Source organism: Ignatzschineria ureiclastica (assembly GCF_003121845.1).
In the GTDB taxonomy this organism is placed as follows: Bacteria; Pseudomonadota; Gammaproteobacteria; order Cardiobacteriales; family Wohlfahrtiimonadaceae; genus Ignatzschineria; species Ignatzschineria ureiclastica.
The window spans coordinates 2,501-60,171 of record NZ_QEWQ01000003.1; the positions used below are offsets into that span (position 1 = coordinate 2,501).

Genomic DNA, 57,671 nt, shown 5'->3' on the forward strand with positions numbered 1-57,671 from the left:
TATTGTGGGATTGATTGTCTTGACGGTAGTTACATTCATTAGCAAAATGCGTCAATCTCCAAAAGCAGCGCACTAATACAAATATAGTCAATTTGGTTTAAGAAAAATGGTTTTAAACACCACTTGCAAGATGCCAGATAGGACAGTTTCCTTATTTCTTACAACCGATGCGCCGGCATTTCAATAATGCTTATTTTGAACCGATATTACTATACAACATCCCCATAAAGTCGATTATTCGATGAATCAGTAGGATGACAAAAAGGGATTACATTTTATTTGTAATCCCTTCTTTTATTCTAATCAATCATAGCGTTATCAATTACTCAACACTATTGAAATCTAATTGATATCTACATCTATTTCTTCTTACCTTGCCCTTGCTGTTCAAGGCGGCGTTTGCGTTTCGCACTACCGCGAATTTCAGCAACCTTACCTGGACGATTAGCATAAGGATTCTCATTGGTACGATACATAATCCATACAGGCGATCCCTCAATGCCTAACTGCTCCCGATACATATTGCTCAAGTAACGAGTATAGCTATCCTTTACATATTGCGTACGATTTCCATGAATAATGATCTTCAATGGATTCTTTCCACCTTGATGTGCATAACGCAATTTGGGCGCATAGCCCTTTTCCATAGGAGGTTGATGATTATGCACCGCATATTCTAGAATATTCGACAACTCATTCGTCGTAAATTCACGCATGGCTTGATCAAACACTTCAATCGAACGGCGAATCACTTGTCTTACCCCTTGCCCTTTCAGTGCTGAGATAAAGAAAGGCTCTGTAAAATCGATAAATGCAAAACGACGAGAGAAGTCTTGCTGAATCCAGCTCTTCTCATCTTCTGATAGAGAATCCCACTTATTAACCGCAAGGATTAAGCCTTTACCCGCTTCTAAAACCGCACCCAAAAGGGTCGCGTCTTGATCAGATAATCCTTCTTTTGCATCAAAGACAAAAACAACCACATTCGCCTTTTCAAGTGCCTCTAAACTTTTAAGGACACTAAATTTCTCGATCATATCCGATACACGGCTACGGCGACGCACGCCAGCGGTATCGATTAGGATAAACTCACGATCATAAGCTGTAAAAGGAATTTCGATACTATCTCGTGTTGTTCCCGCCACATCAGAAGCTAATACGCGATCTTCGCCTAGAATTTGATTAATCAGCGTTGATTTACCCGCATTAGGACGACCAAAAACAGCCAAACGAATAATATCATCGTGAATCTCTTCTTTCTCTTCCTTCTCAGGGAAATCGATGACTTGATAAGAACGATTGAGAAGCTCAAATAGTCCCTGATTATGGGATGCCGATACGGCAACAGGTTCACCTAACCCTAGAGAATAATACTCAGCGACAATCACCTCTGGCGCAATGCCTTCTGCCTTATTCACTACAACAACAACAGGCTTCCCCATTCGGCGAAGACGATCGGCAATCTCTTCATCAAATGCCGTAATGCCCGCTCTTCCATCGACAATAAAGTAGATAAGATCCGCTTCTTCAGTGGCAAGCCAAGCTTGTTCTGCAATCATATGATCCATCTGATTGTCATCACCTGACAATCCGCCCGTATCGAGAACACGATAGGGTCTATCTCCTACTCTTCCATCACCATATTGACGATCCCGGGTTAATCCCGGTTGATCTGCCACCAAAGCTTTTCGTGAACGAGTAAGAGAATTAAAAATTGTTGATTTACCAACATTTGGGCGCCCCACGAGCGCAATTAATGGTACTGACATTCTTTCCCTTAAATTGAAACTTTATACAGCGTGCCTGAATAATCTAACAGATAAACACTACCGTTAATTTCTTTAATATCTAACATAAAACCTTTAGAAGATATTTTGGTTGATCCTTGTAATGCACCACTTGCTGCATCTAACACATGAACATAACCATCATAATCTCCCACAACAATTCTGTGGCCTACAATAACAGGCTTTGTGAGATTTCGTCCATAAAGATCATTGTTTGACCAGACTAATGAACCATCTTTTGCATCTAATGCCTCAATGGCGCTATCTCTATTAATTGAGATTACATCTCCATTGACATAAGCAATACCCGCATAAGTCCCTTTTCCTGCCTGCCAAAGTTTACGGCCTTGGTGCGTTAATGCGGTAATACCTGTTTGATATTGCCCCACAAAAATTCGCTCCGGTGTCACAATAATCGCAGCATCCACATCTCGAAGCCCCCCCATAAAGCTACCATTCAGTGGTTTACTTAGGACAACGCTCCAAATCTGTTCTCCTGTCTCACCATTAATCAGCGCTAAGGTTCCCTCATCACTGGCCGCTAAAATATTGTTTCCGATAAAGGTCGGTGCGGCCGCACCTCTCACTGAGAACTCTGAGCTATTGAAGAGATAAGCCCAATCCACTTCACCTGTTTGTAAGGCAAAAGTTTCAACCGCACCAAAGAGCGTACGAACGACTGCAATCTGACCATTACTTACTGGCGATACAGCGGGAACGCCCATAATCTTCTGCTCCCACATAGGCTGACCATTAGAAGCGGAGAACGCTGCTATATGCGCATCCTGTTGCCCGACTAATAGAACCCCTTGACTATAAGTAATACCGGTATGAAGCGCAGGGACTTTACTCTCCCAAACTTTTGCGCCATTACTCATATCAATGGCGGTGACGATACCTTTCTCGCCGGCGACATAGAGGGTATTCACACCATCATCTGCAATTAAGAAACGAAGAGCACTCTCTTTAGCAGTTTTACTTTGAGTTTTCGCTTCCCATACTTTAACCACTAAGTTATTAGGTACAGCACTATTCAACTCAACAGGCTGCGCAAGATTACTTTTTCCCCGTAATCCTCCTGCACATCCTGCAATAATAATTGTAGCGATAATCGTTGTAATGATCTTCTTCATCTTCTTACAGTCCTATTGCCATCAGGCTTATTGTATATTGAGCGAGTTGAATTTTGTGAGCGCATTCTCAGGTACAACATCCGCCTTGAGCGCCTCTTCATAAGAGATTTTTGCATCTTGTGACTTACCCATTGCTAGATAAATATCACCCTCAAGTACCTTTCTCAACCCCAAAAATTCAACTGCTTGAATCTGTTGAAGTGATTGTAAGGCCTCTTCATTTCTATTTTGATCAAATTGCACCAAGGCTAAACGATATTGTATAAGAGAACGAACGCCCTCATCATCAGCGCTTTTCAGTGCATCTTGCAATAATTGTTCCGCACCGGCTAAATTGCCTGCATTATAAGCTTCTTTTGCCACTAAAAGTGCCGAGAATACTTGATAAACACCCTCATTTTGAGCAATCAACTTCTCACCCGTTGCAACATCCACTGGCTTTTGAGTGATTTCTGTTAAAGATTGCTCATAGGTATCAAAGGTTTCATTAAGTTTCTTCACAGAATTGAGTTTAAAATACTCAGCCCCAGCAATAGAGGCGACAACAACGATCACCAAAAGAAGAAGATAGCCCGCGTTACGCTTGAGCCAATCAACGAGGACTTCTGCACGTTGTTCATCTGTTTCATATTGATTTAAAGCCATTGAAATTAACCTTTTACGATAATAAGTTGTTTTGCAAATACGAAATCAAGTCAGAATGAGCAATTGCCTTTTGCTCACCATTTTCTCGAAGATCTTTTAGGATAATAACTCCTTCATCTAGTTCATTATCCCCCATAATTAAAGCATATTTAGCCCCAGAACGATCAGCTTTTTTCATCTGTGACTTCATACTGCCCCCACCAAGATTCGCTAAAATCGTGATAGCAGGCAGTGCCGAACGAATTTCTTCCGTTAAACGTAACCCCTCAAGAGAGGCGCGATCACCTAAGAAAACCGTAGTGACTAATGGTAAATATTCAGGTGCCATCACATCACACGCTTGGCAAAGAAGAATTAATCGCTCCATCCCCATCCCAAAACCTATGGCTGGTGTTGCTCTTCCGCCTAGCTCTTCAACCATTTTATCATAGCGTCCACCACCACAAACGGTACCTTGTGCGCCAAGTTTAGTAGTCGTCCATTCAAATACTGTACGTGTATAGTAATCCATTCCGCGAACAATACGAGGATTCACCACATACTCAATTCCTAGAATATCGAGCTGTTGACAGAGAAGTTCAAAATGCGCTTTTGATTCTGGCTCTAAATAATCAAGTAATTTCGGTGCTTTTGCAATCACTTCATTGAGTTCAGGATTTTTAGAATCTAAAATCCGAAGCGGATTAGTATAGAGACGGCGCTTGCAATCTTCATCTAAAATATCTTGATATTGTTCGAAATAAGCAATCAGCTTCTCCCGATAGACTTTACGACTCTCTGTCGTTCCCATCGAGTTAATCTCTAATTTCACCTCATTTTCAATACCTAAACGTTTCCAAAAACGCGCCAACATTGCGAGCATTTCGGCATCTGCATCAGGTGTTTCAATACCAAATACCTCTACATCGGCTTGATGAAATTGACGATAACGCCCTTTCTGTGGCCGCTCATAACGGAAAGCTGGCCCAATTTGCCAGAGCTTTTGCACTTGATTATAGAAAAGCCCGTGTTGAATGCCGGCACGAACAATACTGGCAGTCATTTCAGGACGAAGTGAAAGGCTAATTTGATCATTTTGATCAGGAAAGGTGTACATCTCTTTTTCAACGATATCGGTCACTTCCCCAATTGAACGGGTAAAAAGACGGGTCTCTTCCATCATAGGGGTACGAATTTCAGTGTAACCATACTCAGAAAAAAGCGTACGAAGATGCCCCTCGATCATTTGCCAATAGCCGATTTCGCTCGGTAGACAATCGTGCATTCCGCGCACTGCATTAATTTTTTGACTCATCTTTCTATTTCCTACTTTTATTTTTATTACTTATTTTATTATTTGCTTATTTATGACTTATTGATACTGTACTGAATTTAGTGAAAATCGAACCGATGCCACCTCATCCGTAAATGGTCTATAATAATACTCCGGAATTGCTTTTCCGTTAACTGTTATTTTATCTATCACCGCAGGGTTTCCTAAATAGATATCATATACCCCATCGCCTTCAAGTTGATATTGCTCGCCCGGCGCCATTACCCGACTGGTCACTACTCGACCATTCATATCGGTAATATCGAGCGTCGTAATATCATCTGCCACAATATTGACTGCTACTTTTTGGGGTAATTGTTGCTGTAATGCTTCAACCCTTTTCTCAGATAACTCAAGATTTTCGATCAATTTCTGTAATTCTAAATTCATCAACTCTATAGTGATCTCACTCACCGCTTCCTCTGCCATTGCCTCCCGTATTGCATCTTCCTGCACTTTAATCGACTCAGCTATCGCCGCTAACTCTGCTTCCGCTCTCTCTAATTGAAATTGCGTGACTAGCTGATCAAGCGCCGGATAGAAACCACTTTCCCGATCGAAAAAAGAGATTTTTTGATTAAATTGCGCTGTGAGTGCTGCCGTAATAGCGGGATCTACTGCGACACCATAATGAACCTTATTGGGCTCACTATAGGGATATAGCAGATGATGATTCGGCGCGATAAATTCACGCCCCACTGATTGCGCACCTAAATTCATCACAGGTAAAGCATTCCCTGAAAGAAGCGCATCATAATGTTGTAGCGATTGCCCTAAGGCGTTAAATCGTCCTGTGCCTGTTTTTTTCCCTTGTCGAGAAACTGCACCTTGTTGACCTCGTTGCTGTTGTGAATCATCCCCTAACTGAGTCTGTAATGGACTAGATATTTCGGACTTTCCCACAGTTGTATCTATACCCTCCCCTTGCCAAGCATTAGCGATAGGATCGACAGCACTATTTAGCTCTTGTTGATACAATTCATCTGCTTTCCTATTGTGTACTTGCTCGCCCTCTACCGAATCAATCAATAAGTTCTCAAAACTCACATTATCTTGATTAGACGGAATTCCATACTCTAGTTCAATAGAGGGGAATCGCTCATTCAGTAGAGAGACATTCTCTTTAGTATCTAAAGCCCGCATCTCTTTAAAGAGCGCCGGAATCATCCCATTTTGATAGAGATAGGCAAAAATAGCGATCAGCGCTAAAACAAAGATCAGATAATATTTGAAATGATTAGAGCGTTTCTTCTCTTCAGCTTCCTGTTTAACTTTCGCTGAATTATGGTGAGTTTGACTTTTAGTATCCACTTTTTCAGTGAGCCGACTCAATTCCGCTTCAAAATTCTCATCTAATAAGCCTAAGAATTTTGCATATTTTCGTAGATAATTTTTAGCATAGAGTAATGCACCAATTTCTTGATAATCCCCCGACTCCATAGCCGCAACTAATGAGGGTCGCAATGATAAAACCCGCGACACTTCTTCGATGCTGAGAGACTTATCTAATCGAGCGTTTTTTAAGACTTCACCCAATTGTTGTGCAATATTGACTCTTTCCTTCACTTACAAATCCTCATCAAATTGTGTTCTAAGCACATATTGATATTTATTAATTTCATCCTGATTTTGCAACGCATTACTAATTTGTAACCCTAACTGCGCACTTTCTCGACTATAACCTTGAAGATCATTAAATCGATCGATCGCTTCCCGGGCTTTTGTATAATATTGTTGCCGGTAAAGTATATCGGCAAAATAGAGATAAGTTAAGGCATAATCTGGATCTAATGTTATGGCCTTTTCTGCAACTTCTTGTCCATTTTGCAAATAATTCTCCCTAATATAACATTTCAATAATGCAGTATATAGTCGAGATTCTATCTTTATTCTATTCTCGACCATTGCGATTGACTTCGCTTCTGATTCAATAGCTTGAGAAATCCCATCACTCCCTGATTTATAACACATCAGCTGACTATAATTCATAACGGCAACATCGTAGTGAGGATTGAGCTTCATCGCTTCTAAAAAATATTCACTCCCTTTTGTCACTCGCCCTTTGCGTTCATAAAGCACTCCTAGCGCATTGTAACCCTCAGAAAAGGTAGGATGCTGCTGTAAAATAGTCTGTAACTTCTCCTCAGCCGCTTCATAGTGCGCCGTATCGATATAGTGCAAACTCAATTCATAATGCTTCTGTTCCGCCTCAGATAGCTCTGCAAGCGTGACCGGTGCTTGGAAATTTTGCGATAGTGAAGCGCACCCTACCATCAATAACAGTAGTAAGCTTCCCACTACTCCGCGTAATAGTTCCCCTCGATATCCCCTTAACATCATCATCCCCCTCTATTTAATTACGGCTATTTGACTATTCAACTCATTCAGTTAAATACTATCGAATGAACTATAGGTGAATAACCGCAACAATGGGAATGAATGCCCGATATTGTCAAAATTTTCATTACAAAAAAACGATTGCAAGACTGTCTTACAATCGCTTTTATGAATGATCTTTTGTTAATGATTTATATATAACGCTTGAGATTTTTTATAAAAAATTGGTTTAAGACAAATGGTTTTCAAACCGCCATTGCGGGATTTTAAAAGAATTTAAAAGAACATAAAACCGTACTCAACAACACTTGCAAGATGCCGGATAGAATAGCTTCCTCACCTCGATCAGCTGATACGCCGGCATTTAAATGCGCTTATTATGAACCGATCTTACTATCGTTACTCACTTTGGCTGCCAAAATACTTCTGAGAGAATGCCATCCGCTCTAGCACCGACTCAGCAGGCTTTCCTGCTTTTTTCAGTTCCGCTAAATGTGCTTCAACAGCTCTAGCTCTCGCGGCTAGCCCGGCATTATTAGCAATTTGGATATTCAATCCCGGGCGTGCGTTAATCTCTAACACTAAAGGCCCTTTCTGCTCATCAAGGACCATATCCACACCAATATAGCCTAGCTGACTCAATTCATAACAACTCGTGGCCAGCTCTAAGAAGCCATCCCAATTGGGTAATAAGACATTACTCACGTGGTTATTTGTATCCGGGTGACGCTGAATAATTTCATTCAGCCACGTTCCCTCTAACGTCTTCCCTGTTTTGAGATCAACGCCCACACCGATCGCCCCTTGATGCAGGTTTGCCTTACCATTGGATTGTCTTGTGGGTAATCTGAGCATCGCCATTACGGGATACCCCATCAATACAATCACCCGAATATCCGGCACACCTTCATAGCTGATACTACTGAATATCGGATCAGAATTGACCTTATACTCAATCAAAGCACGATCTCGAGATCCCCCTAAAGAGTAGAGTCCTGTCAGGGTACTTGAGATCTGATACTCAATCTCATCAAGGGTTACTAAACGCCCTGAAACGGTTTTGTAACGGCGATCATCAAATTTATCACCAATCACTAAAATCCCATCACCGCCGGCACCCTGCGCCGGCTTAATGACAAATTGTGTATGCCCTTTGAGAATCTTGGGAAGATCCTTAATATCTCGTTCGGTTTCAATAATGCCATACATCTCCGGCACATTAATACCGGCGGCAATCGCCCGCTCTTTCGTGATGATCTTATCATCCACATAAGGGTAAAATTTACGGTTGTTGTATTTGAGGACAAAATCGCCATTACGCTCATTAATCCCCATTACTCCCCGTTTGCGTAGCGCTCGCCACCGTTTAATCATCGTAAACATTGGCTTATTTCTCCTCTTTGAGCATCGCTTTAAATCGTTTGAGTTCTGTTAAACGATAACCACGATAACGGCCCATCATCAGCATAAATGCCGCAAGAATGAGTAGAATTCCCGGGAATGTAAAGACAAAGTAGACAAACTCCGGAATATCCATCAAGAGATAAGCTAGTGATGCCGCGACCAATGTCCCAATACTAATTTTAAGGACATTACCGGCCCCGCGCTCTTCCCAAGTAATCGACAGGCGTTCAATCGTCATCGTTAAAATCACCATTGGGAATAGACCAATCGCTAATCCTTGAGAGAAGCCCATCTTATTACTAAAGATACTTAATGTGGCAATCATTAGAATCACAAAGGTCAATACAACCGATAATCGCGAGAGCATCTGCAATTTAAGATGTTCAAGATAAGAGCGCACCAAAAGCCCCATCGCGATAATAATTGAGAAGAAGATAATCCCAAAGCCCAATCCTGTTTCCCTAAAGGCAAGCGCAATCAGTACCGGTGTAAAGGTACCAAGCGTCTGAATCCCGACGACGTTACGCACTAATAGAATGACCAACACCCCAAAAGGAATCATCATCATTAATTCATAACCAAACTGGGCCGAAATAGGCAAACTATAGAGTGAATAGGCTAAGAAATCTGAACTTTCGGCATTATTCGCTTGCGCGAGGCTAATAGCAGTTAATTCTTTATCCGTAATACTAAATGAGACTTTAGCTTTAGAACCATTCGTGACTTCTAATAGCGGATTATCTCCAATCCACCAAATCATCGTATTTTTAGGTAGCCCAATCGCCCCATTTTCAAGATTGAAATAGTACCATTTACCAGTTGTTACATTCTTATTGGTCTCTTTATCTTTACTCGAGGTTTCGATATAGCTTCGAAGCCAAATTTCAGGCTGTTGATTGACACTCGGTTTCAGCTCAATGGTATTCACGCGTTGCACAGGAATATGTGCTTGAGACAAGAGAAGCTCCACAACAGCATAACGATTTTTGATCGAATCATCGCCTTTGAGCAGTAGCTTGGCATTACTATTATCCGGATCATTCACCCGTTGAATCGCTTCACTAATAAAGCTCATTGTATTGGATGATGTCGCTCGAATATCTTTCACTAAAGCATCAGCTGCTAATTGCTCAGCACCATCTATCGCAATAGGTTCCCGATAAATCGGCCCTTTTTTCGCCTCAGTTTTATCGCTTCCACCAAAATTAGGTGAGAGCGCTAAACGATAGTAAATAGTCTCTTGTCCTTTGGTACGGCGAACTGAGTAATGGGCTACTTTATTCCCATACTCATCGGTTTCAAAGGTTTGTCCATACTGTTTATCTGCAATCAGCGACTCACTATAAGGACTATATTGATTATAGTCTGTCGGCAGATAAAACTGCACAGAGACAGCACTTTCACGAGGCACGTCATAAGTGATTTTGGCATCGATCGTCCAGAGATTTTCCACCTCACGATCGGTAAAAGGAATCTGCAAAACATAACGCTCATAAACAATCGAGCCGATCCCGATAGCTAATAGCAGAAATATTAAAACTTTTAAATGTAAATTAACGGAACGCACGAGCTACTTTCCTTGTATGGTAATGTGGATCTATTTGCATTGAGGTAGTGCGATATAGAGTGACATAATCACAACGTCAACTCTGTAAAGCACATAAGCATTAATGCAATGTCTGACTTATACATATTACGTATTTAAATTGCATATTTAAATTACGTATCAATTAATATTAATTATTGAGTAAAATGATTGAATAAATAAGCGTATTTATTGGTTACAAGCAGGATCTGCAGTATATTCTCTGCCAGCATCCACGAGCGCTTTATATTGCCGTAATGCTTTAGCACCTAATAGTAACGGATAGTTAAAATGATCCCGATTCGTCAAATTCACGTCGATCGTCTTCCACTGCCCGGCAAGACAGACTTTCATCTTCACAACCGGACGCTTAGACGCGACGATATCATCCTGATCTTCGCCCTCTTCTACCCGAGGTTTAATTTTGGAAATTTTCTCTAAAGGTAATTCAAGCGTTGCTAAGCGCACATCATCAATGACCGGCGTAAAGCGCACCCAATCATCATCCCCTTTTTTAAAATACTCGATATCTGAAGCATTGAGTGATGCCGTATAAGCACCGGTATCAAGCTTTGCTTTAATTTGAGTATCTCCTAACTCATCAATAGTAACGTGTTCATAACGTCCTAAAATAGGTTGATCTTCTTGACTCATTTTGGCTGATTTTCCGTAACTCATCATTGGCAGTAATGACAATATTATTGCGCCTACTAGCAGTAACTGTTTGCAAAGCGCTAATTTTGATAATCTGTTATTCGATAATCTATTATGTCTGTCCATATTCTCGTTTATGTCTTATCAGATACTGCATTCACAGTATTTTATTTCATTATTAATCATCACGCTTAGAATAATCTGTGTCATACAGTATCAAAGAATCGTGATCATTACCGATAGAATCTCTTTATTAAACTCACCGTTTCTGTTTACTTCTTTTTCATATTCAGATTGATATTCAGTTTTTTCACTGATTGTCACACCTTTGTCATCCTAATATGTTATTGACTTTATATCAGCGTGACATTTTATCACACTTATAAATGTCCACAAAAAGATCAATCATTCAAATGATTAACAAGATTCAGATAAGCGATTAACCCTTTGATACGTTCAAAAACCGATTCTATTACCGCTTTTTTCTAAGAAAAAATAGAGAACTCCCCGATCAAGATAAAAAATAGGTATAATTAGCCCTTTAGTTTTAGACCTAACATTAGATCTAACACTCTATTCTAATAAATATTCCAATAACGAATAAGGACTCTTCTATGTCTATCGATATCGCTATTGAAGCAGATATGCAAGCGCATCAAAAAGCGCTCCCTACTATTATCGCTCAAGATATTAATGCTTCGGCCTCCCAAGTCGAATCCGCCATTAAACTCCTAGATGAGGGCGCAACGGTTCCGTTTATTGCCCGTTACCGAAAAGAAGCCACCGGCGGCCTCGATGATACGCAGCTTAGACTGCTAGAAGAGCGATTGAGCTATCTTCGGGAACTCAATGAGCGCCGCATCACCATTCTCAAATCGATTGCCGAGCAAGAGAAGCTCACAGATGCATTACGCGCCCAAATTAATGGGGTAACTACTAAAACAGAATTAGAGGATCTCTACCTTCCTTACCGCCCTAAACGCCGGACGCGGGCGCAAATCGCCATAGAGGCAGGAATCGAACCATTAGCCGATCTCCTCTTTGTAGATCAGCCTATAGACAATATTGAAGCGTTAGCCACTCAATATCTCAACCCTGAGATGCAATTTAATGAAGTGAAAGAGGTGCTTGACGGTGCGCGCTTTATTCTCATTGAGCGGATCTCTGAAAATGCGCTACTCCTTGGTAAACTCCGACAATATCTCTGGGATTTTGCTGAGATCCATTCGACCGTACAAGAGGGGAAAGAGGAAGCCGGTAGTAACTATAAGGATTACTTCCAATTCCAAGAGAAAATTCACAAAATCCCTTCACATAGAGCGCTCGCGCTCCTTCGTGGTCGTAATGAAGATATTCTCAGCCTTGAATTGAAACTCCCTGAAGAGCTCCTTGATGCGCCCCTTGAGATGATTCGTAGTACTTTGGGATTGAATAACCCTCACGATTGGCTCAAAGATACTATCCGTCTTAGTTGGCGTGCAAAACTCAATCTTTCCCTCTCATTAGAGCTCATCAATCAACTCAAAGAAGCGGCGGAAACAGAAGCGATTAAGGTCTTTGCTCGTAATCTTAAAGATCTCCTCCTCGCCTCACCGGCCGGCGAAAAAACCATTCTCGGTATCGATCCCGGCATTCGTACCGGTTGTAAAATTGCGGTTGTGGATCGTACTGGTAAATTGCTCGATACTACGACGATCTATCCTCACCAACCTCGAAATGAGTGGGATAAATCGCTCCATACCTTGGCACAATTAGTAGATAAATATCAACCTGAATTGGTCTCTATCGGCAATGGTACTGCTTCTCGAGAAACAGATAAATTAGTGGCAGATCTTTGCAAACAATATCCTAAGCTCAATCGTGTTGTCACGAGTGAAGCGGGCGCTTCCGTCTACTCCGCTTCAGCTTTAGCGGCGAAAGAGTTTCCTGAATTAGATGTCTCCCTTCGTGGCGCAGTATCGATTGCACGCCGTCTTCAAGATCCCCTTGCTGAACTCGTTAAAATTGAACCTAAAGCCATTGGTGTGGGTCAATATCAGCACGATGTCAATCAAGTGCAACTCGGTAAAATGCTTGAAGCTGTGGTTGAGGATTGTGTGAATGCTGTCGGAGTTGATGCGAATACCGCCTCAAGTGCACTCCTTGCTCAAGTTTCTGGCCTTAATGCCACAACGGCACAAAATATCGTGGATTATCGGGATGAAAATGGGGCTTTTGCGAACCGTAATGCGCTCAAAAAAGTGCCTCGTTTAGGACCTAAGACCTTTGAACAAGCGGCTGGATTCCTACGCATTCGCGGCGATAACCCTCTTGATATCTCGGCAGTGCATCCTGAAGCTTATCCTGTGGTGGAACGGATTTTACAAAAAACAGGGAAGCCTCTCTCTGAGATTATGGGCAATAGTGCTTTTATCAAAACGCTTAAACCGCAAGATTATACCTGTGAGCAATTCGGTATCCCGACCGTTAAAGATATCTTAGATGAGCTCGAGAAACCGGGTCGTGATCCTCGCCCTGAATTTATTACTGCCACCTTTAGAGAAGATGTGGCTGAGATTGAAGATCTCAAACCGGGGATGCAGTTAGAGGGCGTTGTGACCAATGTGGCAAACTTCGGTGCTTTCGTAGATATCGGCGTTCATCAAGACGGTTTAGTGCATATTAGTGCCCTAGCCGATCGCTTTGTGAAAGATCCTTATGAAGTCGTTAAAGTTGGCGATATCGTGAAAGTGAAAGTATTAGAAGTGGATGTGCCTCGCCGACGAATTGCCCTGACAATGCGGATGAATGATGCGGTTGGGGAGAGCGCCACAGGCGGCAATAAAGGCTTTGCCCCGGCATCACAAAAGCAGAAGCGCTCAATGAATCAAACACAAAACAGTGCGCCGAGCAATAATCCATTTGCCGATGCTTTGAAAGGCTTGAAAAAGTAAGCGATGTTTGACTAAAGTTCAATCTGGGCTCGATTCAAGTTCAATGAGGATTTGAGTCGAGCCACAAATCTAAGTAGAACAATATAGTAAGATCGGTTCAAAATAAGCATTATTGAAATGCCGGGGCAATCGTGCAGTAGTGAAAATGCAAGCCTCATCGATGATAACGCTTGCTTAACCGCCTTTACTTTGCACGCTGCGCCTTAACGCTCTATGATAATGGGATCTTATTCACAAGAATATCGTGAAATATTGTAAAATGACCAACATTGCTGCGCTATAATAGATCCTGATTAAGAGGATAAGTGTTCCATTCAACCTATTCATTGACCGAGAGGAATGATATGACCCGTAAATTTCGTACGCTCACATTGGGATTACTCCTGTGCATTGCAGGATGCTCTCAACCGCATTCGCCTGAAGAGAGTGTACAGCGATTTTATGAGTCTTTGGCGAACCCGAACTACCCTGAGTTAATCTCGCTCTTTAATCTGAATGATATCAATGGGGAAACGCGCTCTGATGCAATTTTTTATGAGATCTTAACACTGATTTTTGAAGATTTAGCCCTCAACATTAATGCAAAAGGCGGTATTGAAAAAATTGACTTTCAAAATACCACCTTCAATCAAGATAAAACGGCCGCAACGGTTGACTATACTCTCTTCTTTCGTAATGGCACCACACAAAGTGATCAGCTTGCCCTCCTCAAAGATCATACCGGCTATTGGCAATTACAATTAGCGCCGGCAAAAAGCACAGATTAATGTGCGATATTGCCGACCTCTCCATCATTCAGAACCTGATTAGCGGTAAATCTGGCTCTCATTCGCGCGAAACTCTTCCGATTTCTCCTGCATTCCGGCGATAATTTTCTGCGCTTCCCCTAATTGTGCTGCCCCTGATTGCGCTTGTGCTACCGTTCGAATATCTTGCGAGATTCGCATTGAACAGAATTTAGGGCCACACATCGAACAGAAATGGGCTACTTTTGCCCCTTCTTGTGGTAAGGTTTCATCGTGATAATCCCGCGCTAATTCTGGATCTAGCCCAAGATTAAATTGATCTAACCACCGAAATTCAAATCGCGCTTTTGAGAGTGCATCATCCCGTTTTTGCGCATTGGGATGCCCTTTTGCAAGATCTGCTGCGTGCGCGGCTAATTTATAAGTAACCACGCCGGTGCGGACATCTTCCCGGTTGGGCAATCCTAAATGCTCCTTCGGCGTTACATAACAGAGCATTGCCGTACCATACCAAGCGATCTGTGCTGCACCAATGGCCGAGGTGATATGATCATATCCCGGGGCGATATCAGTTGTCAGTGGTCCAAGTGTATAGAAAGGTGCATCGTGACAATATTGCTCCTGCATCTCCATATTCTCTTTGATCTTATTCATTGGCACGTGCCCGGGACCTTCGATCATCGTCTGGACATCATACTCCCAGGCAATCGTGGTTAATTCCCCTAAGGTCTTGAGTTCAGCAAATTGCGCTTCATCATTGGCATCGGCAATCGACCCTGGTCGCAAGCCATCCCCCAACGAGAAAGCGATATCATACTGCTGCATAATCTCGCAAATTTCTCGAAAATGGGTATAGATGAAATTCTCTTTGTGATGCGCTAAACACCACTGTGCCATAATAGAACCTCCTCGAGAGACAATCCCCGTTACTCGATTCGCCGTTAGCGGAATGTAGCGCAGTAAAACACCGGCGTGAATTGTGAAGTAATCCACGCCCTGCTCTGCTTGCTCAATTAAGGTATCGCGAAACACTTCCCACGTCAGATCTTCGGCAATTCCATTGACCTTTTCAAGAGCTTGGTAAATGGGGACAGTGCCGATCGGTACGGCAGAGTTACGGATAATCCATTCCCGTGTTTTATGGATATCTTTCCCAGTTGAGAGATCCATCACATTATCCGCCCCCCAACGAGTAGCCCACGTCATCTTCTCCACTTCCTCTTCGATATTAGAAGTGATCGCCGAGTTCCCGATATTGGCATTAATCTTCACCTGGAAATTTTTACCAATAATCATCGGCTCGGCTTCAGGATGATTAATATTCGAGGGGATAATCGCTCGGCCGGCCGCTACTTCATCCCGTACAAACGCCGGTGTCATTCCCTCACGAATCGCGATAAACTCCATCTCCGGCGTAATCATCCCTTTACGAGCATAATGCATCTGCGTCACATTCATCCCCGGCTTTGCCCGAAGCGGTTGTCGTTTTAATCCCGGGAAAGCGCCCTCTTGAATACGAGGATCATCTTCCCGCTTATAGCCATCATCTCGCGCACTTTTGATGCGTCCCTCATACGTCTCCACATCGCCACGTTCTATAACCCAAGCTCTTTTAAGTGCCGGAAGCCCTTTCGTCAGATCCACTTGGTAATCTTGATCTGAATAAGGGCCACTCGTGTCATAGACTAAAAATGGGGGATTTTTCTCAATCACTTCTCCTTTGGATCCTAAAGTATCTGAGAGGGTAATCTCGCGAAAGGGTACTCGGATATCCGGCCTAGAACCCTCAATATAGACCTTTCGGCTATTGGGAAATGGCTGTTGAAATGATTGTTCGGGTTGAAATGTATCTGCCATCAAACTGCTCCTATTATAGTAAAAGAAAACAAGATTTGGGCTAGCAAGCGTCTATTGCAGGGATAATAATGGGATGTTTCACGTAAAACGTCTCTATGGTCAATAGAAACGCATATTACGATCTGATCACGTTACGAATCGATCTTTATTGATTGATCATTGCTTTGAAATAATGATTCAACAGAACCAAAATAGAATAGATACTCATTATATCGCCTTACTTTCCTACGCTGGTATTAGCCAGATCAGGTCCAAAGGGTTTAAGCACAATGCTAATCTCAGCTCGATTTGAGCTCCCCTAGTGTGAATAAAGAGAGAAGATTCGATTAAAATCGCTTTTCAATGAGTTGTTAATAGATCATTATTCATCGATTTTCAACCGCTCTTCACTTGCATTTGAATGTAGCCTGTTTTCCTTGAGAAAGCAAAAGTTCTTCCCGTTTCCACGTAATATCTTGCCTCCGAAATAGGTAACATATTCATATCATTAGGATTATTATCTTATCTTCCCTTTGTGGTTCTTCTATTTACCCCCCCCCTTATTCGCGATCCTTATTCAAGCTTGTTACAATGCTATTCTCTCTTTTGAACTGTTGATGAGTAATGCCTATGACTCGAATTAATATCATTCCTCCTGAAGAACTGTGTGATCAACATCTCCTAGCCGAACATCGGGAATTGACCCGTATTCCCAATGATATTGCGAAACGGCAAGGCAAAGTCCCGCTCTCAAACGCGCCGGGTTACCATTTAGGAACAGGGCACGTGACCTTTTTCCGGGATAAATTACGTTTTTTAAAAGATCGTTATGACGCACTGCATCAAGAATGTCTGAAAAGAGGATTTAATGTGCTCTATAAATGGCCGGATGAGGTGGCAGAATATCTTCATCTCTGGAATGATTATAAAGTCACCGCCCAAGATCGAGCGATCAATATGGCGCGCATTATCGAAAGAATGCCGGAAAAACCCCGTTATACACCGCATCAAACGGATAGATCTGCAATAGATACCTCAGAGGTTGAGGAATAGAGGAATAGAGGAATAAAAAAAATGAGATCGATCGCTCTATCTAAGACACTCGTACAAGATCTTAATGGCTTTAGCAAACAGATTCTGATCAAAAAATCACAGCCAATGCTAGAAGCGCCCTATAGAAAGGCGTACACTATTTGCTCATAAGATAAAACAGCGACCTTTTCATCATTCTCAACGATAGGATCTCTATGCGAAATACGCTTCTTCTTGGCATCTTCTTTGTAGTGCTCTCTCAAGTGGCTTTTGCGCTAATGGATAGCTCTATCAAATGGTTAAGTAACGATATCTCGACCGCAACGATTATCTTCTTTCGAAACCTCATCACCCTAATGTGGGTTCTGCCGGCATTCTATCTCTCCGGCGAAATGCGCCACTCAATTGCAAGGCTTCCGCTACACGCCATTCGCTCGCTCTCAGGGCAGATCGGGATGATCCTCATCTTTGTCTCACTAAAAGTATTACCGCTTTCAGATGCCACAGTGCTCCGCTCCCTCACTCCGCTCTTCGTTCCTATTTTGGCGTTTATCTGGCTCAAAGAGAAGCTCAGTTGGGTGCTAATTCCGAGCTTCCTCCTCGCTCTAGCCGGCGTTTGGATGTTAGCCGATGTAGATAAGCCCCATTTCTCTCTCCTCTCTCTACTGCCTATTGTTGCCGGTATCTTTGTGGCAATGGCAATGGTGGCGATTAAGCGGGTCAGTAAAGTGGCAAAAGGTGCAGAGATTGTCTTCTACTTCTCTCTCACCGGCATTATCTCGGCGCTCGGTTTAGCGCTCTTTACTGAATTTACCCTCCCCACATCACCGGCGATTTGGGGGATTGTAGTCTTAATGGGAATCTTTGGCTCCCTTGGTCAAGTGTGGGTTACGAAAGCAAACTCCTTGACAGATGCGTCAATCTTAGCGCCTTTCTACTATCTCAATGCCGTTTTTGGTGCGCTCATCTCCCACTTTTTTTGGAATGAAACACTCGGATTCTGGGGCTGGCTCGGCGCCACTTTAGTGATATTGGGCGGATTATTACTCGTCATCACTCAACAGAGACGATCAAAACAATCGCTTTAAACCCATAGCGACAATCAATAGAGAAAATAGATATCAAAAACCAGATATAGAATGAATAATTATTCAAAAAGTAAACACTCATTTTATTATTCACTGATTTTGCAATATGATAGCGCCTCTTCGATGACATTGTTACCACAAATGGCAACCTTTTCAAATGACAACATTTTATTTTCATTCACCTTTAACCTTATGAGATTCAGATGAAGAAACAACTATCACTCTCAGCATATATCACTATCGGCTCGATGTTATTCGGGCTCTTCTTTGGTGCCGGGAACCTTATCTTCCCCGTTCATATGGGGCAAGAAGCCGGTGCTTCTATCTCATTAGCAACCATTGGTTTTATCCTTACCGGCGTAGGGCTTCCTTTCCTCGGTGTTGTGGCGATTGGCTTTTCTAAAAGTAATGGTCTCTATGACCTTGCAAGTCGGGTTACCCCGCTCTATGGCCTCTTCTTTACCATTGTGCTCTATCTAACAATCGGCCCTTTCTTTGCACTTCCTAGAACGGCAACGGTCTCTTTTGAAATTGGCTTAACACCATTCTTAAGCGAAGATCAATATACGATTGCACTCCTCATCTTTACTATTCTCTTCTTTCTATTAGCGTGGATTCTTTCCCTCAATCCTAGCAATATTATGATGTGGATCGGAAAAGTGTTAAATCCGCTCTTTTTGGTCTTCTTAGCCTTTCTCATTATTAGCGCTTTTATCCATCCTATGGGGGATGTTGAGACGCTTCCGATTCAGCCGGCTTATACGCATAATGCGCTCTTTAAAGGCTTTACCGAGGGCTATAACACAATGGATGTATTAGCCTCTTTAGCCTTTGGGATTATTGTCGTCAATACCATCAAAAACCTCGGTGTAACTAATCCGACCGATATCGCCAAAGATACCTTTAAGTCCGGCATTATTAGCCTTATTTTAATGAGCGTTATTTACGGTTGTCTTGCCTATATTGGTGCCACGAGCCTCAATCAATTCCCGCTCTCTGATAATGGCGGTATTGCCCTTGCGCAGATTGCAACCCACTATTTTGGTGCGTATGGGGCAATGCTCTTAGCGATTATTATCACTATTGCCTGTCTGAAAACCGCTATCGGTCTTATTACAAGTTGTGCCGAGATGTTTACCGAGCTTTTCCCGAAGATCTCTTATCGTCGATTTGTCCATATCTTCAGTATTATCAGTATGCTCATTGCCAATGTGGGTTTAACAGCGATTATTAGCATCTCCATTCCGGTATTGATGTTCCTCTATCCTTTGGCGATCACCTTAGTATTCCTCGCTTTTCTCTCTCCCCTATTCCATCATCAGAAAATTGTGTATCAATGCACCATCGGCATCACCTTTATTGTTGCAGTGCTTGAGGGTTTAAAAGCTTCTTCCGAGATGATAAGCCAAAACCCTGTGGTGTGGACAATTACCTCAACAGTGGACGGGATTCTTCCGCTCTCTGATGTGAGTATGGGTTGGATTTTACCGGCGATTGTCGGCTTAATCATTGGTTGGGCATTGAGCTTTAGAACTCGTAGCAAGGCAGAAGCGGTCTAATCAATCATCACTTGCAAGATGCCGAATAGAATGGTTTTCTTGCCTCGATTAGCTGATATGCCGGCATTTGAATAATGCTTATTTTGACCCGATATCACTCTAGATATCACTCTGTATAAAAAGCCCACTGAACCTGATATTCAGTGGGCTTTACTCTATCCGCACAAATATGCAAAAACTGATTTGTGCTCTATTTTTTACGTGATTATTCTCACTTTACTCTTCTTGTTCTACTAGTTCTCATTCTTAGATTCTAATTATAGTAGAGTGATTCATAGATCGGGAATTGCTCTAAAAATCCGGCAAGTATGCCTGACATAAAGATTGAGCTTCCGGTAAAGAGCAATGTACTCATAATGCTCGTACTCGGATCAGCCCCATAATCTAAAGAGAGATAGAGAAATTGATCATTTGCACTCAGTTGCAGACCCACTCGAGAAGATTGTGCAAAATCGAGTTGATCGGCTCTTGGCATCCGATTCACATCAAATTCAACGCCTAAAACATCAGCACTATTTTGTAAAAACTGTAGATAGTTGTAATACCAATTACGATCGCCATTTTTAATATTCATCGTACCGGCAAAGAGCAGCTCTTGAGGGTTAATCCCTTGTGAACGCTCTAACCATTTATCAAACTTCTCATTGCCTAATCGATCCTCTTCCATCACCATCTGTGGCAAGCGATTTATTCGAATATAATCCCCCTCTTCAGTCCAATAGAAGTGCCAATTGAGATCAAGCGCTCGTACGCCGTAGATATTCGCTACATATTCATTAATGAAAGGATAGAACGTAAGCGGTGTTAAATCCTCTTTCGGATCTTGACTAATCTTATCGACAAGCAGGGGAATCAGAGGATTTTGCATCACTAAATGGTGCATTTTACCCTTTTGATCATATTGCACTAAGCCCGCTTCCTTTTGCGTATTTAACCATTGATAAAACTGTTTTTTATCCCGTAAACCAATAATTGCGTGTGGCCCTAGATCATCATAATAGAACGTCATCGTGGGCCCAAGCGCATTCAGCAGTGGCATTGGATCAAATCCAAGATCCGTAGAAAGTTTCGCCTGTATATTTTGATAGAGCGCTTTGGCTTCCGCTTGGAAATCCGCTACCACAGCTTCATCCACCAAATAGGCCGGCATTTGACTTGCAAATGAAGTATAGAGCGCCTTTTCCACCATTGCTTGTGTTGGAATCGGTAAAATCACAGCGCCGAGCGGGGCTTCTACTGTCTCAAAATTAAAGTCATTTTTACGTTTAGGATCAAGTGCCAACAGGGTATTCATATCCCCTTTAACGATGATTTTCATCTGCCCTTGCGCATCTTCATTAGTCCCCTCACCGAGCGCAATGCCCTCAACCTGTTGCAAGAGTTCCATTACCGCCATATTTCCAATAGGTGCTGATAAAACCCCGGCTTTATTACGAAGATCGAACCACAAGAAGTTACTCTGCCCCGTTAAATCAATCTGATTTTCAAAGGTATACATCTCGTGTTCCCGTTGATGTTTGAGTTTTGCAATCTGTGTTTGCATCGCTTCCCAATTAATAGGCGCAACACCCACCATCACAAAGAGTCGCTGTTCCTCGGCATCAAAATAGAAACTCGCCTGTTCATAGGTGCCAAAGCCCTGTTCATCTAATTGCAAAAGCGCAGGATTAATGGGATTATCCGCCAATATCTGATTCAATTTTGCCACCGAATCAATTGCCACCGGCACAATAATCAGCCCTTGCGACATTGCCGAGATCGAATGCCCTTTATCAATAACCATCGCCTCAATCGGACCATTGAGATCGCGATAGAGCCAAGTGGCAATATAGTGAATCATCTCTTGATTATATTGATCTAATGAGAAACCGATCTTCTCTAATTGCGCTGTCAGTAGCGCTTGATCACTCAGTACCGCCCGAAATGATTCTAATGCTTTCACGCTCTCCCGATGTTGTAGCGCTTGATCATTGGTACGATTTTTAGCACTAAAAAAATGCACAACCGGTTGTGCAACTCGCAGATACGCCACCGCATTATCCGGCAATTTATCCCGAAGATAAGCATATTGCCCTACCGATTGATCAATCTTCGGCGGTTTCACTTTCGATTTTTCGGCATAGCTCACATTCGCGGTGACTAAACCCACCAAGGTTAAACAGGTCGCCATTGAGGTCATCATTGCAGGCAGACACTTTCTCAAAATCACTTTTAATTTCATATGGATAATCTCTCACAGAACAATCGTGAGAAGAGCATAGCATATTGCCTATTCTTCTCTCTAAAAATTTGGGCTTCACTGCATTTAGATCATAAAAAAGGATAATCATCCCGAAAGATCATTATCCTTTACATCATCTATTTCATTCTCTTTGTCTATAGCTTATTTGTATAGCCTATTTTCTATAGCACATTTTCTATCATTTATTTTTTATAGAAAATGTCTATTTGAAAGTTCCTATTGAACAGTGAAAATACCCTATTTCCGTTCAAGCCAAGCATCGATACTCCACGCGCCTGCACCTTGTACCATTAGGTAGATAAAGCCCCCGGCAATGGCGATATTTTTCATAAATGAGGTTTCATCTCCTGTACCACCGTGGAAAATCACTGCCGTTAAGATATTAAATACAATCATAAAGAGCGCTACAAATCGTGTTTGAAAACCTACTAAAATTGCTAAGCCTCCGCCTAACTCTAATAAAATCACGAGCCATAAAAGTCCGCCGGGCAAGCCTTTTGATTCCATATAGCCAATCGTTCCGGCATAACCGGCAATTTTGCCCCAACCGGCAATAATAAAGAGGTATGCCATCAATGCTCGACCGACTAGCAGTAGCATTGATTGAAAGACTTGAGGGGATACCCAATTTTTGATCCATATATTCGGGTTTAACATTTTTCTCTCCTTAGAAAATAACTTAATCATCATATTGATTAACGCTTTTGCACTCGCTAATCACTTCAAAATAAGTACAAAAACTTGATTCAATTCATTGAAAATAACTAAGCCTATCATAAGGAAAAGCAAAGCGTGCTAATATAGCCCAATAGAAAATCATTATTGCCTGAAAAGCAATAATCCTCTGACCCAATTGCTGATTTCGAGAGAATCTATGCCTGCCCATACTTTCAAAAAAATTGATCTCGAAGATATTCAAGTCTTCTGCCTGACCGCTGAATGCCAAAGTTTTACTGAAGCCTCTATTCTGATTGGCACAACGCCATCGGCCATTAGTAAAGCCATTGCTCGCCTTGAGAAAAAGCTCTCTCTGAAGCTCTTTGAACGCTCTACGCGCGCAATGCGGTTGACGGAAGAGGGGGCTAGTTATTATGCGGTGTGTAAAGAAGCCCTTGCGGATATTCAGGATATTGAAAATCAATTAGCAGTGGACGGCAAACCTCGCGGAACGCTCCGTATTAGTGCGCCGGATAGTTATGGAATGACCGTCCTCATCCCGCAAATTGCCCCATTTATTGAAGCGCATCGACAAGCCCTGAAAGTAGAAATTGCCCTCGGTAATCACTTTGTCAATTTCACCCGCGAATCTGTCGATATTGCCGTTAGAATTGGGGAATTAGAGGAAGCCCGCGTAGTTGCGAAATATCTTCACACTGCCCAATTTAAATTAGTTGCCTCTCCTGATTACATTGCACAATTTGGCACACCACAAACCATTGCCGATCTTCAGCAACATCAATGTATCGGAATTCACTTCCCTGATCGAGGTTCTGTCATTCCTTGGGAATTTGGGGAAAAGAGTGAGCGATTCCCGCTACAATTTGCCATCACTCACAGTCACTCAATGGGGGCACTCGCCCACGCTGTTGCCGGTCTTGGCATTGTCAGATTACTCGATTATTCAGTGCAAGCAGACATAGAGAAAGGCAACGTTATCGAAATCCTCCCCGGCACTGCACCGCCGGCAATGAAAGTACACCTTGTCTATCCTAGCAGTCGTTATATCCCGGCCAAAACCCGTCTCTTTATCGACTATTTTATGGACTCCATTCTTCCGAATGTGGCAAAACAGAATCGGGATATTGATTATTTTATTTAATCGAGCATTAGATTGAATGTAGAACGACTAAGACAATTTATCGTATCGCCGGAACGAAATATCCCGCTCTTATCACAATCCCGCGCCGGCAGTTGTGACGTTATCTCGCCGGAATAAAATATCCCGTCCTCACAATAATCCCGCGCCGGCAATTGTGTCAACTTCAATGTTGGAAATAGATAATCGATCTCTGACAGTTGCATAAATGAGATTTGTCGAGAGGCTTTGAGCTTCTCACCTGCGGGCGCTCGCTTTGTATGGTCACACGATCACTCCCTCCCGCCGAGAATTAGATTTAAGAAGTATAAAAATTTCTGATATTTTTCCCACATCTACAGAAACAAACTATCTTTATGACATAAGAAGATTTATCCCATCGCCGGAGCGAATATCCCGCTCTTATCACAATCCCGCGCCGGCAATTATGGCGTTATCTCGCCGGAATAAAATATCCCGTCCTCACAATAATCTCACGCCGGCAGTTGTGGCAATTTCAATGTTGGAAATAAATAATCGATCTTTTATAAATGCAGAAATTAGATATTTACTGAGAGGCTTTGAGCTTCTCACCTGCGGGCGCTCGCGCTTTCTGGTCACACGATCATTCCCTCCCGCCGAGAATTAGATTTAAGAAGTATAAAAAAAGATCTACTGTTTAATCAGTAGATCTTGTCTCAAATGCACTTTGTTGAAGGAATCCCTATATGAGTCTACAGCGCACAACGATCTAATAACGCTTCGATACTCTTGAAAGAGAGCCCGGTATGACTTGTTAAACCAATTTGACAGGTTTTACTCATTGATGCGCCGATATCAAACTGCTCTACAGCATCTGCCGGTAAGCGCTTCAAACTATTTTCATTAATCTCCGGCACTGTAAAACCTTTCGCGCCGGCAAAACCGCAACATTCGATATTAGTCAGTACGACTTCATTGGCACAGGCTTTGGCTAATTTGAGTAGATCTTGACTACCGCCGGCTTTGGCCACACTACAAGGTGTGTGAAGCAGTAAACGGTCGAGCTTCTCCTCAATCGTTAATCTTGGCAATACTTCTTTTACCAAAAATTCTGTCGGACGATAGAGAATAATCCGCTCATCAATTAAGCCTGCTTTCTGCCAATCGTGAACTTGTAACGCACAAGGCGCATTATCCACATACACCGGAATTTCACCATAACGGGTTGCGGTTAATAAGGCTTGATTGAGCTTCTCCGCCATCGATTTTGCTTCTCTATTCGCCTTTGCCGAAGTAAAGGGTTGCCCACAACAGAGTCCCCCTAAATGATCCGGGAAAAATGGGGTAAAACCGGCTTTCTGCAATAGGCTAATAACGTGATCAAAGGTATTCTCTTTGCCTGCTTTTGCCGGAGAGTCAATACTGCCTTTCCCCTGTAACTCCTGCAGATTTCGATTCACACAAGTGGAAAAATAGACCACCGAATTTTCAATCTTACTCGGTACCGGTAATATCGGCACTTCGCTCGCTACTTTCGGCATCATTGTTGGAATAACAGGAATGCCTAAGAAGGTATTGTGTAATTTACTGCTCCAACGATGCGCTTTATCCACACCGAAACTTTGCACGCGATTGAGCGCAAAACGGGAAAACTTCTCTGCTTTGGCAAAATGATTGCCGGAAAACCGCACTATACTTCCGCGATTTTTAGGGCGAATCGATTTGATAAACGCGCCGGTATTAATTCCCACAGGACAGCGCTGACCACACATTCCTGTTTCGGCACAGGTTTCAATCCCTGCATATTGATAGGTGCGATTGAGCTTGGCAAAAAGCTCTCCACTCTCTCCGCTTCTTGGCAACATCTGCATATTGCGATGAAGTGCAATTCTCTGTCTCGGCGTTAAAGATAAACCATCTGACGGGCATGCCGGCTCACAAAAACCGCACTCAATACAATCTTGAATCAGCTTATCAGCGGCGGGAATCGATTTAAAAGAGGTGATATGAAGCGCTTTATTATCGGTAATAATCACATCAGGATTGAGGATATTATCCGGATCAAAGAGCGCTTTAATATCCCGCATTACCGCATAGATCTCACTGCCCCATTCTGTCTCTACAAAAGGCGCAATATTTCGCCCGGTTCCGTGCTCCCCTTTAAGAGAACCGCCATATTTCACCGCCACTACTTCGGCGAGCTCATCCATAAAACGGTCAAATTGCTTCACCTTTTTCTTCGAAGTCATCTCCGGCGCTAAGATAAAGTGTAGATTCCCCTCCAATGCGTGCCCCATAATAGTGGCTTCAGGGAATTTATGCTTCTCAAATAGCGCCGTTAGCGCCTCAACACCCTCAACAAGATGCTCCATCGGGAAGACCACATCTTCAGGAATCACGTGCGCGCCACTTTTGCGCCCTTTCGCCACAATCGGTAACAATCCTTTTCGGGTATTCCAATATTGTGTCGTAATCGCAGTATCGGTCTGAAATCCGGTATATTCTACGATCTTAAAATCAGCAAAGACGGCTTCTATCTCTTTGATCTTCTGCGCTAAATCCGCTTCCGATTGCCCCATTGTTTCAATCAATAGACAGGCGCTATCCCGATCAAGCGGACGATAGAAGAAGCTCGGTAAGTCCGCAATCGCTTCCCCAACAAGATGAAGTGTTCGTCCATCAAAGAGCTCAACCGCTTCCACCGGCGCACGTTCACGCAATGCTTTCACCGTTTCACAACACTCCCGAAGCGAGGTGAAATAGACAAATGCCGACGCTTTATGCCGATATTCCGGCACAGTGTGATAGACCACTTCGCTCACAAACCCGAGCGTTCCCTCTGAACCGACAATAAGATGCTTTAAAATCTCAATCGGATCTTCAAAATCGATCAAGGCATTGACGCCATAACCGGTAGTATTTTTCAGGCGATATTTAGTGGCGACTTTCTCTTTCAAAAGCGGATTCATCATAATCCGTGCCCGTAAGGCAAGAAGCTGATCTAGAAAGTGCGCATATTTTTCCCGAAACGTAGCCACACTCTCTCTATCTCTTGTATCTAAAACACAACCATCAAAGAGCACTAAGCGAATATCGGCAATGGTATGGTAACTATTATTCTTCGTACCACAACACATTCCGCTACTGTTATTGGCCACAATACCGCCGATACGCGCCACATTAATAGACGCAGGATCAGGCCCAATTTTACGCTGATAAGGTAACAAAGCTTGATTCACCTGTGCACCAATGACCATTGGGCCGACCGTCACTTTTTCGCCTTTCTCAGTGATTTCAAGTTTGGTGAATCCTTGCCCCAATAATACTAGCACCGATTGACTTGAAGTTTGTCCTGAGAGCGATGTCCCCGATGCTCTAAAGGTGAGTGCCACGCCACATTCCCGCGCGATAGGCATTATTACCATCATCTCTGCCTCATTCTCTACGCGAATGACTACTTGAGGGATATAGCGATAGAGACTCGCATCCGTTCCATAAGCAAAACGGTAGAAATAATCGGTATATACCCGAGATTCCCCTAAAATAGCCCGTGCTTTCTCGGCAAAGGCTTCGTGCGCACTATCAAGCGCCTCTTCTCTCATATAAATGTTCTTCTCCATTACAACTCTCTCTTCTCTCTTTTTTTCTTATTATGGGCTATTTTTATTGTGGGTGATGAATACCAATTCTAAAGCGTTCCACTTCTGCTCTATCTGTCTGAATCGCTGAATGGGTAATCTATTTTCTCAATGTGAAAGCAACAAGGCGCGATCGGTATTATATATTGATATCAGAATATATCATTTGATATATCAATATATTAGAAAAATCTATTAAAAGAAATGAATATCAAACAAAGATTTTAAAATTGTAGTCACAAATTAGTTATAACAAATACTATAGTTAATAGTAGCACTAAAATCGTATGACTAATCTATCAGCTTGTTGCATTTCTCCCTACTTATCCCAAGAATATAAACTGGTTACCCACAAAGTTATCCACAGGATAATTATCTCTACAATCTATTATCTATTCTCGATGAGTAGAATTGCCGACTATTATAGAACCTTTATGCCCCAAGGATTGTGAAATATTGAAATATCTTTCGATAAATTCACAGCAGAGTTGATTTTAGAGAATTAATCCCCATTGTCGATAGCAGTTTAGTAATAATTCACTTACATTGTAGGTTTGCCTCACAGTAATGAGATTTGAATCTCTCATTCGGCATCAAGATTCCCTACAATCGTAGCAAAGAACAGATGAAGGAACTTTATGAGTGATAATAAAAAAACAACACTTCCCGCTGTTGAGAATGAAATCAAGGGACATAATGAAGTGATTGTAGAGGGCGATACGATATCGAATATTATCCATATCCTCCCCTTGCACGATCGCCCATTCTTCCCCCCCCAAATCGCGCCACTTCTCCTAAATGAAGAACCTTGGCTCACCACACTCGATTCGATTATGGATAATCGTACACGCGTTGTCGGGCTCATTTTAAGTAAAAAAGAGACCAAAACAGATCTCACTGCCGATGATTTTTATGAGTATGGTACGCTTATTCATATCCATCATCCCCATCGCGAAGATGGCAAAGTGCAATTTATCGCCCAAGGTATTCAGCGTTTTCGTGTCAAAAAATGGATCTCTAAAGAGATTCCATTTGTGGCACAAGTGGAATATTTCGATGAAGCGATTATTGATAAGTCTGATGAAGTGCGGGCTTACTCAATGGCGGTTGTCAATGCGCTTAAAGAGCTCATCCCCTTTAATCCGCTCTTCTCGGAAGAGTTAAAGCACTTTTTGACCCGTTACAATAGTAATGATCCATCGCCCTTTGCCGACTTTGCGGCGAGTATGACCACAAGTGGGAAAGAGGAATTGCAAGATGTCTTATCAACCATCCCCCTCGTCCCTCGTTTGCGGAAAGTATTAGCGATCATTGAGAAAGAGATCAAAATTGCCAAACTACATAACTCCATCCGAGAAGAAGTGGAAGATCAACTGACAGATCAGCAGCGGCAATATTTCCTACGGGAACAGCTCAAAGTGATTCAACAAGAACTTGGCATCTCTAAAGATGATAAAGCCGCGGATATCGATAAATTTGTCGAGCGTCTTCTAAATAAAGAGATTCCACAAGCGGCACAAGAGCGCATTGATGAAGAGCTTGAGAAGTTACAGATTCTTGAAACAGGATCGCCGGAATATGGCGTTACTCGTAACTACCTCGACATTATTACCGATCTGCCTTGGGGCACGAAGACAGAGGATAATTTCAATCTTAAACACGCACGCCGAGTTTTAGATAAAGATCACTTTGGCTTAGAAGATGTGAAAGATCGCATTATCGAAACCTTAGCCGTAGGGAAACGCAAAGGCGAGATCAAAGGGACGATTATTCTCCTTGTCGGTCCGCCGGGTGTCGGTAAAACCTCCATTGGGCGCTCAGTGGCAGATAGCCTTGGCCGTAAATTCTACCGCTTTAGCCTTGGTGGCGCGCGCGATGAAGCGGAGATCAAAGGTCATCGCCGGACCTATATTGGCGCAATGCCGGGGAAATTGATCCAAGCGCTTCGGGAAACCAAAGCGGATAATCCGGTTATTATGCTCGATGAGATCGATAAAATGGGGCAATCCTATCAGGGCGACCCAGGTTCAGCGCTCCTTGAGGTACTTGATCCTGCGCAAAATCACGATTTCCTCGATCACTATCTTGATGTGCGTTACGATCTTTCAAATGTCCTCTTTGTCTGTACCGCGAATACCCTCGATTCTATTCCGCCGGCGTTACTAGACCGGATGGATGTAATTCGTCTCTCAGGCTATATCTTAGAAGAGAAATGCAAAATCGCGCGCCAATATCTCTGGCCAAAACAGTTAGAGAAAGCAGGCTTTGACAAGAAAGAGTTGAAGATCACAAGTGGCGCAATTGAGAAAATCATTGACGATTACGCGCGGGAAGCCGGTGTACGTCAACTAGAGAAGCAACTCGGGAAAATTGTCCGTAAATCTGCGGTCAAATTTGAAACTGAAGAGTTAGAGTCGCTCTCTATCGGCGTGAATGATATCGTGCCGATGCTCGGTAATCCGTTCTTTAATCGAGATAAACCGCTACAGCACGTAGGCGTTGTCACCGGTCTTGCTTGGACTTCGATGGGCGGCGTGACCTTACCGGTGGAAGCCGTCAAAGTGCACGATCATCAGCGCGGCATTAAATTGACCGGGAAACTCGGCGAAGTGATGCAGGAATCTGCCAATATCGCCTATAGCTATATTATGGCCAATGCTAAAGAGTTAGGATTACAAGAAAGCTTCTTCGAGAAAGCCTTTATCCATATTCACGCACCGGAAGGCGCCACACCGAAAGATGGACCGAGTGCCGGGATTACCCTCGCCTCTTGCTTGATGTCTTTAGCCTTAGACAAAGCCCCTCGAAATATCGCAATGACCGGCGAGCTCACTTTAGTGGGGCAAGTATTGCCCATTGGTGGTGTAAAAGAGAAGCTCATTGCGGCGAAACGTGTCGGGATTAAAGAGATCATCTTCCCGAAAGGCAACAAGAAAGATGCCGATGAGTTACCCGACTATCTACGAGAAGGTTTAACGCTCCATTTTGTCGAAGACTTTACTGAAGTGGCGAAATTACTCTTCTAGTTTAGGTATTCATCATTTATTGTTATTAATGGAAGCTCTCTGATCATCAGAGGGCTTTTTTGTTGTATGTTTCTTTAATAGTTATTGCATCGCCGGGGCGAATGATCCCGTTCTTGCCACAATCGTGTGCCGGCAGATTTGGCAATTCTTAATGCCAATGAGTTAGATAATCTCTTCTCTATTATCAATATGCAACTTGAATTGAGTTGAGTTGAGTTGAGAAGCTTGAAGCGACTCATCTGCGGCGCTCACTCTTTCTAGTTACACGATTTATTCTCTCCCGCCGGGAATCGGCTTTTCTTTAGAATCGTAAGAAAATATGTCGCATCACCGGGGCGAATGACCCTGATCTTACAACAATCCCGCGCCGGCAATTGTGACCGGGAATCAATGCTTATTAAAGCCGATATTCCCAATCGTATCTTTTCCACAACAATGGTTATATTTCTCCTATTTCCCCGATAATTTCGAGAATATTGCGAGAAAATCCATTCTATGGATCAAAATCCTATCAATGGAATCTCCCTTTTCGTATCTTTTTTTCGATTTTCTCCACAAATTTTTCATCTAAAATCCAAAATTCTAGAAAATTATTAAAATTACAACAAACCTAAAAAGAGTCATTTCAAACAACTTGATAGCTTATTAAAAAATAGAAAAATTAAATATAATTCAATTAGATAAATGAATTTATTATTTTGTAATCATAAAAATTCAAATTACTTCTTTGTTGTACTTTTAATAAATCTACAACTATTTTTGTATTATTTATGTAAATTTTATTTGATTAATATATGAATTTACGATTTAATATGAGTCGTGGATGAGATACATCTAAATTTATTTTTAATCGATCGTGGCGAATGCCACACAATGGAGATATTCATTATGATGAAGAAAAGCATTTTCGCAGTAGCAGTAGCTTCTGTTTTAACTTTAGGCGCAGCACAAGCTGAAACAGTTCTTTACGGTTCAATTCGTTACGATTACCAAAGCAAAAAAGTAGAAGACTATAAAGAAAAAGATAACCAGCATGGTATCGATGAAATTGAGAACAAAATCAAAAAATTCACTGGTAAGCGTGTATCTAACCTTGCGGATGCGGGTTCACGTATCGGTTTAAAAGGCTCTGAAGATTTAGGTAACAACAATGCTGTTATCTATCAATTAGAGTGGGGCTTTGACGGTATGGTTCAAGATGAGAAAAACAGCAAATGGACTACTCGTAAAGCAATCTTAGGCTTAACTGGTGATTGGGGTACATTCACAGCAGGTCGTCAAGATAACCCATTCAAAGTAACAATCGTTGATGACTCTGTTACTGATGGCTTCAATGGTAAAGATACAATTACTTCAGCAGCACAACGTGCAATGACAACTACCTTAACTGGTCTTAATGCAGCGAAGATTCTAGATGCTAGCAACGAAGAAGAGGCTCTTAACATTTATGCAGACACACTAAATGATGCTGGATTGAGTCGCGTAGGTAAAGTCATTGCTTATACAACTCCTGATTTTGCTGGTTTCCAAGCGAATGCAGCAATTATGATGGATGACTCTTACTACCTCAAAGGCAAAAATGATGATAAAAATATTGACCTTTGGACAATCAATGCTCGTTATGCTTACGACTTAGGCGCAAATGGTCAAATCCTTGCGAAAGCAGGTTATATCCAAGGTAAAGTTGCTGGCGATAACAATAAATCAAAAGCTTGGGGATTATTCTTAGGTTATAGCCAAGATGCTTTTGCTGTAACAGCTTCTTATGCTGATGGTAACCATAAAACTGCTACTGAACAAAATGATCGTGGAGTATGGGTTGGTAATGGTCCTAAACAAAAATCTAAAGGTTGGGATGTAGGGGCAAGTTTCTCATTCGGTCCTAACTACTTCAGTACAATTCGTGCCGCTTACGGTGAGAACCAAGTCAAAATTGATGGTGTTGAAGGCAAAGATAAAGTTAAATCATGGGCTGTTGGCTTTGAACAAAAACTCTCTACTCGTACACGTGCATGGGTTGAGTATGGTGCTAATGAAACAAAATTCCGTCCAATTTTAGATTCTGATAAAAAGAAAGACAACGTTGTATCAATCGGTATGCGTCACGACTTCTAATTCAACGCTTAGTTAATCTAAGCTAGAAGTTAAATGTCAATATGACAGATCCCATCTCTTCGGAGGTGGGATTTTTTATGGTCTTTACAAAATATCGAGCGGATAGCTTCCCAGCCCTTTCTATCGAATAATTGTTTTATTCAAAAAATGGTTATTTTTTAGGCAATTATTCTTTAACCCCCTTTCGGAGTCGAAATGCTATCTATTGAATATTCATCACTATTTTGTCGCAGATAAGATACATATATTACCAATAAGTATCATTTAAGATAAATTAATGTTGCTAATATGAAAATTTATGTTTAGTATAAGTCAACTATTATCAATAATAGTAATGGATGACACACTCACTTAGGAGAAGTATTATTATGATGAAGAAAAGCATTTTCGCAGTAGCCGTTGCTTCTGTTATGACTTTAGGCGCAGCACAAGCTGAAACAGTTCTTTATGGTTCAATTCGTTACGATTACCAAAGCAAAAAACTCGAAGATTATAAAGAGAAAGATGGTCAACATGGTTTAGACCAAGTTGAAAACAAAATCAAAAAATTCACTGGTAAACGTGTATCTAACCTTGCTGATGCTGGCTCACGTATTGGTATTAAAGGTTCTGAAGATTTAGGTAATAACAATGCCGTAATCTACAATCTTGAGTGGGGCTTTAATGGCATGACTCAAGAAGAATCTAAAGGCGGGAAAACTCGTAAAGCAATCCTTGGTGTAACAGGTGATTGGGGTACGGTAACAGCGGGTCGTCAAGATAACCCATTCAAAAATACAATCGTAGAAGACAGCGTTACTGATGGCTTCAACGGTTCTGATGTCATCTCTTCAGCAGCACAACGCGCGATGACTTCTACCCTTGCAGGTGTTGTAGTGGGTGAGCGTGAAACTGAAAATGGTCTTGCACCAATTCAAGAAGCAGCAGCTAGCCGTATTGGTAAAGTTATTGCTTACACAACACCTGAATTTGCCGGTTTCCAAGCAAATGCAGCGGTGATGATGGATGCAGATATGTATGCTGACAACAAAGAGAAAAACATTGACCTTTGGACAGTGAATGCTAAATATAGCTACGACTTAGGTGCGAATGGCACTATCCTTGCGAAAGCAGGTTATATCCAAGGTAAAGTTGCAGAAAATGAAAACAAATCAAAAGCTTGGGGTTTAATGCTTGGTTATAGTCAAGATGCATTTGCAGTAACTGCTTCTTATGCTGATGGTAACTACAAATCAAAAGAAGGCTCTAATGCGCCTATCAAAGGTAACAAAGTTAAATCAAAAGGTTGGGATTTAGGTGCTAGCTACTCATTTGGTCCTAACTACTTCAGCACAGTTCGTGTTGCTTATGGTCAAAACCAAGTAAAACAAGAAGGTCAAAAAGATAAAGTTAAATCTTGGGCTGTTGGTTTCGAGCAAAAACTCTCTACTCGTACACGCGCATGGGTTGAGTATGGTGCAAACGAGACTAAATTTGCTGGCGAAGGTAATGACAAGAAGAAAGATAACGTTGTATCAATCGGTATGCGTCACGATTTCTAATTTCACGCTTAGTTAAGCTAAGTTAGATATAAATTAGAAACAAATGTCTTTAAGGCAGATCCCATCTCTTCGGAGGTGGGATTTTTTATTGGGTCAATTTGTCATAAAGAAGTGCTTAGAATCTATTTCCATCTATATAGTAAGATCGGTTCAAAATAAGCTTATTTAAATGCCGGCGCATCAGCTCTAAGAAGTAAGGGTTGCTGCTCTATCCGGCATCTTGCAAATGTTGCTTAGTACAGTTTGATATTCTTTTAAAATTCCACGCTAACTACATACAAAACATTTTTTTAAACCCAATATACTATAATAATTATTACTTTTATGACAAATAACCTAGTATTAATGGTTGTAAATAAATATAATACTCAAGGATATTTTTAAACGGTTAATAACGATATTGACCCCATTAATTTGATAAATATCCTCTAATCATCAGCGTTTTCATACATAGGGATATGATGAAGCAGAGACCTGCCCTCTCTACAGAATGTTTTTCCGGGGCTCGCGACTATGGCTATATTATCGCAATCATAGATTCGATAATCCGATCACTTCATCTAAAAAGAGTCCTAATTATGAGAATAATGAACAAAACCCTCATTGCGGCAACCCTTACCTCTCTTCTCGCACTCACCTACGCACAAGCAGACACTACGCTTTACGGTACTATTGGCTTTGAATATCAGAGCAAAAAATTTGCCAGCGACGCGCCGACTTATGACAATGGAAAAGGAACTTTCTCTCGGGAGCGCCTTTCGAATATCGGTACAGCCGATCATGAGTTCGGTATTCGCGGCACAGAATCCCTTGGCGGTGACACTTCTGTGATCTATAATCTTGAGTGGAAATTTCACGCTGATGATGATAATTACCAAGATGGCTTAACCACACATGTTGCTTATCTAGGTCTCACCGGAAACTGGGGAACGATTAAAGTGGGTCGTCAAGATAATCCATTTAAAGTGATGCTAGTCGATAGCACTGTCAATGACGATTTTAATGGCTCAGATGTCATTTCATCGGCAGCCGAGAGCGCAATGACAACTGCACTTGGGGGCATTGGGATTACCATGTCCAATAACAACAATACTTACAATGGATTTGATGCTACGCATATTACTTTCAATGGTCAAAATCCAACCATTACTGTAAATTCCGAAGCTGAAAATTACTTCGATGGTACAACCATCTCTTATACTGATTACTCCCATTTTGGCCATACATTAAGTTATACAACACCGGATTTTGCAGGTTTTCAAGCAAATGCGGCCATCATGATGAATGCAGCCCTCTACCCTGAAAATAACAAAAAAGGGATCGATCTTTGGACGATTAATGCTCAATATGGCATCGATGCCGGAGATGGTCAGATCTTAGCGCAAGCGGGATATATCCAAGGACATTTAGTTGATCGAGATAAATCTAAAGTTTGGGGGGCTTTTTTAGGATATCTAAGTGATCAGTGGAATGTAACTGCATCTTATGCCGATGGTAATTATCATAAAGCCCCCACAGCAATCACAACGGCGCAAGGTGTAACATCTGAAATTAGCAATAAAGCGAAATCAAAAGGTTGGGATTTAGGCGCAAGCTTCTCATTTGGCGCAAACTATGACAATACCATTCGTGCAAGCTATGGTCAAAATCAGGTCAAACAATTTGGCGCAAAGGATAAAGTGAAGTCGTGGGCGATTGGTTATCAAAATAACCTCTCAAGCAGAACCACCGCTTGGGTTGAATATGGTGTTTCTAAAACCACTTTTAATAAACAATTTAATAACCTAGAAGCACAGAAAAATAGCGTAGTTTCCATCGGTCTTTCACATGATTTTTAAAGCTTTTTGTTCACAAACTTTATAAGCTACCAATCTAGACGCTTAAATCTGTAGAAATAGTAACTTCCACAGCCTAACTTCATTGAAAAGTTAGGCTTTTTTTGTATCATTTACACAACACAAAAGCGAATAATTCTCACTATCAAAACCCAAAACAGATAAAAATACGCTTTATTACTACAATAAAATAACATTTTAAAACATCCGTAAATCACACAAAATATAGCGTTAACTACTGATTTATATATATCTTTTAAAATAAAACAAGAAATTCTCTTTATTGTTTTTTTATCTTTTTTGATAAAAAAGTTGTATAAATGATAACAAAGAGCTATTATCTCGCACATGGGGCACGTAAAAAACAATGCCCTAAACAAATATTCACTCTACTTGAATATTATTTCTATATATTAGGCTTCATTGAGGATCCTTATCATGAAAAAAAGTATTTTTGCAGTAGCTGTAGCTTCTGTTTTAACTTTAGGCGCAGCACATGCTGAAACAGTTCTTTACGGTTCTATCCGTTATGATTACGAAAGCAAAAAAGTGGAAAACACTTTAAAAAATGGTTCTTGGGATGGCGAGCGTCTTTCTAACTTAGAAGATGCAGGCTCACGTATCGGTCTTAAAGGTTCTGAAGATTTAGGCAATGGTAATGCTGTTATCTATAATCTTGAATGGGGTTTCAATGGTATGGATTCTGAAGCTTCAGGATTTAAAAACCGTTTAGCTATTTTAGGTTTAACTGGTAATTGGGGTACATTCACAGCAGGTCGCCAACATAACCCATTTAAAGTAACAATCGTTGATGATGCAATTGTTGATGATTTCAATGGTTCAAATGTTATTTCTTCAGCTGCACAACGTGCAATGACGACAACTCTCAAAGGCACTAAAATTGGAACAACTGTTAATAGTGATGGAAAATTAGCAATTCAAAAAGCTGATTACTCTCGCGTGGGTAAAGTGATTGCTTATACAACTCCTGATTGGGCGGGTTTCCAAGCGAATGTTGCACTCATGATGGATGATACATTATACAAAACGAATGATGAGAAAAACATCGACCTTTGGACTATCAATGCTCGTTATGCTTATGACTTAGGTGCAAGTGGTACAATCCTTGCGAAAGCAGGTTATATCCAAGGTAAATTAGCTGATGTTAATAAATCAAAAGCTTGGGGTCTATTCCTTGGTTATGATCAAGATGCTTTCGGTGTATCTGTAGATTACGCAAATGGTAACCACAAAGCGAAATTAAATGCAGAAAATGCGGTTGAAGGTCCTAAAGAAAAATCTCAAGGTTGGGATATCGGTGCACGCTTCTCATTTGGTCCTAATTACTACAGCACTATCCGTGCAACTTATGGTCAAAACCAAGTAAAAGTAGATGGCGAAAAAGATAAAGTTAAATCTTGGGCTATCGGTTTTGAACAAAAACTCTCTAGCCGTACTCGTGCATGGGTTGAATATGGTCAAGAAGAGACTAAATTTGCAGCGGTTAATGTAGATAAGAAAAAAGACAACACCATCTCTATCGGTATGCGTCACGACTTCTAAATTACAACTGTATTTAGTAAATTATTAGAAACAACAGAAGCGTTACTATTTCAAATAGTAACGCTTTTTTCTTCCCTATTAGCTTGATCTATTCGTTTTATCACTCATAAGCCGATAATACAACAATATGCTCTTGTATATACCCTGTCTATATCATCAACCTCCCATAGCCCACTAACGCCAAAACAGAACTTAATAGTGACACAGCCTTATTTAACAATAGATATAGCCATAAATTATCATAAAAGATACATATCAATACTATTCATATATTCCTCCAGGATCAAAAAATCATATGGTTACGATAAACAACATAAGAATCAACTCTGACAAGCACTATTCTGTATCATAATGAAAACTTTTTAAGTTTTTTTTATCTTTTTTGATAAAAAAGTTGTACAAATGATAATTCATGTGTAATATACCGCTTAAAGGAACGTTAAATATTGATAACAAATGATATTTGCTTCATCAAGAATAACGCACTCCTAGTTTTTATTTCTATTCAATTCATTGGAGATTACCATGATGAAAAAAAGTATTTTCGCAGTAGCCGTAGCTTCTGTTTTAACTTTAGGCGCAGCACACGCTGAAACAGTTCTTTACGGATCAATCCGTTATGAGTATCAAAGCAAAAAATTAGAAAGTCCAGATAGAGATACTATGTCTGGTATCCAAAAATTCACTGGCAAACGCCTTTCTAACTTAGAAGATGCTGGTTCACGTATCGGTCTTAAAGGTTCTGAAGATTTAGGCAATAACAATGCTGTAATCTATAACCTTGAGTGGGGCTTCAATGGTATGGAACAAGGCAACTCAGCTAGTGGCTTCAAAAACCGTAAAGCAATCTTAGGCTTAACTGGTGATTGGGGTACGGTAACTGCAGGTCGTCAAGACAACCCATTCAAAGTAACAATTGTTGATGATTCTGTACAAGATGACTTCAATGGCTCAACAATTTCATCAGCATCACAACGCGCGATGACTACCACTCTTAGAGCACAAGGTCTATCAGGCGATCAAACTATTGAAGGTAAAACACAATTTGTTAATACCGTAAATGACACCGACTTCTCTCGCGTAGGTAAAGTAATTGCTTATACTACTCCTGAGTGGGCTGGTTTCCAAGCAAATGCGGCAGTTATGATGGACGCTGATCTTTACCCAACAAACAGCCGTAAAAATGCTGACCTTTGGACAATCAATGCGCGTTATGCTTATGATTTAGGCGGTGATTATGGCCAAATCCTTGCTAAAGCAGGTTATATCCAAGGTAAAGTATCTGGTCGTCAACATATGAAAAAATCTTCAAAAGTATGGGGTCTTTTCGTTGGTTACCTTTCTGATCCAGTTAAAGTAACTGTATCTTACGCTGATGGTAATCAAAATGATTTAGCTGGTCAATCAGGTGATAAAGCAAAATCTAAAGGTTGGGATTTAGGTGCTAGCTACTCTTTCGGACCTAACTACTTCAGTACTGTTCGTGCAACTTACGGACAAAATGAACTTAAAGTTGCTGGTGGCAAAGATAAAGTTAAATCATGGGCTGTTGGTTTTGAGCAAAAACTCTCTACTCGTACACGTGCATGGGTTGAGTATGGTGCAGAAGAAACTAAATTTAATGCAAATAATACAGAGAAACAAAAAGACAACATCGTTTCAATCGGTCTTCGTCACGACTTCTAATTATTGCCTTACATCGTAAGGTTCCATTAGGATTCAATGACAACATCGAAAGATTGATGTTATAAGATAAAGTCCCATCGAGGTTTCACGACTTCGGTGGGATTTTTTTGTCTATCAAAAAGGAGAGGATTAGATCAATCACTGACATCAAGCTATTCATTGATAATGAACAATCCCTTATACTAGAATCATCATAATCAATATAGCAATATCGGTTCAAAATAAGCTTATTCAAATGCCGCGCATCGATTGATCGAGGTAAGGAAGCCGTTCTATCCAGCATCTTGCAAGTGTTGTTTGATACGGATTTATGTTTTTAAAATCTCGCGATAGCTGTTTAAAAACCATTTTTCTTAAACCAAATTTACTATATAAGGAAGATAGAGATCATGCCTAATAATAAATCGTATCTATTAATAATAGGTAGCGCACTTATTACCCTATCGCTCTTCTCGCCTATCAATGCGGAAACAAGTAATGAGATTTACGGAACACTCTCTTACGGTTTACAAAAACAGAAATCCAATCAACCGAATCTTCATTACACTCCTCACGATCAATCATCCCTACCATCGCACCCACACTATCAACCCAAAGAGAAATCTCGTTTAACGCCGGATAACAAAATCGGTATCAAAGGAGAAAAACCCATCGGCAATGGTAATAGCATTATTTATCAATTTGAATGGGGCGATGAAAAGTAAACGATTGTTTTCACTCAAGTCTAATCCACGGCGGGAAGGAATGATCGAGCAACCAGAAAGAGTGAGCGCCCGCAGGTGAGAAGCTCAAAGCCTCTCAATAAGATAGAATGTATAGGCTAACTGATGAATTCTTATCAATCTTTCGGCATTGAAATGCCCAACTTGCCGGCGCTGGATTGTGAGATGAACGGGATAATTCTCCCCGGCGATGGGATACACTTGATTTGTGCATCTCTCTACAATTAGCGGTACAATATTGCATTATCATTAAAAACAATAATATTCATCAATAGAGATCCATTGAACCTTTTTAGGATTCAATCTCTATTTTATGGACTAAGAGGAGATGCAATGAAACAGACTATTGCCGTCATCGGCGCCGGATCTTGGGGCACTGCTTTAGCGATTCATTTAGCGGCGAAACATTCTGTCAATCTTTGGAGCCATAATGCCGATCATGTTGCGGATATGGCCAATATTCGTCTCAATGAGCGATTCTTACCCGAAACACCCTTCCCTGATAACATCACGCTTTTCGCTGATTTTAAAGCAGCCATCACAAATGTAGATGCCATTTTAATTGTGGTTCCATCGACGGCTTTTGATGAGATTATTCAGAAACTAAAAGCCTGTCATCTCCCTCACTTACCACCGATTATCAGTGCGACAAAAGGGCTTGATCATCACACCAATGGCTTTTTGAGTGATTCCTTTTATGATGCTTTCCCTAATGCTCATTTTACCGTTTTATCAGGTCCAAGTTTTGCTACAGAAGTGGCAAAAGGCTACCCAACGGCTATTACAATTGCCGGCAATCAAGAAGCAGAATTAACCGAAGTAATTCCCCTTTTTCATCATGAGCATATGCGAGTATATGGCAATCTTGATATCAAAGGTGTGCAACTTGCTGGCGCTTATAAAAATGTCATTGCCATTGCTACCGGTATTTCTGATGGCTTAGGTTTTGGGGCGAATGCTCGTGCAGCACTGATTACGCGTGGACTTGCGGAGATGACACGCCTAGGGCTTGCGCTCGGTGGAACAACGAATACCTTCCAAGGTCTTGCCGGTCTTGGGGATCTCGTACTCACTGCTACCGATAATCAATCCCGTAACCGCCGCTTTGGGCTTTACTTAGGTCAAGGGATGAAAAGTAGCGAAGCTTTTGAAAAAGTCGGTCAAGTCGTAGAAGGGGCGAATATCGTTAAAAATATCTATGAGCTCGGAGAAGAGATGGGTATTGAGTTACCGATTGCACAGCAAGTCTATAAAATTCTTCATAAAAATGTATTGCCCAATGCTTCACTCTATCAACTGCTCTCTCGTGAGCAGAAGACGGAATAGATGTGAATGCTAATTAAAATAGAATATAACCAACTGATATATCTACAGATTAAAGGTTGTAAGTCGTAGATTATATACACAAACACTATCGATTTATTTTAACACCATGATCCTCTATCGCTCTGATACTGAATCATACAAATGAAGGAGATCACATGAGTATTACCACAGGAAAATATCCTTACACCCGTCCTCGCCGCATGCGCAAGGATGATTTTACCCGCCGATTAATGGCTGAGAATGTCATTACTGCCGGCGACCTCATTCAACCGGTTTTCGTGATTGAAGGAGAGAACCGCCGGGAGCCGATTGAATCGATGCCTGGCATTGATCGTTTATCGATTGATCTACTCGTAGAAGAAGCTCGAATTCTTGCAGATCTAGGTGTCCCCGCGATTGCACTCTTCCCTAATTTGAGCAATGAGGTTCGTTCACTCGATGCTAAAGAAGCTTATAATCCCAATGGATTAGTACAAACCGCAGTTCGTGCACTCAAAGCGGCGGTTCCGAATATTGGCGTCATTACCGATGTAGCACTTGATCCTTATACGCTTCATGGGCAAGATGGTTTAACCGATGCAGATGGTTATATCCTCAATGAAGAGACAAAAGATGTATTAGTACAACAAGCTTTGAGCCATGCTCGTGCCGGCGTTGATATTATCGCCCCATCTGACATGATGGATGGTCGGATTGCCGCCATTCGAGAAGTATTAGAAGCAAATGGCTATATCAATACCAAGATTATGAGCTATGCCGCAAAATACGCCTCTGAATATTATGGTCCTTTCCGTGATGCGGTGGGTTCTCGAGAGCTTCTTGGTAAAGCCGATAAAAAGACTTACCAAATGGACCCTGCAAATCGCCGAGAAGCCCTCCATGAAGTAGCCCTTGATATTCAAGAAGGTGCGGATATGGTCATGGTAAAACCTGGCATGCCTTATCTTGATATCGTTCGGGAAGTGAAAGATCAATTCTTACTCCCCACAATGGCTTACCATGTCTCAGGGGAGTATGCGATGATGAAAGCGGCTTTCGAGAAAGGTTGGCTTGATGAGAAAACGGTCGTGATGGAGACAATGCTCTGCTTTAAACGCGCCGGATGCGATGCTATTTTGACCTACTTTGCCAAAGATATCGCCCGCTGGTTAAAAGAGGATGCCTAATCCTATTTATAGTAATATCGGTTCAAAATAAGCTTACTTAAATGCCGGCGTATCAGCTGATCTAGGCGAGAAAGCCATTCTATCCGGCATCTTGCAAGTGTTGTTGAATACGGTTTTATCTTATTTCCATTTATGAAAACAAAAAGAGAGGGTAATTCAATGAATTACCCTCTTTTCACATCAATAGATTGTATGCATATCAATCTACTTTTATCTATCAAATCATGATCAACCTAGAATCTTCTGATCGCTGATTGACAGAAAATCAACCGTTACTTATTTATAACGAGTTTTTGTGAAGTATTTGTCAAATTGTGCTTGAGTTGCAAGTGCGATGCTTTTTGCTTCGTTTGCAGTTCTTAAAGCTTCATCAGCTTTAGCTTCTAAGTTTTGTGAAGCACAACCTACAGTGATTGCACCAAGAACAACTAATGCTGCTACTTTTACTAAGTTTTTCATAGTATTTATTTCCTTAAAAATAAAATAGTTAGAGATTTATAAACCAACTAACGATTTAATCAGTTAGCCTTGCCTATTTTGTAGCATATACTTACAAAATGCAAGATACACCCCCTTAAATATCCTCAAATCTAGATCATCTAATCCTCTGTTTTTATAAATATTTTTTGATACTCCCATTTTTAGGTATTGCTTCTAAGGAAAAATAGGTATAATTAGCACCTTGTTTATTTTGAGAGTTTTAGCGCCATGCGCAACCAAATTACGCTCGTTTTCAAAATTGTAGGGATTTTCGTTACAAGCTTTAGTTTCACCTACTTAATTCCTATTATTATCTCTTACATCTACCATGATGGTCAGGCGAAATACTTTTTTATCACTTTTTTGATCACTCTCGCCTTAGGATTGATGTTATGGATCCCTTTTCATAAAACTGAAGGTAAGCTCAAAACGCGCGATGGCTTCTTAATTGTATCGCTCTTCTGGACGAGCTTGAGCTTTATCAGCTCCCTGCCTCTGATTATCTCGCCGGCAGTAGAGCTTCCGGTGATTCATGCCTTTTTTGAAGCAACCTCGGGCTTTACCACGACCGGCGCTACCGTTCTGACGAATCTGCAAGATCTCCCTAAATCGATTCTTTGGTATCGAACACAACTTCACTTCTTCGGCGGTATGGGGATCGTCATCTTGGCCGTTGCCATTATGCCACTACTCGGTATGGGGGGAATGGCACTCTTCAAAGTGGAAGTCTCAGGCCCGATCAAAGAAGATAAATTGACCCCTAGAATTGCTCAAACGGCTCGCAATCTCTGGTCTGTCTATCTACTACTGCTATTTGCTTGTATTATTACCTACTATATCGGCGGGATGGATCTTTTTGATGCCATTACCCATGGCTTTACAACCGTAGCAACAGCCGGCTTCTCTAACTATGATGATAGCCTTGGGCACTTTGATAGTAAATTTATTGATATTACAGCGATCATCTTTATGTTTATCAGCTCTATCAATTTTACCACTCACTTTTTAGCCTTTAGACAGAAGAACTTTAAACTCTATTTTGAAAGCAGTGAGTTACGCGCTTTTGTATTGATCTGCTTAACGGCAATCTTCCTTGTGGGGCTTGGGCTATATCAATTTAAGGTATTTGATTCTATTGGTGATATTATTCTTGAAGCGACTTTCGTGGTCATTGCCATGATTACCACAACAGGATTAGCTATTACAGACTTCAGTCAATGGCCTAGTTATCTTCCTATTCTGATTGTTTTTATCACTTTTATCGGAGGATGCTCAGGCTCAACTGCCGGCGGGATGAAGGTGATTCGTATCATTCTATTAACTAAACAGGCTGTTCGAGAGATTAAACTCCTCATTCACCCCCATGGCAAGTTCCCCATACGTCTCAATCGTAAAGTTGTACATCCTGATATCCTTGGCAGCGTTTGGGCCTTTTTAGGTATTTACGCTTTTTCAACGGCGATCTTAACGCTCGTTATGACCGCATTTGGTCTCTCTCCACTCGATGCATTCTCAGCTGTTGCAGCGTGTTTGAACATTACCGGCCCCGGCTTAGGACTCGTCGCAAGTAACTATGGTGCGCTTCCTGAAGGCGCGCTCTCAATGCTCATGTTTACTATGATTCTCGGGCGTTTAGAAATATTTACACTCTTTGTACTCATTACCCCAAGCTTTTGGAGAAACTAACAGGATAACAATGGGTTATATCACCCTTCAATCTTTGGTAAGCTATCATCTAACTATTGACAAAATTTACAAAAACACTCGTTAACTTTTAATAAATTTTATTAATTTTAATTAAAAACAGTTAAAATCATAAACAAATAAATTGAAATGAGAAGTTTAATAAATATTTATTTTTCAAGCTTTGCGGGCATAAGTCATTAATTAATATTATAATGACTACAAGTTATGACAAATAATGATCAATGCCTGATGATAGAAGATTGATATTGAAGAAAGTTGAACCTTCAATATATTTTGAAGTACATAACCTAAAAGAGGGTTTATATTATGACATCCACTACACCTAAAATCTTATTTATCGATGATGATCCAGAGATTCAAGAAATGATGCCTCAAGTCTTGAAAGCGGAAGGATTTGATGTAAGTGTTGGGGGCAATGGTATTGAGTGCTTAGAATTTCTTGAACATACTGTGCCTGACGTTATTATTCTCGATGTGATGATGCCTAAGAAAAATGGTTGGGATACCTTAAAAGAGATTCGTAAAATACATCCTAATCTCCCTGTTATCATGCTCTCTGCTAAAGGAGATAGTATCGATCGTGTGCTGGGTCTTGAACTCGGCGCTGATGACTATATCTCTAAACCTTTTGATGATCGGGAGTTAATCGCTCGTATTCGCACAAGAATGCGTTTACAAACACAAGCACTCGAAGATAATGGGGATGATCGTGAGCAATCATCTGTAATTGAAATCCACGATTTAGTATTAAACCCTGCACAATTTCAAGCAACATTTAAAAAAGAACCGATCAATTTGACTAGTACTGAATTCTCTATCCTCTACTACATGGCAAAACATCGTGGTGAAACCATTAGTCGGGATGAACTGAGTAAGAATGTCTTAGGAAAACGCCATCAAACATTTGATCGTGTTATCGATATGCATTTAAGTAATATTCGTAAAAAATTACCGACTCGAGATGATGGTTTTCCTTGGTTTAAAACCGTACATGGCTTAGGATATCTCTTTTTAGATGAATAAAATTTTTCTCTAGCTCGTTCATATTCAAAGTAATCGGGCTTAGAGAATGAATATAGAGGGGAGTTCATGGGGCGTTTTCAGCTACTCAATCGATTAAGCATTCGCGTCTTTATCACTATTTGGGTCAGCATGGGGCTCATGATCTCCCTTACACTTTTACTGCCTAAATTTGATCAAAGACGAGCATTACCCACCCCTGAAAAAGAGCAAGCTTTCTATAAAACGAAAGTCTCTCACATGCTCTTTAGCTCGCCAACAGATCGCTTTCGAGAGAACAGAGGGGAAGCTAATCTCCTTGTCATTCCCGATGATACGGCTGAACGCTATAATGTTATTCATAATCTTGAAGATGAAAATATCATCAACTTTGTGATTAGTACTCTCCCCACTCATAAAATGTATCAACAAGAGATCGAGGATGTCGAACTCATCGGTCCTATTCGTTTTGATAACGACAGCAATGCGTACTATCTTAGCATCACCGCATTCCCCCAATTCTACTATCTCTCACGTATCTATGATGCGCCCTACCTTATATTTCTATTAATGCTCTTTATCAGCTTACCCTTTGCGGCGCTTTTGAGTTGGTCTTTGACGATTCCAATGAAAAACCTGCAAAAAGCAGCAGAGCGTGTTCGTAAAGGGGATTGGAGTGTTGATCGCTATTTAGAGGAGCGAGGGCCTTTAGAATATCGTTATCTTGCAAAAAGCTTTAACGATATGATTCAAACGCTAAATATCGCACGAGATGAAAAAGCACGTCTATTTGCGAACCTTTCACATGAATTACGAACCCCCCTAACACGCATCCATCTTGCCAATAGCCTTATTCGTATTAAAAATATTGAAGCGATTACCAATGAAGTTAAACGGATTAATGATAATCTCTTATTGGTTGAAGATCGTATTCAAGCAATGCTCTCCCTTGCAAAACAGACCATTTTAAATGAAGTCTTAATGGAAGAGATTGCTCTACCGGATATTTTGACCCCACTCTTAGAAGATGCGGCCTTTGAAGCGGAAGAAAATGGTAAAAAACTGTTATTTAATCCAGTACCTGATATTACTATCGAGGCCAATTCTGAGCTCTTCTTAAGTGGAATTGAAAATATCATCCGTAACGCTATTCACTATGCGGCTTCCCAGATAGCCGTCTCTATTCACGTTCAGAATAAGCAATTGATCATTAACGTTCACGATGATGGCCCCGGTATTTTAGAGAAAGATCTGCCACAGATTTTCGAACCTTTCTATCGAGGTGAACGCCCAGAGGGTATGCAAGATTATGGGGGTTCAGGTTTAGGCTTAGCCATTGTTAATCAAATGGTCACATTACATCGCGGGTCGGTGAAAGCAGAAAATGATCAAGGTCTCTCGATTACAATGGTTTTACCGCTCAAACATAGTAGTTAAAACATCGTAGGTAGAGATACTTTTCTCTCAAAACTATAACAAGGATAACAACTATAGCGCTTTCTTAGAAACGGACCAGATCCCCACTAAAGGTTTCACTTGCCAGAAAGAAGCACCGTACATACGGCCATTCAAATAGATACGCGCCAATGTGCCATCAAGATAAAGCGCATTTTGACAGGCTAATTGCTCTTTGAAATAGCTGGCAAATTCATAAAAGTTTACTTGATCTTCTGTCACTACAAAGTGAACTTCCTGACCATTATTAAGTGCACAAACGCCGCTTCTAATCCGCAGGCTATCTGAATTTTTAATAAAGTAAGGATTATATTGTCCATTCGTTAAGAGCATTGGGCCCGATTGCACTGCATCTTTAATGGTTTGATAATCGCCCTTAAATCGCGCTTGAAAGCGATCGCTATCCATTACAAATGCCCGATTTTGCTTGGTGATATAGAACACACCATTAGGAAACAACGAAAAATTACCTTTCCCCTCATTCGATTTGACTAAATTAAGAGGCATCAGTAATTTTGAGTTCTCTATATGTAGCCCAAGTGGCTTATAATCCTTAGTATAGATCCCAGAATTAATGGCAAACAGCATCTCTTCATTCGCTTGGCGTAAATATTGACCCAGTTTATGAAATGAACCAAAATTGGTTTCAGTAGTGGGGTCTTGCCAATGGTGCACCAAAGAGAGTTGTTTCAGATCGAGAGTGACATCAACATACCGTTTATCTTGATAACGTAACATCGAAACATTTAAGCCATTCTGCATATTATTCGCTGAATCAAGTCCATTTGCCTGACTTGAAGCCGAAAATAAGAGTGAAGCCACTACCGCTGTACCTATCATAGATAGTAACGTTCTCAAACGAGAACAATAATCTTTTTGAGCGACTTGATCACATAATGCTGAATTGGGCTTAAACATTTCTCTTCCCTCAATCTCAGAGGCTAATTTTTAGATTTGTAAGGCTTGGAGAAGCTCTTTTAAGAGTTTTGGATGCGTGACAACTACAGTACCACTTGCTGCGACATCTTCATTACCACGATAATCTGTAACGAGTAATCCCGCTTCTCTTGCAATCAATTGTACCGCTTTCAAAGTCGCTAAATCAAAAGTCGCTGCATAGTAAGCGCTATATTCCCCTTTGATCACAAGCGCACTATCCTTCGCAAAGTCGCCTAGAATGCGTTGCATTCTTGCTCTACGTAACATTGCACCGAAACGAGTGATCTCTTGATCGAGAGGTGCAACTGCCGTTAAAAGCGCCGCATTCTCAATTTTACCATCACTCTTACCAAGGCGAACTCGCTGCTCTTCATCTTCACAAAGAACGCCATCACCTTTAGAAGCTTCCGCAACAATCTTATTAGCAATCGGATCATAGATCACTGCAGATTGTAACTCGCCATCCATCTCTAAAGCCACTGTAATCGAGAAATGAGATTTCATTTGACGGAAATTCTCAGCACCACTTAAACTCACATACCATGAGAAACGAGAGTCTGTCACTTTCCCCGGATGAAAGTTAGCATAATATGAATGATCCGGATAGAAACCGAGTAATCCTTCGATCACATTATTTTCGATGCTCTCGTAGAACTGTTGAAACAGTGCATCGTCGGCACGCTGTTCTAAGTTAAGGCGCTCTAAGCGATAGTAGATAGAACGGATATGACGGCCCGACTCAATTGCCGCCTGTCTTGCAACTTGGGTAAATGAACTCATGAAACTCTCTTAATTGTTAAAGATAAAAATAGATCATCAGGCTCATTCATATGAATCCTGACTCATTGAGGTAATCCTCAAAAATAGCTTTTTATTGTACCCCATTGTGCGCTAAATTCGTATGGAAAATTCAGATTTCGTAAAATGCCGTCAGTATTTGCCGATAAAGTCGATAAAGCCGATCAAATAAAAAACGGTAAGCCGATTATTGCCCACCGTTTTTCTACCCTTTTATTCTCTCTAAATCTCCACGATTAAAGGTATTGTCGCTTCAAACCATCACCAGAACCTTTACGTTTAACCGGAGGTGTAGCTTCTGATGTTTTATCTTCAGATGTCTTGTCTTCTGATATCTTATCTTCTGAAGTGACCTGCTCTGAGGATTGATCCTCTGAAGGCTGATCCTCTGAAGATTGATCCCCTGAATATTCCGAAGTCGAAGTCTTATCCTCAACATTACCCTGCGCTTTCTCATCGGTTACGACAGCTTCTTGTCCATTAGCTGTTTTATTTGCTTCTGTACTATCTGAATTCGTACCATCTGAATCTCCGCCATCCTCAGTTGTTTCCTTTGTCCGTTTTTGCGGATTTTTCATTGGAAAGGCAATGGCAAACCAGAGCATGAGTAATCCTGCCCCCACTAAAAGTGCCGGTAACTTGGTGAAGTAACCGAGGATTAAACTTGCCACCATACCGCCAATAGATGCACCGAGGAATTGACTCGAAGAGAAGAAACCCATCACCATCCCACGATTATGCTCCGGCGCTAAGCGACTCATCAAAGAGGGTTGCATTGCTTCCATCAGGTTAAAGCCCCAGAAGAAGAGCGTCATAAAGATAAGTAAATGCCAATAATCTTCGACAAAAGCTAATGCAATAAGAGAGATGACCAGTGTTGCAATCGCCGTTAAGAAGAAGCCTCTAAATTGACGAAAACGCTCAGCTACACCAATCGCCGGAAAGACTAATAACATCGCAATAACAAATCCAGGAAGATAGATCTTCCAAGAATCTTGTGGCTCAAATCCAGCTTTATCCAGTAAAAGCCAAGGAAATACCGTAAAACCTAAGGTTAAAATTAGATGCAGCATAAAACCACCGAAATAGAGACGGTTAATATCCCGATCTGACCAAGCTTCTTTCATCGAGTGTAGTAAAGGACGCTTCTCTTTACGATTGACCTTATGTTGTTCGCTCTTCGGCAATTGCCAAATGGTCACATAGATCGCAATAATCCCTAATAGCGCACAGAGTGAGAAGATACCAATCCCACCGAGAAAACCATAAATGAGGGGCGAAATAAAGATTGCAAGCCCAAAGGTAATTCCGATACTCATCCCGATAATAGCCATTGCTTTACCACGAATCTCTTCACGTACCACATCACTGGTAAAGGCCAATACTACCGCCGAGATTGCACCGGCACCCTGCACTACGCGCCCCCAGATCGCAAAATGGATCGAATCAGTAAAAGCGATCATCAAACTTCCGATCACAAAGAGTCCCATACCGAGCACGATCGTCACTTTTCGACCGAAATAATCCGATAACGAACCAAAAAGCGGTTGTAAAATAATTTGCGTTAGCGCATAGCTACTGATGAATAGCCCTGCTAAAAAGGGGGTAGAACCTTGCAGCTCCTTAGTATAGAGTGAGTAGATCGGTAAAATAATAAAGATCCCGAGCATTCGAATCGCAAAAAGGCCGGCGAGCTTAGAGCTCAGTAACCAGTCTCCTTTTGAGAGCTTATGCCGGTGATTCCCGTTATCTACTGAGGGCTGCCCTTGATCGGGCGATATTGTTGTTTTATTACGCATTATTATGCCTCTTCTCTAATCTTCTCTTAATTGTAATAATTCCTGATATAGTGCATTTTTCGGGCGACCGGTGACTTGATGTAAAATCCCCGAAATTTGCTTTAAAGGCAGTCCCTCCGCCAGTAAAACTTTGGTTAATTGTGACGCTTCTAACGACTGATTCTCTGATTCTATAATCTCTGCACCTGAAGTGACAACGACAAATTCTCCCCGTATCTCGCCGGGATTATTTTGATAATGTTGCCATAATTCTAAAGCGGAACCATAACGATAATCTTCAAAGCGTTTCGTCATCTCTCGTCCTACAAAGATTTTCCGATCTTCCCCAAAAGTGGTAACAAGATCTTCTAACATCGACTCAATACGGTGACTAGATTCATAAAATACCTGAGTATGTGGAACTTGACTTAATGGCGCTAACTCATTGAGGCGTTGCTGTTTTTTAGATGATAAAAAACCGATAAAGGTAAATCGATCTGTGGCAATTCCCGCAACCGAAAGCGCTGTAATCATCGCACTCACGCCAGGAACAGGAATCACTGAGAATCCTGATTCCCGTAAACTACGTACAATGGTAAAACCAGGATCTGAAATCAGCGGAGTTCCTGCATCTGAGATAATCGCCACATCTTCGCCAGCGGTTAAGTACGCTTCGATACGTGCAATGCGGCTCATCTCATTATGTTCATGAAGTGATAATAATGAGGGAACATGGATACCAAAATGTTGTAGTAATCTCCCCGATACTCGAGTATCCTCAGCAAAAACGGCTGTAACACTTCGCAATACTTCAATTGCTCTTGGCGTTAAATCTTGCAGATTTCCAATAGGGGTTGCGATAACATAACAAGTTGACATTCATTCACTCTTTAGCATTTTAAATAGAGTGATCAGTATAACAAGAGAACGATAAAATGACGACACACAAAGCAATTGGCCAACAAGGAGAAGCCATTGCACAAAACTATTTAATCGCACAAGGATGTACTATTCTGCGAACCAATTATCACTCTCGTTACGGTGAAATTGATATTATCGCCGAGGATTCAGCCGGCGTTTTACTCTTTATCGAGGTGAAATATCGTAAAAATGAATTTTTTGCGAGCGCGGCTTCCTCCGTCACCTCTCAAAAATTACAAAAAATAGCGCAAACTATCGCCTGTTACCTACAACAATATCCCACAACGCAACCCCTTCGCATTGATCTGATTACCATTATCGGGCAATCCCCTTATCAAATTGATTGGCTGCAAAATATTACGCTTTAAAAGAGACTATATCTCCAGCGTGATAATCCCCAATCTGCCGGCGCACCATGGCTAAAAGAGCGGGATATTTCTCCCCGGCGATGCGATACGTTTTCTGAGTCGTTTAAGATAAAGTCTGATTCTCGGCGGGAGGGAATGCTTGCAAATTCAGAATGATCCCGCACCCGCAGATGAGCGATTACCTAATCTCTCGATAAGAGAAAATACAACCTGCCGGCTTGTGCTTCTCATAAATGAGGATATCCCCACAATCTGCCGGCGCACCATGGCTAAAAGAGCGGGATATTTCCCCCGGCGATACGATACGTTTTCTGAGTCGTTTAAGATAGAATCTGATTCTCGGCGGGAGGGAATGCTTGCAAATCCAGAATGACCCCGCGCCCGCAGATGAGCGATTACCTAATCTCTCGGTAATAAAAAAACCACAATTACCGTAGAATAATTGCGGTTCCTAAGAATGATTTATACTAATAGTGACGCTTTAATCGCTTCATAATCCCGTTTTAAGCGGATATTAGTTTCTAATTCTTCGGCAATCTTATCGTATGCATGCATCACTGTTGAATGATCACGCGCAAATTCTCGGCCGATCTCCGGTAAGCTATGATCGGTTAATACGCGGGCAATATACATTGCTAACTGCCGAGGTTTCACGATATTCGCTTTTCGGGATTTCCCTAGAATTTCACTCATATCCAGATCGAAATAACTGGCGACCGTTCGTTGAATATTCGCAAGGGTAATCTGCCGATCTTGAATTTCCACTAAATGACGAAGTGCTTCTTGAGCAATTTCAAGCGTTAATGGCATACCTTTAAAAGAGGCCATCGCATTCACTTGTTTCAATGCCCCCTCTAATTCACGCACGTTTGCCCGTACCGTTTCACCGATAAAGAATTTAGTATCTTTAGGTAATTCAATACCCCAATCTTCCGCTTTCTGCTCTAAGATTGCGACCCGATGCTCAAAATCTGGCGGTTTAATATCCACCGTTAAACCTGAAGCAAAGCGAGATTTTAGACGCTCTTCCATCGCTTCTAACTCTTTTGGATAACGGTCACAGGTTAAGATCACCTGGTGTCCACCATCAAGAAGTGTATTAAAAGTATGGAAGAAAACCTCCTGAGAGCCACCCTTACCTGATAAAAGTTGAATATCATCAATCAATAGTGCATCAAGGGTCCGATAGAAGTGGCGTAACTCATTGATCGTATTATTGCGCATACTCCGTACAATATCCTCGATAAAACCATCACAATGCTGATAAATGAGCCGCGCATCAGGATACTGCTCTTTGATCGCATTACCGACCGCATGCATTAAATGCGTTTTACCAAGACCGGTATTCCCGTAGATAAAGAGCGGATTGTGAGAAGTCCCTGGATTTTTAGAGACTTGCGCACAAGCAGCTAAGGCAAATTGATTCGATTTCCCTTCTACAAAATTCTCAAAACTAAAATCAGGATTCAGATTACTCGTCTCAATAGATTGCTCACGAATAGAGTCCTTCGTGACATTCCGAGCTTTACCGGTTTTATTCTTGACACGCTTAATCTGTTTTTTGACTTGATGATCTTCATAATCAGATTCAGTACCAAGGCCATAACGAACCTCAACTTCCTGATCTGTCGCATCAAGAATGGTATTCTCCAAAAGAGTTTTAAATTTAGTTTGAACACCGCGTAATACAATCTCATTTGCGGCTAGCACCATGACATGATCATCTTTAAACACCACTTCAAGCGGTGAAATCCACATGCTGAACTCTTCTTCAGACATTTGATCTGCAAGAAGCTCAAGGCAATTATCCCAACTAAATTTCATCATAAATATAAGACTCTAAATTCTAACAATCGGTAAAGGTTAATAAAAGACAACTATTGTCGATAGGAAGTTTCCTCCATCAATCAACTAGATGCCGAAGATCATCGCGGTTAAGAGGAAGTCCGCTACGAGAATCAATAGTGATGAGATCACCACCGTATCTGTCGTAGAGCGCGCAATTCCGCTCGCCGTCGCTCTGCCCTTTAAGCCGATATAAAGCGCAACAAGGTTCGATATTATACCGAAAACAAAACTTTTTAAAACTACCCCAAGACCAATATCTACCCCGAAATCAACTCCAGATTTCATTTGCGACCAATAAGCACCGCCATCAACGCCAAGAGAAATGGTTGCAACGCCATAACCGCCGATAATACCGATCACACTAAAAAGAAGCGCTAGAATAGGAACGGCTAATACACCCGCCCAGAAACGAGGCGTGAGAATATATTGCACAGGATTAATGGCCATCAGCTCATAACTTGCCCACTGCTCTGTTGCGCGCATAAGACCGATCTCAGCCGTTAAAGAAGAACTTGCACGCCCTGTATAAAGAAGCGCTGTTAATACGGAACTCAATTCCCGGAAAAGTGCCAGTGCGACAATCGTCCCTACTGATGCCTCTGCTCCAAAGTTGATAAGATTCACAAACCCTTGAAAACAGAGCACCATTCCGACAAATAGACCCGATAGAAGAATAATCGGTAATGAGAGAATTCCAAGCTGATAGAGCTGGCGAATAAAGAGCGAAGGTTTCTTAAAGAGATACCAAGAATTAATCACAATATTGACTAATAATTGAGTCGCTTCCCCTACATGAGTGAGAAAATGCCGAGTTTTGCTCCCCGTTGCTACAATTAGATTACTCAAAACAGAACCTCCTCTAATGGTTTTGTCGGAATATGAAATGGCACAGGTCCATCTGCATCACCATTAATAAATTGTTTAACCCAAGGATTAGGATGATTACGAATATCATCCGGCGTTCCTTGCGCAATAATTTTTTTCTCCCCTAAAACACAGACATTATCTGAAATAGAGAGCACCTCTTCTACATCGTGGGAGATGACAACGCTCGTAATCTTAAGTGCATCATTCAAATTTTTAATCAGGCGAATTAAAACGCCCATTGAAATCGGATCTTGTCCGGTAAAAGGCTCATCATAGAGTAGCAATGCTGGATCTAAAGCAATGGCTCTTGCAAGCGCTACACGACGTGCTTGTCCGCCTGATAATTGTGAAGGATAAGAATCTTTAAGCGCACGAAGCCCAACTGATTGCAGCTTTAAAAGCACTAAGGTATCAATCATTGAGTCATTGAGATCAGTATGCTCCCGTAGCGCAAATGCCACGTTGTCATATACCGTCATATCGGTAAAGAGCGCACCCGATTGGAAGAGAACACCCATTTTGGTACGAATTTCATAGAGATTTTTAGTAGAGATCGAACCTAGATCATGCCCCATCAATTCAACTTGCCCGGCATTGGGCGTCATCTGTCCGCTCAACATTTTAAGAAGCGTGGTTTTACCCGAACCTGAAGGCCCTAAAATAGCGGTAATTTTTCCGGTTGGAATCTGAATTGATAGATTATTGAAAATCTGCCGATCACCAAAGCTCAATTGAATATCGGTTAATTCGATAATATTCTGCTTAGCTTGCATCGAGATATGCTCCTTCTGATCTCTCTTCTCCATTATTCTCTACCCTTTGCCCCTTGTTCTATAATTCTCTTATTCTGTAATTCGTTCATCACGATTCAATTCAAATTTTGATGCTGCTTTCTTAGATAGCGTCTTTCCTAATCTCTTCTTTTGGAATTCAAGAATAGTAACGATGTCACGAAGATCATAATATATTTATATTCCCTTATATTCCCCGCAGCCAATCTCTTGTCGGCCGTTGACGCGCACGCAAATTAACTCCGATACCAGCAATCATCAAAACAAACATCAAAATTGCGCTCCACATCGGGATCGATAATCCCCAAAGCGACCAATCAATTGCGCTACAATCTCCGCCGGTAAGGAGTAAATCTTTCACAATTTGATAATCGAAAACTTCCGTAATAGCCAACGTCGTCTGCGCGCAACCTAAGGCATCACTCGGATTCAACTGTAGATAAACGTGCTTTCCGGCAATGATAAGCCCTAAGATTCCCACTGCAATCGTCAAAATAAGAGAAATTGCGGAAAAGAAACGGGAGCCTTGTTTTACAAAAATAGCACTTAACCAAAAGACCGCAGTAAATAGCAAGAATACGCCACGCTGTAACATACAGTAAGGACATGGTTCTAATAACTGCACATCTTCTAGGTAGAATTTGGCAAAAGCAATGGATAATAGAGGGATAAGCCCTAAGATAAAAAATAGACCGCGAGGAGACATTTTGAGGAACCCTTCTGACGACTTTGAGGACTAAATATATTATCACGTTTTGTGGATAACTTCTTCAGATAAATCACCCGACTAAAATGATAATTTTTTAGATAGATAACCTTATTGAAGCGATATTGAGGTAAAAAAATTTGATATTACAAACAACCTAAAACCTAATCATTTTGTATCACTATTCCATGGATCTCATCACTATAAACCACGAGAGAATAAACTTTTAGAGAATAAAAAAACCTGCACATAGTGCAGGCTTCTTAAAATATGGCGTCCCTACGGGGATTCGAACCCCGGTTGCCGCCGTGAAAGGGCAGTGTCCTAGGCCTCTAGACGATAGGGACTTTATGGTGGAGCTAGTCGGAATCGAACCGACGACCTCTTGCATGCCATGCAAGCGCTCTACCAACTGAGCTATAGCCCCAGACTTGCTGTCTGAGGAGTTGTATAATAGGAGATTCATCAAATGTTGTCAATTTAAATATTGCGCAATTTATAACCATAAATAAGATTGGTATAGAATCGGCTAAAAAACTATTTAAAAAAACAATATTATAGTCAATTTGGTTTAAGAAAAATGTTTTTTAAGTAGTGAGTGGAGTTTTAAAAAAACATAAAACCTGACTCCCCAACACTTGCAATATGCCGGATAGAACGGCTTCTTTTCCTCGAACAACCGATGCACGGGCATTTCAATAACGCTTATTTTGAACCGATATTACTATATAAAACCACAGCCGGTTGATAGAGCCTTTTCTGAATTATGAATGAGATGAATGATCTATTGATAGAACTATAGAGACATGAGATATACATCAGCTCGACACAGCGAAAAATGTTTGCCTTAATGATTCCAATCACCCACGCCAACAGATCTATCAATCTAACAAAAAGTTACAACATAAGTCATGAGCATCTAATTTTAATAAAAATTACCATCCAAAAATAAAACCCATAAAAACAAAATAGATACAACAATAACCAACCCCTTATGGAAATCGCTTCCCTAACCTATTTATTTTCAATCTATATTACTTAATATAGGTTAAATTGATCACCAATCACTTAATAATATCTATCTTTACAATTATTTACTTAATTATCCATTAAGGTCTTTATAAAACAAATCATTAGATGATAATCATACATAAAATTACCCATGAGATTTGATTTTTTCTAACTTTATTGATTTTCATCTATCTTCAATATAAAACCTCAAAATAACCTTAAACCGCCTTAAAAGGATATTGTGATTAGTCATTTTTTCATGTAATGACAACGAATAATCAAAAAATATTAATTAATCCTAAAACAATATTTACT

The 57,671-nt window shown here is 41.1% G+C and carries 42 protein-coding genes, 2 tRNA genes and 1 riboswitch (1 of these 45 cut by a window edge); of the genes, 20 read left to right on the forward strand and 24 right to left on the reverse strand.

Annotation, left to right across the window (positions count from 1 at the left end):
• On the forward strand, positions 1 to 76 hold the 3' portion of the coding sequence (locus tag DC083_RS04005) for a DUF808 domain-containing protein (RefSeq protein WP_109188978.1). It extends 851 nt beyond the left edge of the window; the window shows 76 of its 927 coding nt (coding positions 852–927); its start codon lies beyond the left edge, outside the window; it ends in the stop codon at positions 74 to 76.
• Between the two features lie 283 nt (positions 77 to 359).
• Here the strand turns inward: DC083_RS04005 and der are convergent, their stop codons facing one another.
• The 9 genes from der to DC083_RS04050 all read right to left on the reverse strand — a co-directional run bounded on the left by der (position 360) and on the right by DC083_RS04050 (position 10,983).
• Entirely contained in the window at positions 360 to 1,769 is a 1,410-nt protein-coding gene (gene der, locus DC083_RS04010; RefSeq protein ID WP_109188979.1) for a ribosome biogenesis GTPase Der, read from the reverse strand.
• 8 nt (positions 1,770 to 1,777) lie between these two features.
• Positions 1,778 to 2,920, reverse strand: coding sequence for an outer membrane protein assembly factor BamB family protein (locus DC083_RS04015; RefSeq protein ID WP_109188980.1), 1,143 nt, complete (start codon positions 2,918 to 2,920; stop codon positions 1,778 to 1,780).
• A 27-nt stretch (positions 2,921 to 2,947) separates the two neighbouring features.
• Positions 2,948 to 3,565: a YfgM family protein gene (locus DC083_RS04020; RefSeq protein ID WP_109188981.1), complete on the reverse strand. Its 618-nt coding sequence runs from the start codon at positions 3,563 to 3,565 to the stop codon at positions 2,948 to 2,950.
• Positions 3,566 to 3,578: 13 nt separating this feature from the next.
• A complete protein-coding gene (hisS, locus tag DC083_RS04025; RefSeq protein WP_109188982.1) occupies positions 3,579 to 4,859 on the reverse strand; it encodes a histidine--tRNA ligase in 1,281 nt (426 codons plus the stop codon).
• Positions 4,860 to 4,916: 57 nt separating this feature from the next.
• On the reverse strand, positions 4,917 to 6,443 hold the full coding sequence (locus tag DC083_RS04030) for a helix-turn-helix domain-containing protein (protein WP_109188983.1): 1,527 nt from the start codon (positions 6,441 to 6,443) through the stop codon (positions 4,917 to 4,919).
• Entirely contained in the window at positions 6,444 to 7,217 is a 774-nt protein-coding gene (locus DC083_RS04035) for a tetratricopeptide repeat protein (RefSeq protein WP_189364575.1), read from the reverse strand. It lies immediately after the preceding gene.
• 396 nt (positions 7,218 to 7,613) lie between these two features.
• Positions 7,614 to 8,597, reverse strand: coding sequence for an alpha-L-glutamate ligase-like protein (locus tag DC083_RS04040; protein WP_109188985.1), 984 nt, complete (start codon positions 8,595 to 8,597; stop codon positions 7,614 to 7,616).
• Positions 8,598 to 8,601: 4 nt separating this feature from the next.
• Positions 8,602 to 10,185: a UUP1 family membrane protein gene (locus DC083_RS04045; RefSeq protein WP_109188986.1), complete on the reverse strand. Its 1,584-nt coding sequence runs from the start codon at positions 10,183 to 10,185 to the stop codon at positions 8,602 to 8,604.
• Positions 10,186 to 10,392: 207 nt separating this feature from the next.
• Positions 10,393 to 10,983, reverse strand: coding sequence for an ATP-dependent zinc protease family protein (locus DC083_RS04050; protein ID WP_109188987.1), 591 nt, complete (start codon positions 10,981 to 10,983; stop codon positions 10,393 to 10,395).
• A 518-nt stretch (positions 10,984 to 11,501) separates the two neighbouring features.
• Here DC083_RS04050 and DC083_RS04055 point away from each other — a divergent pair.
• Together DC083_RS04055 and DC083_RS04060 are read left to right on the forward strand one after the other, a co-directional pair.
• Positions 11,502 to 13,790 (forward strand): Tex family protein, encoded by a 2,289-nt coding sequence (locus DC083_RS04055; RefSeq protein ID WP_109189274.1) that lies wholly within the window; start codon positions 11,502 to 11,504, stop codon positions 13,788 to 13,790.
• A gap of 344 nt (positions 13,791 to 14,134) precedes the next feature.
• The gene (locus DC083_RS04060; RefSeq protein WP_109188988.1) at positions 14,135 to 14,557 is read left to right on the forward strand and encodes a DUF4878 domain-containing protein; all 423 of its coding nucleotides are present in this window, start codon (positions 14,135 to 14,137) and stop codon (positions 14,555 to 14,557) included.
• 39 nt (positions 14,558 to 14,596) lie between these two features.
• Here DC083_RS04060 and thiC read toward each other — a convergent pair whose 3' ends face one another.
• Positions 14,597 to 16,393: a phosphomethylpyrimidine synthase ThiC gene (gene thiC / locus DC083_RS04065; protein WP_109188989.1), complete on the reverse strand. Its 1,797-nt coding sequence runs from the start codon at positions 16,391 to 16,393 to the stop codon at positions 14,597 to 14,599.
• 205 nt (positions 16,394 to 16,598) lie between these two features.
• Positions 16,599 to 16,703, reverse strand: a riboswitch (TPP riboswitch).
• Positions 16,704 to 17,002: 299 nt separating this feature from the next.
• Between thiC and DC083_RS04070 the strand changes: the two genes are divergently transcribed.
• The 3 genes from DC083_RS04070 (at position 17,003) to brnQ (ending at position 20,051) form a co-directional block, all read left to right on the forward strand.
• Complete coding sequence (locus DC083_RS04070; RefSeq protein WP_109188990.1) at positions 17,003 to 17,425, forward strand: pyrimidine dimer DNA glycosylase/endonuclease V; 423 nt, start codon at positions 17,003 to 17,005, stop codon at positions 17,423 to 17,425.
• A 194-nt stretch (positions 17,426 to 17,619) separates the two neighbouring features.
• Positions 17,620 to 18,492: a DMT family transporter gene (locus DC083_RS04075; protein WP_109188991.1), complete on the forward strand. Its 873-nt coding sequence runs from the start codon at positions 17,620 to 17,622 to the stop codon at positions 18,490 to 18,492.
• A gap of 203 nt (positions 18,493 to 18,695) precedes the next feature.
• Positions 18,696 to 20,051: a branched-chain amino acid transport system II carrier protein gene (gene brnQ, locus DC083_RS04080; RefSeq protein ID WP_109188992.1), complete on the forward strand. Its 1,356-nt coding sequence runs from the start codon at positions 18,696 to 18,698 to the stop codon at positions 20,049 to 20,051.
• A 253-nt stretch (positions 20,052 to 20,304) separates the two neighbouring features.
• Here brnQ and DC083_RS04085 read toward each other — a convergent pair whose 3' ends face one another.
• Together DC083_RS04085 and DC083_RS04090 are read right to left on the reverse strand one after the other, a co-directional pair.
• Positions 20,305 to 22,272 carry a hypothetical protein gene (locus DC083_RS04085; protein WP_109188993.1) on the reverse strand — a complete coding sequence of 656 codons (1,968 nt, stop codon included), beginning with the start codon at positions 22,270 to 22,272 and terminating at the stop codon, positions 20,305 to 20,307.
• 258 nt (positions 22,273 to 22,530) lie between these two features.
• The gene (locus DC083_RS04090) at positions 22,531 to 22,950 is read right to left on the reverse strand and encodes a DoxX family protein (protein ID WP_109188994.1); all 420 of its coding nucleotides are present in this window, start codon (positions 22,948 to 22,950) and stop codon (positions 22,531 to 22,533) included.
• Between the two features lie 217 nt (positions 22,951 to 23,167).
• On the opposite strand from DC083_RS04090, the gene DC083_RS04095 reads away from it, so the two are divergent.
• The gene (locus DC083_RS04095) at positions 23,168 to 24,112 is read left to right on the forward strand and encodes a LysR family transcriptional regulator (protein ID WP_109188995.1); all 945 of its coding nucleotides are present in this window, start codon (positions 23,168 to 23,170) and stop codon (positions 24,110 to 24,112) included.
• Between the two features lie 710 nt (positions 24,113 to 24,822).
• On the opposite strand, the gene DC083_RS04100 is transcribed toward DC083_RS04095, so the two are convergent.
• Entirely contained in the window at positions 24,823 to 27,690 is a 2,868-nt protein-coding gene (locus DC083_RS04100) for an FAD-binding and (Fe-S)-binding domain-containing protein (protein ID WP_229822417.1), read from the reverse strand.
• 656 nt (positions 27,691 to 28,346) lie between these two features.
• Here DC083_RS04100 and lon point away from each other — a divergent pair.
• The 9 genes from lon to hemB all read left to right on the forward strand — a co-directional run bounded on the left by lon (position 28,347) and on the right by hemB (position 42,688).
• Positions 28,347 to 30,734: an endopeptidase La gene (gene lon / locus DC083_RS04105; RefSeq protein WP_109188996.1), complete on the forward strand. Its 2,388-nt coding sequence runs from the start codon at positions 28,347 to 28,349 to the stop codon at positions 30,732 to 30,734.
• An 888-nt stretch (positions 30,735 to 31,622) separates the two neighbouring features.
• Positions 31,623 to 32,849 (forward strand): porin, encoded by a 1,227-nt coding sequence (locus DC083_RS04110; RefSeq protein WP_157954887.1) that lies wholly within the window; start codon positions 31,623 to 31,625, stop codon positions 32,847 to 32,849.
• Between the two features lie 368 nt (positions 32,850 to 33,217).
• Positions 33,218 to 34,390 (forward strand): porin, encoded by a 1,173-nt coding sequence (locus tag DC083_RS04115; protein ID WP_157954888.1) that lies wholly within the window; start codon positions 33,218 to 33,220, stop codon positions 34,388 to 34,390.
• Positions 34,391 to 34,968: 578 nt separating this feature from the next.
• Positions 34,969 to 36,228, forward strand: coding sequence for a porin (locus tag DC083_RS04120; RefSeq protein ID WP_157954889.1), 1,260 nt, complete (start codon positions 34,969 to 34,971; stop codon positions 36,226 to 36,228).
• Between the two features lie 435 nt (positions 36,229 to 36,663).
• Positions 36,664 to 37,788, forward strand: a complete 1,125-nt coding sequence (locus DC083_RS04125) for a porin (RefSeq protein WP_109189000.1) — start codon at positions 36,664 to 36,666, stop codon at positions 37,786 to 37,788.
• 525 nt (positions 37,789 to 38,313) lie between these two features.
• Positions 38,314 to 39,474, forward strand: a complete 1,161-nt coding sequence (locus tag DC083_RS04130) for a porin (RefSeq protein ID WP_109189001.1) — start codon at positions 38,314 to 38,316, stop codon at positions 39,472 to 39,474.
• 389 nt (positions 39,475 to 39,863) lie between these two features.
• Positions 39,864 to 40,178: a hypothetical protein gene (locus tag DC083_RS04135; protein ID WP_109189002.1), complete on the forward strand. Its 315-nt coding sequence runs from the start codon at positions 39,864 to 39,866 to the stop codon at positions 40,176 to 40,178.
• 351 nt (positions 40,179 to 40,529) lie between these two features.
• Positions 40,530 to 41,522 carry an NAD(P)H-dependent glycerol-3-phosphate dehydrogenase gene (locus DC083_RS04140; RefSeq protein ID WP_109189003.1) on the forward strand — a complete coding sequence of 331 codons (993 nt, stop codon included), beginning with the start codon at positions 40,530 to 40,532 and terminating at the stop codon, positions 41,520 to 41,522.
• A gap of 155 nt (positions 41,523 to 41,677) precedes the next feature.
• Entirely contained in the window at positions 41,678 to 42,688 is a 1,011-nt protein-coding gene (hemB, locus tag DC083_RS04145) for a porphobilinogen synthase (protein WP_109189004.1), read from the forward strand.
• 276 nt (positions 42,689 to 42,964) lie between these two features.
• Here the strand turns inward: hemB and DC083_RS04150 are convergent, their stop codons facing one another.
• Positions 42,965 to 43,147: a hypothetical protein gene (locus tag DC083_RS04150; protein ID WP_026879310.1), complete on the reverse strand. Its 183-nt coding sequence runs from the start codon at positions 43,145 to 43,147 to the stop codon at positions 42,965 to 42,967.
• Positions 43,148 to 43,396: 249 nt separating this feature from the next.
• On the opposite strand from DC083_RS04150, the gene DC083_RS04155 reads away from it, so the two are divergent.
• From DC083_RS04155 to DC083_RS04165, 3 genes are all read left to right on the forward strand, one after another.
• Positions 43,397 to 44,854 carry a potassium transporter TrkG gene (locus tag DC083_RS04155; RefSeq protein ID WP_109189005.1) on the forward strand — a complete coding sequence of 486 codons (1,458 nt, stop codon included), beginning with the start codon at positions 43,397 to 43,399 and terminating at the stop codon, positions 44,852 to 44,854.
• A gap of 327 nt (positions 44,855 to 45,181) precedes the next feature.
• Positions 45,182 to 45,898 (forward strand): response regulator, encoded by a 717-nt coding sequence (locus DC083_RS04160; RefSeq protein ID WP_109189006.1) that lies wholly within the window; start codon positions 45,182 to 45,184, stop codon positions 45,896 to 45,898.
• Positions 45,899 to 45,964: 66 nt separating this feature from the next.
• On the forward strand, positions 45,965 to 47,311 hold the full coding sequence (locus DC083_RS04165) for an ATP-binding protein (protein WP_109189007.1): 1,347 nt from the start codon (positions 45,965 to 45,967) through the stop codon (positions 47,309 to 47,311).
• 51 nt (positions 47,312 to 47,362) lie between these two features.
• Here DC083_RS04165 and DC083_RS04170 read toward each other — a convergent pair whose 3' ends face one another.
• The 4 genes from DC083_RS04170 to rsmI form a co-directional block, all read right to left on the reverse strand.
• Positions 47,363 to 48,247, reverse strand: a complete 885-nt coding sequence (locus DC083_RS04170; protein WP_109189008.1) for a phosphodiester glycosidase family protein — start codon at positions 48,245 to 48,247, stop codon at positions 47,363 to 47,365.
• A 30-nt stretch (positions 48,248 to 48,277) separates the two neighbouring features.
• A complete protein-coding gene (locus DC083_RS04175) occupies positions 48,278 to 49,048 on the reverse strand; it encodes an inositol monophosphatase family protein (protein WP_109189009.1) in 771 nt (256 codons plus the stop codon).
• 254 nt (positions 49,049 to 49,302) lie between these two features.
• Positions 49,303 to 50,865, reverse strand: a complete 1,563-nt coding sequence (locus DC083_RS04180) for an MFS transporter (RefSeq protein WP_109189010.1) — start codon at positions 50,863 to 50,865, stop codon at positions 49,303 to 49,305.
• A gap of 15 nt (positions 50,866 to 50,880) precedes the next feature.
• Positions 50,881 to 51,723, reverse strand: a complete 843-nt coding sequence (gene rsmI, locus DC083_RS04185) for a 16S rRNA (cytidine(1402)-2'-O)-methyltransferase (RefSeq protein WP_109189011.1) — start codon at positions 51,721 to 51,723, stop codon at positions 50,881 to 50,883.
• A gap of 56 nt (positions 51,724 to 51,779) precedes the next feature.
• On the opposite strand from rsmI, the gene DC083_RS04190 reads away from it, so the two are divergent.
• The gene (locus tag DC083_RS04190; RefSeq protein WP_109189012.1) at positions 51,780 to 52,133 is read left to right on the forward strand and encodes a YraN family protein; all 354 of its coding nucleotides are present in this window, start codon (positions 51,780 to 51,782) and stop codon (positions 52,131 to 52,133) included.
• 462 nt (positions 52,134 to 52,595) lie between these two features.
• On the opposite strand, the gene dnaA is transcribed toward DC083_RS04190, so the two are convergent.
• From dnaA to DC083_RS04220, 6 genes are all read right to left on the reverse strand, one after another.
• Complete coding sequence (gene dnaA, locus DC083_RS04195; RefSeq protein WP_229822429.1) at positions 52,596 to 53,960, reverse strand: chromosomal replication initiator protein DnaA; 1,365 nt, start codon at positions 53,958 to 53,960, stop codon at positions 52,596 to 52,598.
• Between the two features lie 84 nt (positions 53,961 to 54,044).
• The gene (locus tag DC083_RS04200) at positions 54,045 to 54,827 is read right to left on the reverse strand and encodes an MlaE family lipid ABC transporter permease subunit (protein WP_109189013.1); all 783 of its coding nucleotides are present in this window, start codon (positions 54,825 to 54,827) and stop codon (positions 54,045 to 54,047) included.
• Positions 54,824 to 55,654: an ABC transporter ATP-binding protein gene (locus tag DC083_RS04205; RefSeq protein WP_229822430.1), complete on the reverse strand. Its 831-nt coding sequence runs from the start codon at positions 55,652 to 55,654 to the stop codon at positions 54,824 to 54,826. Before DC083_RS04205 ends, DC083_RS04200 begins: the two co-directional genes overlap by 4 nt.
• A gap of 172 nt (positions 55,655 to 55,826) precedes the next feature.
• Positions 55,827 to 56,345, reverse strand: a complete 519-nt coding sequence (locus tag DC083_RS04210; protein ID WP_109189015.1) for a disulfide bond formation protein B — start codon at positions 56,343 to 56,345, stop codon at positions 55,827 to 55,829.
• Positions 56,346 to 56,616: 271 nt separating this feature from the next.
• Positions 56,617 to 56,692, reverse strand: a tRNA-Glu gene (locus DC083_RS04215).
• Between the two features lie 4 nt (positions 56,693 to 56,696).
• Positions 56,697 to 56,772 (reverse strand) — tRNA-Ala (locus DC083_RS04220).
• Positions 56,773 to 57,671: the final 899 nt, after the last annotated feature.

Bases quoted from the DNA above. Each gene is read 5' to 3' on its own strand.
- der (WP_109188979.1), bottom strand. From the start codon at position 1,769: ATGTCAGTACCATTAATTGCGCTCGTGGGGCGCCCAAATGTTGGTAAA.
- DC083_RS04015 (WP_109188980.1), bottom strand. From the start codon at position 2,920: ATGAAGAAGATCATTACAACGATTATCGCTACAATTATTATTGCAGGA.
- DC083_RS04020 (WP_109188981.1), bottom strand. From the start codon at position 3,565: ATGGCTTTAAATCAATATGAAACAGATGAACAACGTGCAGAAGTCCTC.
- hisS (WP_109188982.1), bottom strand. From the start codon at position 4,859: ATGAGTCAAAAAATTAATGCAGTGCGCGGAATGCACGATTGTCTACCG.
- DC083_RS04035 (WP_189364575.1), bottom strand. From the start codon at position 7,217: ATGATGTTAAGGGGATATCGAGGGGAACTATTACGCGGAGTAGTGGGA.
- DC083_RS04040 (WP_109188985.1), bottom strand. From the start codon at position 8,597: ATGTTTACGATGATTAAACGGTGGCGAGCGCTACGCAAACGGGGAGTA.
- DC083_RS04050 (WP_109188987.1), bottom strand. From the start codon at position 10,983: ATGGACAGACATAATAGATTATCGAATAACAGATTATCAAAATTAGCG.
- DC083_RS04055 (WP_109189274.1), top strand. From the start codon at position 11,502: ATGCAAGCGCATCAAAAAGCGCTCCCTACTATTATCGCTCAAGATATT.
- DC083_RS04060 (WP_109188988.1), top strand. From the start codon at position 14,135: ATGACCCGTAAATTTCGTACGCTCACATTGGGATTACTCCTGTGCATT.
- thiC (WP_109188989.1), bottom strand. From the start codon at position 16,393: ATGGCAGATACATTTCAACCCGAACAATCATTTCAACAGCCATTTCCC.
- DC083_RS04070 (WP_109188990.1), top strand. From the start codon at position 17,003: ATGACTCGAATTAATATCATTCCTCCTGAAGAACTGTGTGATCAACAT.
- DC083_RS04075 (WP_109188991.1), top strand. From the start codon at position 17,620: ATGCGAAATACGCTTCTTCTTGGCATCTTCTTTGTAGTGCTCTCTCAA.
- brnQ (WP_109188992.1), top strand. From the start codon at position 18,696: ATGAAGAAACAACTATCACTCTCAGCATATATCACTATCGGCTCGATG.
- DC083_RS04085 (WP_109188993.1), bottom strand. From the start codon at position 22,272: ATGAAATTAAAAGTGATTTTGAGAAAGTGTCTGCCTGCAATGATGACC.
- DC083_RS04090 (WP_109188994.1), bottom strand. From the start codon at position 22,950: ATGTTAAACCCGAATATATGGATCAAAAATTGGGTATCCCCTCAAGTC.
- DC083_RS04095 (WP_109188995.1), top strand. From the start codon at position 23,168: ATGCCTGCCCATACTTTCAAAAAAATTGATCTCGAAGATATTCAAGTC.
- DC083_RS04100 (WP_229822417.1), bottom strand. From the start codon at position 27,690: ATGGAGAAGAACATTTATATGAGAGAAGAGGCGCTTGATAGTGCGCAC.
- lon (WP_109188996.1), top strand. From the start codon at position 28,347: ATGAGTGATAATAAAAAAACAACACTTCCCGCTGTTGAGAATGAAATC.
- DC083_RS04110 (WP_157954887.1), top strand. From the start codon at position 31,623: ATGATGAAGAAAAGCATTTTCGCAGTAGCAGTAGCTTCTGTTTTAACT.
- DC083_RS04115 (WP_157954888.1), top strand. From the start codon at position 33,218: ATGATGAAGAAAAGCATTTTCGCAGTAGCCGTTGCTTCTGTTATGACT.
- DC083_RS04120 (WP_157954889.1), top strand. From the start codon at position 34,969: ATGAGAATAATGAACAAAACCCTCATTGCGGCAACCCTTACCTCTCTT.
- DC083_RS04125 (WP_109189000.1), top strand. From the start codon at position 36,664: ATGAAAAAAAGTATTTTTGCAGTAGCTGTAGCTTCTGTTTTAACTTTA.
- DC083_RS04130 (WP_109189001.1), top strand. From the start codon at position 38,314: ATGATGAAAAAAAGTATTTTCGCAGTAGCCGTAGCTTCTGTTTTAACT.
- DC083_RS04135 (WP_109189002.1), top strand. From the start codon at position 39,864: ATGCCTAATAATAAATCGTATCTATTAATAATAGGTAGCGCACTTATT.
- DC083_RS04140 (WP_109189003.1), top strand. From the start codon at position 40,530: ATGAAACAGACTATTGCCGTCATCGGCGCCGGATCTTGGGGCACTGCT.
- hemB (WP_109189004.1), top strand. From the start codon at position 41,678: ATGAGTATTACCACAGGAAAATATCCTTACACCCGTCCTCGCCGCATG.
- DC083_RS04150 (WP_026879310.1), bottom strand. From the start codon at position 43,147: ATGAAAAACTTAGTAAAAGTAGCAGCATTAGTTGTTCTTGGTGCAATC.
- DC083_RS04155 (WP_109189005.1), top strand. From the start codon at position 43,397: ATGCGCAACCAAATTACGCTCGTTTTCAAAATTGTAGGGATTTTCGTT.
- DC083_RS04160 (WP_109189006.1), top strand. From the start codon at position 45,182: ATGACATCCACTACACCTAAAATCTTATTTATCGATGATGATCCAGAG.
- DC083_RS04165 (WP_109189007.1), top strand. From the start codon at position 45,965: ATGGGGCGTTTTCAGCTACTCAATCGATTAAGCATTCGCGTCTTTATC.
- DC083_RS04170 (WP_109189008.1), bottom strand. From the start codon at position 48,247: ATGTTTAAGCCCAATTCAGCATTATGTGATCAAGTCGCTCAAAAAGAT.
- DC083_RS04175 (WP_109189009.1), bottom strand. From the start codon at position 49,048: ATGAGTTCATTTACCCAAGTTGCAAGACAGGCGGCAATTGAGTCGGGC.
- DC083_RS04180 (WP_109189010.1), bottom strand. From the start codon at position 50,865: ATGCGTAATAAAACAACAATATCGCCCGATCAAGGGCAGCCCTCAGTA.
- rsmI (WP_109189011.1), bottom strand. From the start codon at position 51,723: ATGTCAACTTGTTATGTTATCGCAACCCCTATTGGAAATCTGCAAGAT.
- DC083_RS04190 (WP_109189012.1), top strand. From the start codon at position 51,780: ATGACGACACACAAAGCAATTGGCCAACAAGGAGAAGCCATTGCACAA.
- dnaA (WP_229822429.1), bottom strand. From the start codon at position 53,960: ATGATGAAATTTAGTTGGGATAATTGCCTTGAGCTTCTTGCAGATCAA.
- DC083_RS04205 (WP_229822430.1), bottom strand. From the start codon at position 55,654: ATGGAGAAGAGAGATCAGAAGGAGCATATCTCGATGCAAGCTAAGCAG.
- DC083_RS04210 (WP_109189015.1), bottom strand. From the start codon at position 56,345: ATGTCTCCTCGCGGTCTATTTTTTATCTTAGGGCTTATCCCTCTATTA.